The organism is Pseudomonas sp. Pse1, from assembly GCF_024519635.1.
In the GTDB taxonomy this organism is placed as follows: Bacteria; Pseudomonadota; Gammaproteobacteria; order Pseudomonadales; family Pseudomonadaceae; genus Aquipseudomonas.
The window spans coordinates 54,768-111,026 of sequence record NZ_JALJRO010000014.1 but is presented as its reverse complement, the minus strand read 5'-3'; the positions used below and the strand labels follow the sequence as shown (position 1 = coordinate 111,026).

General features: G+C 60.9%; 52 protein-coding genes and 1 pseudogene (1 of these 53 cut by a window edge). 32 read left to right on the top strand and 21 right to left on the bottom strand.

Annotation, left to right across the window (positions count from 1 at the left end; translation table 11 throughout):
* Positions 1-210 precede the first annotated feature (210 nt).
* Positions 211-1,338 (bottom strand): branched-chain amino acid ABC transporter substrate-binding protein, encoded by a 1,128-nt coding sequence (locus NR126_RS20145; protein WP_027621152.1) that lies wholly within the window; start codon positions 1,336-1,338, stop codon positions 211-213.
* A 133-nt stretch (positions 1,339-1,471) separates the two neighbouring features.
* On the opposite strand from NR126_RS20145, the gene NR126_RS20140 reads away from it, so the two are divergent.
* The 3 genes from NR126_RS20140 to NR126_RS20130 all read left to right on the top strand — a co-directional run bounded on the left by NR126_RS20140 (position 1,472) and on the right by NR126_RS20130 (position 3,131).
* Entirely contained in the window at positions 1,472-1,654 is a 183-nt protein-coding gene (locus NR126_RS20140; protein ID WP_146118245.1) for a hypothetical protein, read from the top strand.
* A gap of 30 nt (positions 1,655-1,684) precedes the next feature.
* The gene (locus tag NR126_RS20135; RefSeq protein WP_027621153.1) at positions 1,685-1,990 is read left to right on the top strand and encodes a DUF2288 domain-containing protein; all 306 of its coding nucleotides are present in this window, start codon (positions 1,685-1,687) and stop codon (positions 1,988-1,990) included.
* A gap of 247 nt (positions 1,991-2,237) precedes the next feature.
* Complete coding sequence (locus NR126_RS20130) at positions 2,238-3,131, top strand: NAD(P)-dependent oxidoreductase (RefSeq protein ID WP_256830944.1); 894 nt, start codon at positions 2,238-2,240, stop codon at positions 3,129-3,131.
* On the opposite strand, the pseudogene NR126_RS20125 reads toward NR126_RS20130, so the two are convergent.
* A pseudogene (locus NR126_RS20125) lies at positions 3,091-5,286 on the bottom strand (putative bifunctional diguanylate cyclase/phosphodiesterase); the annotation flags it as partial. The gene NR126_RS20130 and the pseudogene NR126_RS20125 sit on opposite strands and share 41 nt — an antisense overlap.
* 286 nt (positions 5,287-5,572) lie before the next feature.
* On the opposite strand from NR126_RS20125, the gene NR126_RS20120 reads away from it, so the two are divergent.
* Complete coding sequence (locus NR126_RS20120) at positions 5,573-6,922, top strand: MFS transporter (protein WP_027621156.1); 1,350 nt, start codon at positions 5,573-5,575, stop codon at positions 6,920-6,922.
* A 168-nt stretch (positions 6,923-7,090) separates the two neighbouring features.
* On the opposite strand, the gene rapA is transcribed toward NR126_RS20120, so the two are convergent.
* The gene (gene rapA / locus NR126_RS20115) at positions 7,091-9,937 is read right to left on the bottom strand and encodes an RNA polymerase-associated protein RapA (RefSeq protein WP_105755659.1); all 2,847 of its coding nucleotides are present in this window, start codon (positions 9,935-9,937) and stop codon (positions 7,091-7,093) included.
* A 204-nt stretch (positions 9,938-10,141) separates the two neighbouring features.
* Here rapA and NR126_RS20110 point away from each other — a divergent pair, with 204 nt between their 5' ends.
* The 3 genes from NR126_RS20110 to ccoM all read left to right on the top strand — a co-directional run bounded on the left by NR126_RS20110 (position 10,142) and on the right by ccoM (position 11,047).
* Complete coding sequence (locus NR126_RS20110) at positions 10,142-10,483, top strand: hypothetical protein (protein WP_027621158.1); 342 nt, start codon at positions 10,142-10,144, stop codon at positions 10,481-10,483.
* Between the two features lie 149 nt (positions 10,484-10,632).
* On the top strand, positions 10,633-10,794 hold the full coding sequence (locus tag NR126_RS20105) for a hypothetical protein (RefSeq protein WP_008074569.1): 162 nt from the start codon (positions 10,633-10,635) through the stop codon (positions 10,792-10,794).
* Between the two features lie 142 nt (positions 10,795-10,936).
* Complete coding sequence (ccoM, locus tag NR126_RS28760) at positions 10,937-11,047, top strand: cytochrome c oxidase subunit CcoM (protein WP_027621159.1); 111 nt, start codon at positions 10,937-10,939, stop codon at positions 11,045-11,047.
* Positions 11,048-11,197: 150 nt separating this feature from the next.
* On the opposite strand, the gene NR126_RS20100 is transcribed toward ccoM, so the two are convergent.
* A complete protein-coding gene (locus NR126_RS20100; RefSeq protein ID WP_027621160.1) occupies positions 11,198-12,673 on the bottom strand; it encodes an inorganic phosphate transporter in 1,476 nt (491 codons plus the stop codon).
* Positions 12,674-13,035: 362 nt separating this feature from the next.
* The gene (locus NR126_RS20095; RefSeq protein WP_027621161.1) at positions 13,036-13,236 is read right to left on the bottom strand and encodes a hypothetical protein; all 201 of its coding nucleotides are present in this window, start codon (positions 13,234-13,236) and stop codon (positions 13,036-13,038) included.
* A gap of 640 nt (positions 13,237-13,876) precedes the next feature.
* On the opposite strand from NR126_RS20095, the gene pcaR reads away from it, so the two are divergent.
* The 9 genes from pcaR (at position 13,877) to pcaC (ending at position 23,478) form a co-directional block, all read left to right on the top strand.
* Positions 13,877-14,719, top strand: coding sequence for a pca regulon transcriptional regulator PcaR (gene pcaR / locus NR126_RS20090; protein ID WP_027621162.1), 843 nt, complete (start codon positions 13,877-13,879; stop codon positions 14,717-14,719).
* A gap of 275 nt (positions 14,720-14,994) precedes the next feature.
* Positions 14,995-16,341 (top strand): MFS transporter, encoded by a 1,347-nt coding sequence (locus tag NR126_RS20085; protein ID WP_027621163.1) that lies wholly within the window; start codon positions 14,995-14,997, stop codon positions 16,339-16,341.
* 169 nt (positions 16,342-16,510) lie between these two features.
* The gene (locus tag NR126_RS20080; RefSeq protein WP_027621164.1) at positions 16,511-17,368 is read left to right on the top strand and encodes a CoA transferase subunit A; all 858 of its coding nucleotides are present in this window, start codon (positions 16,511-16,513) and stop codon (positions 17,366-17,368) included.
* Positions 17,365-18,147 carry a CoA-transferase subunit beta gene (locus tag NR126_RS20075; RefSeq protein WP_177327298.1) on the top strand — a complete coding sequence of 261 codons (783 nt, stop codon included), beginning with the start codon at positions 17,365-17,367 and terminating at the stop codon, positions 18,145-18,147. Before NR126_RS20080 ends, NR126_RS20075 begins: the two co-directional genes overlap by 4 nt.
* Positions 18,144-19,349, top strand: coding sequence for a 3-oxoadipyl-CoA thiolase (gene pcaF, locus NR126_RS20070; RefSeq protein WP_177327297.1), 1,206 nt, complete (start codon positions 18,144-18,146; stop codon positions 19,347-19,349). The genes NR126_RS20075 and pcaF overlap by 4 nt, the downstream gene beginning before the upstream one ends.
* A 216-nt stretch (positions 19,350-19,565) precedes the next feature.
* On the top strand, positions 19,566-20,861 hold the full coding sequence (locus NR126_RS20065) for an MFS family transporter (protein WP_027621167.1): 1,296 nt from the start codon (positions 19,566-19,568) through the stop codon (positions 20,859-20,861).
* A gap of 48 nt (positions 20,862-20,909) precedes the next feature.
* Entirely contained in the window at positions 20,910-22,271 is a 1,362-nt protein-coding gene (locus NR126_RS20060) for a 3-carboxy-cis,cis-muconate cycloisomerase (RefSeq protein WP_256830935.1), read from the top strand.
* Between the two features lie 12 nt (positions 22,272-22,283).
* Positions 22,284-23,075, top strand: a complete 792-nt coding sequence (pcaD, locus tag NR126_RS20055; protein ID WP_027621169.1) for a 3-oxoadipate enol-lactonase — start codon at positions 22,284-22,286, stop codon at positions 23,073-23,075.
* A 10-nt stretch (positions 23,076-23,085) separates the two neighbouring features.
* On the top strand, positions 23,086-23,478 hold the full coding sequence (pcaC, locus tag NR126_RS20050; protein WP_027621170.1) for a 4-carboxymuconolactone decarboxylase: 393 nt from the start codon (positions 23,086-23,088) through the stop codon (positions 23,476-23,478).
* A gap of 3 nt (positions 23,479-23,481) precedes the next feature.
* On the opposite strand, the gene NR126_RS20045 is transcribed toward pcaC, so the two are convergent.
* Positions 23,482-24,378: a polysaccharide deacetylase family protein gene (locus NR126_RS20045; protein WP_256830934.1), complete on the bottom strand. Its 897-nt coding sequence runs from the start codon at positions 24,376-24,378 to the stop codon at positions 23,482-23,484.
* 148 nt (positions 24,379-24,526) lie between these two features.
* Complete coding sequence (locus NR126_RS20040; protein WP_256830933.1) at positions 24,527-25,786, bottom strand: OprD family porin; 1,260 nt, start codon at positions 25,784-25,786, stop codon at positions 24,527-24,529.
* A gap of 340 nt (positions 25,787-26,126) precedes the next feature.
* Between NR126_RS20040 and NR126_RS20035 the strand changes: the two genes are divergently transcribed.
* The gene (locus tag NR126_RS20035; RefSeq protein ID WP_027621173.1) at positions 26,127-27,503 is read left to right on the top strand and encodes a cystathionine beta-synthase; all 1,377 of its coding nucleotides are present in this window, start codon (positions 26,127-26,129) and stop codon (positions 27,501-27,503) included.
* Positions 27,500-28,678 (top strand): PLP-dependent aspartate aminotransferase family protein, encoded by a 1,179-nt coding sequence (locus NR126_RS20030; RefSeq protein WP_256830932.1) that lies wholly within the window; start codon positions 27,500-27,502, stop codon positions 28,676-28,678. The genes NR126_RS20035 and NR126_RS20030 overlap by 4 nt, the downstream gene beginning before the upstream one ends.
* A 78-nt stretch (positions 28,679-28,756) precedes the next feature.
* Here the strand turns inward: NR126_RS20030 and adeC are convergent, their stop codons facing one another.
* Genes adeC through emhA form a run of 3 tightly spaced genes read right to left on the bottom strand, consistent with a single transcriptional unit; the run spans position 28,757 to position 34,539 of the window.
* Positions 28,757-30,217: an AdeC/AdeK/OprM family multidrug efflux complex outer membrane factor gene (gene adeC / locus NR126_RS20025; protein WP_256830931.1), complete on the bottom strand. Its 1,461-nt coding sequence runs from the start codon at positions 30,215-30,217 to the stop codon at positions 28,757-28,759.
* Positions 30,214-33,378, bottom strand: coding sequence for an efflux RND transporter permease subunit EmhB (gene emhB / locus NR126_RS20020; protein ID WP_105755655.1), 3,165 nt, complete (start codon positions 33,376-33,378; stop codon positions 30,214-30,216). Before emhB ends, adeC begins: the two co-directional genes overlap by 4 nt.
* 3 nt (positions 33,379-33,381) lie before the next feature.
* The gene (gene emhA, locus NR126_RS20015; RefSeq protein ID WP_027621177.1) at positions 33,382-34,539 is read right to left on the bottom strand and encodes an efflux RND transporter periplasmic adaptor subunit EmhA; all 1,158 of its coding nucleotides are present in this window, start codon (positions 34,537-34,539) and stop codon (positions 33,382-33,384) included.
* Positions 34,540-34,805: 266 nt separating this feature from the next.
* Between emhA and emhR the strand changes: the two genes are divergently transcribed.
* Positions 34,806-35,438 (top strand): efflux system transcriptional repressor EmhR, encoded by a 633-nt coding sequence (gene emhR, locus NR126_RS20010; protein ID WP_027621178.1) that lies wholly within the window; start codon positions 34,806-34,808, stop codon positions 35,436-35,438.
* A gap of 214 nt (positions 35,439-35,652) precedes the next feature.
* Here the strand turns inward: emhR and NR126_RS20005 are convergent, their stop codons facing one another.
* The 5 genes from NR126_RS20005 to NR126_RS19985 all read right to left on the bottom strand — a co-directional run bounded on the left by NR126_RS20005 (position 35,653) and on the right by NR126_RS19985 (position 39,480).
* Positions 35,653-36,090: a hypothetical protein gene (locus NR126_RS20005; RefSeq protein ID WP_256830930.1), complete on the bottom strand. Its 438-nt coding sequence runs from the start codon at positions 36,088-36,090 to the stop codon at positions 35,653-35,655.
* A 91-nt stretch (positions 36,091-36,181) separates the two neighbouring features.
* Positions 36,182-36,703 (bottom strand): hypothetical protein, encoded by a 522-nt coding sequence (locus NR126_RS20000; RefSeq protein WP_256830929.1) that lies wholly within the window; start codon positions 36,701-36,703, stop codon positions 36,182-36,184.
* 211 nt (positions 36,704-36,914) lie between these two features.
* A complete protein-coding gene (locus NR126_RS19995) occupies positions 36,915-37,964 on the bottom strand; it encodes an alkene reductase (RefSeq protein ID WP_256830928.1) in 1,050 nt (349 codons plus the stop codon).
* Positions 37,965-37,985: 21 nt separating this feature from the next.
* Positions 37,986-39,152: an MFS transporter gene (locus NR126_RS19990; protein WP_256830927.1), complete on the bottom strand. Its 1,167-nt coding sequence runs from the start codon at positions 39,150-39,152 to the stop codon at positions 37,986-37,988.
* 22 nt (positions 39,153-39,174) lie between these two features.
* On the bottom strand, positions 39,175-39,480 hold the full coding sequence (locus NR126_RS19985; RefSeq protein ID WP_105755650.1) for a helix-turn-helix transcriptional regulator: 306 nt from the start codon (positions 39,478-39,480) through the stop codon (positions 39,175-39,177).
* A 154-nt stretch (positions 39,481-39,634) separates the two neighbouring features.
* Between NR126_RS19985 and NR126_RS19980 the strand changes: the two genes are divergently transcribed.
* The gene (locus NR126_RS19980; protein ID WP_256830926.1) at positions 39,635-40,213 is read left to right on the top strand and encodes an ACP phosphodiesterase; all 579 of its coding nucleotides are present in this window, start codon (positions 39,635-39,637) and stop codon (positions 40,211-40,213) included.
* On the opposite strand, the gene NR126_RS19975 is transcribed toward NR126_RS19980, so the two are convergent.
* On the bottom strand, positions 40,214-41,008 hold the full coding sequence (locus NR126_RS19975) for a lysophospholipid acyltransferase family protein (protein ID WP_027621185.1): 795 nt from the start codon (positions 41,006-41,008) through the stop codon (positions 40,214-40,216).
* Positions 41,008-41,763, bottom strand: coding sequence for an L-ornithine N(alpha)-acyltransferase (gene olsB / locus NR126_RS19970; RefSeq protein WP_027621186.1), 756 nt, complete (start codon positions 41,761-41,763; stop codon positions 41,008-41,010). Before olsB ends, NR126_RS19975 begins: the two co-directional genes overlap by 1 nt.
* Before the next feature lie 140 nt (positions 41,764-41,903).
* Here olsB and NR126_RS19965 point away from each other — a divergent pair, with 140 nt between their 5' ends.
* From NR126_RS19965 to NR126_RS19945, 5 genes are all read left to right on the top strand, one after another.
* Positions 41,904-42,782, top strand: a complete 879-nt coding sequence (locus tag NR126_RS19965; protein ID WP_105755648.1) for an acyl-CoA dehydrogenase — start codon at positions 41,904-41,906, stop codon at positions 42,780-42,782.
* A gap of 54 nt (positions 42,783-42,836) precedes the next feature.
* Positions 42,837-43,931: a serine hydrolase gene (locus NR126_RS19960; RefSeq protein ID WP_256830925.1), complete on the top strand. Its 1,095-nt coding sequence runs from the start codon at positions 42,837-42,839 to the stop codon at positions 43,929-43,931.
* Positions 43,928-44,257 carry an amidase gene (locus tag NR126_RS19955; RefSeq protein ID WP_256830924.1) on the top strand — a complete coding sequence of 110 codons (330 nt, stop codon included), beginning with the start codon at positions 43,928-43,930 and terminating at the stop codon, positions 44,255-44,257. The genes NR126_RS19960 and NR126_RS19955 overlap by 4 nt, the downstream gene beginning before the upstream one ends.
* A 68-nt stretch (positions 44,258-44,325) precedes the next feature.
* Positions 44,326-44,916 carry a YceI family protein gene (locus tag NR126_RS19950; RefSeq protein WP_027621190.1) on the top strand — a complete coding sequence of 197 codons (591 nt, stop codon included), beginning with the start codon at positions 44,326-44,328 and terminating at the stop codon, positions 44,914-44,916.
* 1 nt (position 44,917) lies between these two features.
* Positions 44,918-46,075, top strand: a complete 1,158-nt coding sequence (locus NR126_RS19945) for a phosphatidylserine/phosphatidylglycerophosphate/cardiolipin synthase family protein (protein ID WP_027621191.1) — start codon at positions 44,918-44,920, stop codon at positions 46,073-46,075.
* Between the two features lie 90 nt (positions 46,076-46,165).
* Here the strand turns inward: NR126_RS19945 and bglX are convergent, their stop codons facing one another.
* Positions 46,166-48,457 (bottom strand): beta-glucosidase BglX, encoded by a 2,292-nt coding sequence (gene bglX / locus NR126_RS19940; protein ID WP_256830922.1) that lies wholly within the window; start codon positions 48,455-48,457, stop codon positions 46,166-46,168.
* A gap of 241 nt (positions 48,458-48,698) precedes the next feature.
* Between bglX and NR126_RS19935 the strand changes: the two genes are divergently transcribed.
* The 4 genes from NR126_RS19935 to NR126_RS19920 all read left to right on the top strand — a co-directional run bounded on the left by NR126_RS19935 (position 48,699) and on the right by NR126_RS19920 (position 52,115).
* Entirely contained in the window at positions 48,699-49,307 is a 609-nt protein-coding gene (locus NR126_RS19935) for a LemA family protein (protein ID WP_256830921.1), read from the top strand.
* Between the two features lie 62 nt (positions 49,308-49,369).
* On the top strand, positions 49,370-50,128 hold the full coding sequence (locus NR126_RS19930; RefSeq protein WP_027621194.1) for a YgcG family protein: 759 nt from the start codon (positions 49,370-49,372) through the stop codon (positions 50,126-50,128).
* 28 nt (positions 50,129-50,156) lie between these two features.
* Positions 50,157-50,774, top strand: coding sequence for a TPM domain-containing protein (locus NR126_RS19925; RefSeq protein WP_027621195.1), 618 nt, complete (start codon positions 50,157-50,159; stop codon positions 50,772-50,774).
* Positions 50,775-50,897: 123 nt separating this feature from the next.
* Complete coding sequence (locus tag NR126_RS19920) at positions 50,898-52,115, top strand: SAM-dependent methyltransferase (RefSeq protein ID WP_027621196.1); 1,218 nt, start codon at positions 50,898-50,900, stop codon at positions 52,113-52,115.
* Here the strand turns inward: NR126_RS19920 and NR126_RS19915 are convergent.
* Positions 52,112-53,002 carry a DMT family transporter gene (locus NR126_RS19915; RefSeq protein ID WP_256830916.1) on the bottom strand — a complete coding sequence of 297 codons (891 nt, stop codon included), beginning with the start codon at positions 53,000-53,002 and terminating at the stop codon, positions 52,112-52,114. The genes NR126_RS19920 and NR126_RS19915 overlap by 4 nt on opposite strands.
* A gap of 203 nt (positions 53,003-53,205) precedes the next feature.
* Here NR126_RS19915 and NR126_RS19910 point away from each other — a divergent pair, with 203 nt between their 5' ends.
* The 3 genes from NR126_RS19910 to NR126_RS19900 all read left to right on the top strand — a co-directional run bounded on the left by NR126_RS19910 (position 53,206) and on the right by NR126_RS19900 (position 54,662).
* The gene (locus NR126_RS19910) at positions 53,206-53,787 is read left to right on the top strand and encodes a DJ-1/PfpI family protein (RefSeq protein ID WP_027621198.1); all 582 of its coding nucleotides are present in this window, start codon (positions 53,206-53,208) and stop codon (positions 53,785-53,787) included.
* Between the two features lie 14 nt (positions 53,788-53,801).
* A complete protein-coding gene (locus NR126_RS19905; RefSeq protein ID WP_027621199.1) occupies positions 53,802-54,107 on the top strand; it encodes a ribbon-helix-helix domain-containing protein in 306 nt (101 codons plus the stop codon).
* Between the two features lie 210 nt (positions 54,108-54,317).
* On the top strand, positions 54,318-54,662 hold the full coding sequence (locus tag NR126_RS19900) for a YegP family protein (RefSeq protein WP_027621200.1): 345 nt from the start codon (positions 54,318-54,320) through the stop codon (positions 54,660-54,662).
* 10 nt (positions 54,663-54,672) lie between these two features.
* Here NR126_RS19900 and NR126_RS19895 read toward each other — a convergent pair whose 3' ends face one another.
* Entirely contained in the window at positions 54,673-55,560 is an 888-nt protein-coding gene (locus tag NR126_RS19895; protein WP_027621201.1) for a dihydrodipicolinate synthase family protein, read from the bottom strand.
* Positions 55,561-55,590: 30 nt separating this feature from the next.
* Positions 55,591-56,259 carry the 3' portion of an aldolase gene (locus NR126_RS19890; protein ID WP_256830915.1) on the bottom strand. It continues 114 nt past the right edge of the window, so only the last 669 of its 783 coding nucleotides appear in the window; its start codon lies off the right edge, out of view; it ends in the stop codon at positions 55,591-55,593.

Below are 56,259 nucleotides of genomic sequence, written 5' to 3'. Positions count from 1 at the left end.
TACGCATTTCACTGGTGGAGTCATTATCCCGCCCGAGCCCCGTGGATCTGCATCCACCTCGAATTCGAACATTGCCAGCGAACCGCTGATGACGGTTTTGAGATTTTCAGGTGGGGAGGCTAGCGGATCACGCCAGCGCGGCCCAATACGTTCGTAAAATAAAGCCCACGGCACGCCGTGGGCTTTATTGGCAGTCAGTCAGGCAAGGCCTTACTGAGGCGAAGCTTCGGTTTTAGGTTTGCCGAAGTGCCACTCGTAAACCACGAACTTGAAGTCTTTCAGGTCGCCCTTGGCATCGAAGCTGAGGTCGCCAGTCGGGGTTTTGAAAGTGCCGGCGTGGATGGCTTCAGCCACTTTGGCCGGGTCTTCGCTCTTGGCAGCAGTGATACCGCCGGCGATGACTTCAACGGCCGAGTAGGCCGGGAACACGAACGGACCGCTTGGGTCTTCTTTCTTGGCCTTGAACGCGTCCACCAGGGCAACGTTGGTCGGATCCTGGTCGAAGGATTTCGGCAGGGTTACCAGCAGGCCTTCGGAAGCGTCCTTGGCGATTTGCGAGATCGAGTCGTTACCCACGCCTTCCGGACCCATGAACTTGGCTTTCAGGCCTTTTTCCTGAGATTGACGCAGGATCAAGCCCAGTTCCGGGTGGTAGCCGCCGTAGTAAACGAAATCGACGTTGGCTTGCTTGAGCTTGGCGATCATCGAGGAGAAGTCTTTGTCGCCGGCGTTGATACCTTCGAACACGGCAACCTTGACGCCTTTGCCTTCCAGGGTTTTCTTCACCGCGGTAGCGATACCTTCACCGTATTGCTGCTTGTCGTGCAGGACAGCAACGACTTTCGGCTTCACGTGATCGGCGATGTAGTTACCAGCGGCAGGGCCCTGGGCGCTGTCCAGACCGATGGTACGGAAGATCATTTTGTAACCACGGGCGGTGATGTCCGGGCTGGTGGCTGCCGGGGTGATCATGATCACGCCTTCGTCTTCGTAGATGTCCGAAGCCGGTTGGGTGGAGCTGGAGCACAGGTGGCCAACGACGAACTTCACGCCGTCGTTGACGACTTTGTTGGCAACAGCCACGGCTTGTTTAGGATCACAGGCGTCATCGTATTCTACGGCTTCAAGTTTCTTACCGTCGACGCCGCCTTTGGCGTTGATTTGTTCGATGGCCATTTTCGCGCCACTGAACTGCATGTCGCCGTACTGGGCTACAGGTCCGGTTTTAGGGCCGGCAATGCCGATCTTGATGGTGTCAGCTGCGAACGAATGGCTGGCAACCCCGGCCAGAACCATAGCGGCAAACAGTTTGGAAATCTGCTTAGTAGCCTTATTCATAGTGCTCCACTCTTACTGTTGTAATTTTTATAGTCCTGGCGGCCTGAGGCGCAGAACCGATCGATGACGTAAGTCTCTGACGGAAATGCCCCTGGCAACTGTACCGGTACAGTGTAGAGCGCCGGTTGTTCGCTTGAAAAGCTGGCTGCTGGGGACAAAACCTGATGGTGTCGCTTTATTGAAAGAAAAGTATAGAAACGCGGCATGGCTTTTGAGGGCTTATAGCTGGTTCAGCGGCTTTATGGGGCTTTCCCGCACTTTTCGTTCGATGACGCAATTACATCCGGGTTTTTCTGCTGGACCACCGACGTTATGATTGCGCCGATTTCTTTTCCGGACAGGACCCATGACTGAAGAACCTAGCACCCTCTATGCCAAGCTGCTTGGCGAAACCGCATCCATTACCTGGAAAGAACTCGAACCGTTCTTTGCCAAGGGTGCCCTATTGTGGGTCGATCCGGCTCTGGATTTGATTGCTGCCGCTGAGGCAGTTGCGCAGGACGAAGGCGAGAAAGTGGCTGCCTGGTTGGCTGCCGACAAACTCGCGAAGCTGTCTGAAACGCGGGCGTTGGATCTTTTCGAGCGCGATCCGCAGCTCTGGGCGGTGGTGGTTTCACCCTGGATTCTGATCCAGGAAAGGGCGCAGGCTTGATTGAATGCACCAAACTTGTGCGTCGCAGTCGCGCTGAAAAGTGTGTAGCCCCGTAGCGTGATGGCACGGTGCCGTAGAGAAAGGCCACAGCCAGGTCTGCTTGACGGTGACGTTCGCGTAATGGGAACAGTTGATGGAGCAGCCGTAGGGTTACTCGATTGTTTCCGATTGTAATTGGCTGACCTTTCCCAAGCCTCGGCAAATCGGCGACTATTTGTGCGATCCCGAATTTGACAGAGGCATTCATATGGCTGTGTTACCTGCACTTGCGTTCGCCGGCATCGGCCTGATGGGCTTGCCGATGTGCCGTCGCCTGTTGGCGGCGGGTTATTCATTGACGGTGTGGAATCGCAACCCGGAAAAATGTGCGCCCCTGGTCAAGGCCGGAGCTCGCCAGGTCGCGACACCGGCCGAGCTGTGTGACCACGCCGACCTGGTGCTGCTCTGCCTGGCCAACACCGAGGTCGTGCGCGAGGTGGTATTTGGTCCTGCCGGTGTGGCCAGTGGCGCAAGGAACGGTCAGTTGCTGGTGGACTTCTCCAGCCTGGAACCAACGGCCACTCGCGAAATGGCCACGCAACTGGCCAGCCAATGCGCGATGGATTGGCTTGATGCACCGGTGTCCGGTGGCGTGGCCGGTGCTGAAGCGGGCAGCCTGGCGATCATGGTGGGCGGTCAGGCCGCCGATCTGCAGCGCGTGCGCCCGATCCTGCTGAACCTGGGTCAACGGGTCACGCATATGGGCGCGGTGGGGGCTGGGCAGGTGACCAAGGCCTGCAATCAAATGATTGTGGCGTGCAATGCCCTGGTTATCGCCGAGGTGGTAGCACTGGCAGAGCGCTCGGGTGTCGACGCCAGCTTGCTGGCAGAGGCCCTGAGCGGAGGTTTTGCTGATTCAAAACCCCTGCAGATTCTGGCGCCACAAATGGCCGAGAGTCGCTTCGAACCGGTGAAATGGCATGTGCGTACGCTGCTCAAGGACCTTGATGGCGCGGTGAAATTTTCCCGGGAGCAGGGGGCGGCGACGCCGCTCAGTGGGTTGGCTGCGCAACTGATGCGTTTGCACGGTGGTCAGGGCTTTCTGGAAAAGGATCCCGCTACATTGATTCAGCTGTACCGCGAACCAGACGCAAAGGGCTGATGCGTTGATTGACCTGATCGAGGATCGGCCGCAACTCCGCCAGGGGCACCGGGCAACTCAGTAAATAGCCCTGAATGTAGTCACAGCCCAGGCGTTCGAGGAAACGGTATTGTTCGAGCGTCTCGACGCCTTCGGTGACCACCTGTAGGTGCAGGGTGTGGGCCATGACGATGATCGCCTGCACGATCTCCATGTCCTGCGGTGAGTTGGGGATGTCCTGGATAAACGACCGATCGATCTTCAGCGTATTCAACGGCAGTCGCTTGAGGTACGCGAGCGAGGAATAGCCGGTGCCGAAATCATCGATGGACAGCGATACCCCGAGCTCGCGGATCTGGTGCAATAACTCCAGCGTTTCGGCGATGTTGCCCATCAGCGCATTCTCGGTGACTTCCAGCTCCAGTCGCTGTGCGGCAACGCCAGCAGACTGCAGCGCGGCCTTGATTTGCCCGGCCAGCTCCGGTCGGCTGAGGTTGAGCGGCGAGCAGTTGACGGCGATCTTCAGCGAGTCACAGCCTGGCCCGGATAAGTGCTTGAGGTCCTCGCAGGCCTTGCGTAACACCCAGTGGTCGAGTTCGGCGATCAGGCCATTGGCTTCGGCGATAGCGAGGAAGCGTTCAGGCGTCAGTAGGCCGTGAGTCGGGTGCTGCCAGCGAATCAATGCTTCAAGCTTGGTGACCTGACCAGTCGCCAGGTCGTAAATGGGCTGGTAGTACAGCAGCAGACCCTGGTCCTGACGCAGGGCATTGCGCAGTTCCTCCTCTAACTGCAGGGCGGTCGTTGCCTTGGTCTTCAGGGCTTCATTGAAAAAGCAAAAATCGTTGCGGCCGTTGGCCTTGGCTTGATAGAGGGCCAGGTCGGCATCTTTCAGCAGTTCTTCGCACGTGAGGCCATCGTCCGGGTACAGGCTGATCCCGATGCTGGTGGTCATGACCATGCTGCGGCCGGCCAGTGCGACGGGCTCTTTCATTCTGGCCAGGATGCGCAGCGCCACATGTCGGGCTTCGTCCTGCTCCTGCAAGTTGAGCAGCACGCAGAATTCATCACCGCCAAACCGCGCGACCAGATCGGCATGACTGCGTATCGAGCTTTTGAGATGTCCGGCGAGGATCTTCAACAAGTCGTCGCCAGCATCGTGGCCGAGGCTGTCGTTGATCCGTTTGAAATGATCGATGTCCAGGAACATGATCGCCAGCTTGCCGCCGTGGGCGCTTTTTTCGACGATTTTCTCCGCGAACAGCTGATTGAAACCGCGCCGGTTCAGCAGGTTGGTCAGGCTGTCGTAATGCGCGGCTTGTTGCAGTGACATCCGTGCCTGGTCGAGTTGGCCGAGCAGGGCCTGGACCCGTTGCAGGTCATGTTCCTTGAGCTGCAATTTCTTGTCGGCCAAGGCGGCGCTGATGGTGCTGCCGATCACCAGCAAGGCAATCACGGCAATGGTCATGCCCAATTGCAGTTGGTTGTCGTCCGAGGCCGGTTGGACGGGCATGCTCTCGGGTAATACCAGCGTCATTGCCCACATGCCAGTGAAGTGCATGCTGACAATGGCGGCGCCCAGTATCAGGCTGGTGAGGTATTTGAGCGTCTGATGGAGGACACCGCTGCCATCGCGCAGCAGGTGCCAGAGCAGCAAGGCGATGCCGCTGGCAACAATGGCGATCACAATCGACAGGGCTAACAGCCAAGGCTCGAAGTATTGGCTGGCGTCGGAATGCATGGCAGCCATGCCCACGTAATGCATGGTGGCGATGCCCAGGCCGACACCGATCGAGGCTAGCCCATAGCGCCATGGGCCGAGCCGTGCAGCACTCAGGGTATTCATGGCCAGAACGCCGGCAATCAGGGCGATCAGCAGCGAAAGCAGGGTGATGGGGAGGTCATAGTGGAGGTTGATCGGGGCGAGGAAGGCCAGCATGCCGATGAAGTGCATGGCCCAGATTCCACCGGCCAGGCACCCGGCCCCCGCCCAACGCCAGTGCCGCCTTGAGGCTGGATGTTCGGCGTGACTGACCCGCTCGGCCATGTCGAGCGTTGCGAAGCTGGCTGCGCAGGCAACCAGATAGGCCAGCAGTACCAGCGTTGTGCTGTAGCTGCAGTCGAGTACGACATAACCGCTGCTCTGCGGCAGCTCGCTGGTAAAGCGCAGCCAATCCATAGCATCCCTCGTCTTTACGCCGCCTGGGTGCCGGCCAATGGCTTGAGTATAGAGACCGTGCACAGCCTGCACTGGATAGTGGCGCATTGCCTCTTAATATTTTTGAATTGATTTTATTGCGATTGGAAATAAGGCAGGCGACTTGCTCGAGTACTTGCCATAGGCCCCTATCACCCTGGCGAATAATGACAGACAGCCGTCTCGGGCCTGACTAGATTGCGGATTCCGGGCTCGTATGCGCGTGGTGGCGGAGCCCTCATAACAATAAATAGACGAGACGGACCCCATGCAGAACTCGACCCAAGCGGCGAATGCCTGGCGCATTCTGTTCCTGCTGTTCCTGGCCAATCTGTTCAACTTCTTCGATCGCACGATACCGGCCATCATTATTGAACCGATCCGCATGGAGTGGCACCTCAGCGACTTCCAGTTGGGGATCATTGGCACGGCGTTCACCCTGGTGTATGCGATCGCCGGCCTGCCGCTGGGGCGGATGGCCGACACGGGTTCGCGCAGCAAACTGATGGGCTGGGGGCTGGCGGTATGGAGTGGTCTGACGGCGGTTAACGGGCTGGTGGGCAGTTTCTGGAGTTTCCTGATCGTGCGCATGGGCGTGGGCATTGGTGAAGCGAGCTACGCACCGGCCGCCAACTCGCTGATTGGCGATCTATTTCCCGCCCATCGCCGGGCGCGGGCCATGGGCATCTTCATGCTTGGACTGCCCTTGGGGTTACTGCTCGCATTCTTCACCATTGGCGCGATGGTCAAGGCCTTTGACAGCTGGCGGGCACCGTTTTTCATTGCGGCGGTACCGGGGCTGATCCTTGCGGTGTTCATGTTTTTCATCAAGGAACCCAAGCGTGGCGCGGCGGAAACCGTAGCGGTCTCCCAAGAGCGTGTGGACCGGCCGATCCGGCGGGTACTGGCGATCCCGACTTTCCTGTGGCTGGTGATGGCGGGGCTGTGCTTTAACTTCGCCACTTACGCCTGCAACTCCTTCCTCGTGCCAATGTTGCAGCGCTATTTCGGCTTACCGCTGCAGGAGGCGGCGGTGGCCACTGGGGTCATCGTCGGGGTGACAGGCTTGTTCGGTCTGACGCTGGGCGGTTGGGTGGCCGACAAGATCCACCAGCGAATTGCCAATGGCCGGCTGTTGTTTGCCGCCTTCAGTCTGATCATTTCGACCCTGTGCACCGCTTGGGCGCTGCATGCCGGGCGGATCGAAATTGGAGTGTTCGTAGGGGTGTTCAGTCTGGGCTGGTTGTTTGCCTATAACTTCTACACCTGCGTCTACACCGCCATCCAGGATGTGGTTGAGCCGCGTTTGCGGGCCACGGCGATGGCGTTGTTCTTTGCCGGTCTGTATTTGTTGGGCGGGGGATTGGGGCCGGTGGTCGTGGGCGGGCTATCGGATCACTTTGCCAAGAGTGCAATGCTGGCGGCGGGGGCTGAGCAAATGACCGAGGCGTTCAAGGCGGTCGGCTTGCACGATGCGATGTACCTGATTCCGGTGGCGTTGCTGCTGACCACGGTGTTCCTGTTCCTGGCTGCGCGCTGTTTTGTGCGTGATGCCAAGCGGATGAAGGAGGGGTTGGTGCCGGTGGCGGAGCCAGGTGTAGCTGTGGCGACCGCATGAGCCCTGGCGGCCGGACGCTGCTGCGTGATGATGCTCATTTTTTTGGCTGGATCTTGTGGGGGCGGGCTTGCCCGCGATGAAAGCACTGCGTTATTTCAGGTAACGCGCGTTATCGTTCATCGCGGTCAAGCCCGCCCCCACAGACTGTTAGCCGACTCTCACAGACCGTTAGCCGGCGACCAGCACCCGAATCGCTTCCAGGCGCAGTGCCGCTTTTTCGAGCATGGCGAGCCCTTGCTCGCGCTGACGACGCAGGGCTACCAGTTCGCTGTCGCGTACGGTCGGGTTGACGGCCTGCAGGGCTGTCAGGCGCGCCAATTCTTCGTCAGTATCGGCGGCCAGGCGGCGTTGTGCCTCGGCGACACGTTCGGCGTGACGCGGGGTGATCTTCGCTTCGCCTGCGTTGATTCGCGGGGTCAGTTGATCGCGCTGGGCCTGGATGAACTTGTTGGCGCTGGCACGTGGCACGCTTTCGAGTTGATCGTTCAGGGTCTCGAAGGAAACCCGGCCCGATAGGTCGTTACCGTTGGTGTCCAGCAGGCAGCGCAAGGCCGCCGGTGGCAGGTAGCGACCTAGTTGCAGCGAGCGCGGTGCAACCACTTCACTGACGTAGAGCAGCTCCAGCAATACGGTCCCAGGCTTGAGCGCCTTGTTCTTGATCAGCGCGACGGCGGTGTTGCCCATCGAGCCTGACAGCACCAGGTCCATACCGCCCTGGACCATCGGATGCTCCCAGGTGATGAACTGCATGTCTTCGCGAGACAGTGCCTGGTTGCGGTCATAAGTGATGGTCACGCCTTCGTCATCGCCCAGGGGGAAGCTGGCGTCGAGCATTTTTTCACTCGGCTTGAGGATCAGGGCGTTTTCCGAGTGGTCTTCGCTGTCGATGCCAAAGGCGTCGAACAGGGTTTCCATGTAGATCGGCAGGGCGAATTGATCGTCCTGCTCGAGGATCGCTTCCACCAGCGCATCACCTTCGCCGGCACCGCCGGAGTTGAGCTCCAGCAGGCGATCACGGCCGCTGTGCAGCTCGGCTTCCAGCGCTTCGCGGGTGCCACGGGCTTCGTCGATCAGCGCTTGCCACTCGCCGTCGTCGGCTTCTTCGAGCAGCGGTAGCAGGCGCGGGCCGAACTGGTGCTGCAGGGCGTTGCCGGTCGGGCAGGTGTTGAGGAAAGCGTTCAGCGCTTCGTGGTACCACTGGAACAGACGCTCTTGCGGGCTGGTTTCCAGGTACGGCACGTGCAGCTCGATGGTGTGCTTCTGGCCGATCCGGTCGAGACGGCCGATTCGCTGTTCCAGCAGGTCCGGGTGCGACGGCAGGTCGAACAGCACCAGGTGATGAGCGAACTGGAAGTTGCGACCTTCACTGCCGATTTCCGAGCAGATCAGCACCTGGGCGCCGAATTCCTCGTCGGCAAAGTAGGCTGCCGCACGGTCACGCTCAAGGATGTTCATGCCTTCATGGAACACCGTGGCCGGGATCCCGGAACGTACGCGCAGGGCGTCTTCCAGGTCCATCGCAGTCTCGGCGTGGGCACAGATCACCAGGACCTTGGTGCGTTTGAGCATCTTCAGCTGATCGATCAGCCACTCGACGCGTGGGTCGAATTTCCACCAGCGTTCTTCTTCACTGGCGTCCGGCTGGGCCTGGAAGCTAACTTCCGGATACAGCTCGGCGTGTTCGCCCAGCGGCAGCTCGAGGTATTCGTCCGGGCACGGCAGCGGATACGGGTGCAGTTTGCGCTCCGGGAAACCCTGAACCGCGGCGCGGGTGTTACGGAACAGCACGCGACCGGTGCCGTGACGATCGAGCAGCTCGCGCACCAGACGGGCGCTGGCTTCGACGTCGCCATCGTTGACCGCAGCCAGCAAAGCTTCGCCTTCGTTGCCGAGGAAACCGTGGATGGTCTTGTGCGCCGCTGGCGACAGACGACCCTGGTCCATCAGCTCCTGGACGGCTTCGGCGACCGGGCGATAGTTTTCGCTTTCGGCACGGAAGGCCTGCAGGTCATGGAAGCGATTCGGGTCCAATAGGCGCAGACGCGCGAAGTGGCTGTCCTGGCCCAGTTGTTCCGGGGTGGCGGTCAGCAGCAGCACGCCGGGAATGGTCTCTGCCAGTTGCTCGACGAGCGAATATTCCGGGCTGACCTGGTCTTCGTGCCACACCAGGTGGTGCGCTTCGTCCACCACCATCAGGTCCCAGCCGGCTGCAAACAGCGCATCCTGGGCCTTCTCGTCGTCCACCAGCCACTCCAGCGCGACGAGGGCGAGCTGGGTGTCTTCAAACGGGTTGCTGGCATCGCTTTCGATGAAGCGTTCTTCGTCGAACAGCGCGACCTGCAGGTTGAAGCGCCGGCGCATCTCCACCAGCCACTGGTGCTGGAGGTTTTCCGGAACCAGGATCAGCACGCGGCTGGCGCGACCGGACAGCAATTGGCGATGGATCACCAGGCCGGCTTCGATGGTTTTACCCAGGCCCACTTCGTCCGCCAGCAGAACCCGCGGGGCGATTCGGTCAGCCACTTCACGGGCAATGTGCAACTGGTGGGCGATCGGTTGTGCACGGACGCCACCCAGACCCCACAGGGACGACTGCAACTGGCGGCTGGTATGTTCCAGGGTGTGGTAGCGCAGGGCGAACCAGGCCAGTGGGTCGATCTGGCCGGCGAACAGACGGTCGCTGGCCAAGCGGAACTGGATAAAGTTCGACAGCTGGGTTTCCGGCAGGGTGACAGGCTCGTTCTGGGCGTTAAGCCCGTGATAGACCAGTAGTCCGTCGACATCGTCGACTTCGCGCACGGTCATCTTCCAGCCTTCGAAGTGGGTGATGGTGTCACCCGGCGAGAACCGCACGCGGGTCAGGGGCGCACTTCGTAGCGCATACTGGCGGGTGTCGCCAGTGGCCGGGTAGAGCACGGTCAGCAAGCGACCGTCCTGTGCCAGAACGGTGCCTAAACCTAGCTCCGCTTCGCTGTCACTGATCCAGCGTTGCCCCGGTTGATACTGCTGCGCCATGCTGCCTGACTCCCGCCTTGAAAAAGCCGACTATCTTAACGGATCGCTGCCTTCAGAGCCAAAGGACTCTCATAAAAACTACTAGTCTTACGGTAGCGCATCACGTCGAATGGGGCGTTTGAGTGTCAACTCGGTCACAAGTTTGCGACCGATGGCTCAAGTCGCTGGTCGACCCGCCGACAGCTTGCCGACAGGAGACCCATTATGCTGCCACCGATGCTGCCCTTGAGTGCCGTGCCAATCACCTCCCAGCAGGATCCGGTTCGCCCGCGCCCGGACATGCCGCCGGTGGTGCCGGTGCAGCCGAGTTCCAGTGAAAGCACGATTGACCTGCAAAAGCGCGATCCCGAAGAAGCCGCCATGGCGTTGCGTGATGAGCAGCGTCGTCGACAGGAACAGGACAAGCGCCGGCGTGAAGCCGACGGCGACCCCGAAGCGTACCTGGCAATCCCGGGTGATGAACTGAATGCCGATCACACGGTGCCGGTGGCGCCGCTCATGGATGAGCAGCCTCGCCAGGGGTTGTGGGTGGATATAGAAGTCTGAGCCTTCCACAGGATTTGTCATGCTCACGGCTGCCTCGCAGGCTGGTTATTGCCAGCCGCAGACCGCATTATTGGCAAATCCCTGGCGGGCAGGGTGACAATAGTCGCTGTGCCGCGCCCGTATTGAATCTGGAAGAAGCCAACTGCGCCATGAGCCAAGACGACAAGCTGATCGACCTCAATGCCGAGCGCGCCAAGCGCGTGCATGACCTTAATGAAAAACGCCTGAACGAAGTGCGCCAGGCATTCGAGCAGGCCATGCCCTTGGGCAAGGCGAAGAAAAAGCCGAAAAATAAACCGAAGAAGCGTTGAACCCCCGCATTTGTTGATATACGTCAGTTATTTCCCTTCCTTTACGCCCTGTCTTGGGCGCTATTGATCCCGGTCAATTTTCTCCTGCGTCCGATTGGTTAACTTAGGCCCATCGCAACGAAGCAAGCACAGGAGGCCAGTCATGTTTTTCGACAATGTGGTGATCGCCGGAGTGCTGACTGTCAGCCTCATGATTCTGTTTTTCGCTGGGTTTGGATTCTTTATCTGGAGAGACTCGCACAAGCGCAAGTAGTCACAGGTCTTTCCGGAAACACGAGCACGCAAGGCATTTTGGGCAACTTCGGTTGCCCTTTTTTTGCCTGCGATTCGAGATTGGCAATAACCGAGCATAAAAAAAGGCGCGACCTGCGATGAGGGCGCGCCTTTTTTATTCGGCGGGGAATCAGCTGCCCAGTGCCTTCGACGCCAGCCAGAACAGGCCGGCCGACAAGGCCACGGTCGCTGGCAGGGTCAGGACCCAGGCCATCAGGATGGTTTTCACTGTGCCGCCTTGCAGGCCGCTCTTGTTGGCGACCATGGTCCCGGCAACACCCGAGGACAATACGTGAGTGGTCGATACCGGCAGGCTGAATACGTTGGCCAGGCCGATCATGCTCGCGGCGGTGATCTGTGCCGACATGCCCTGGGCGTAGGTCATGCCTTGTTTGCCGATCTTCTCGCCGATGGTCAGAACCACACGCTTCCAGCCCACCATGGTGCCCAGGCCAAGTGCCAGGGCAACCGCCAGGATTACCCAGAACGGTGCGTATTCGGTGGTGGCAGTCAGGTCTTTGCGCAGCTTGTCGAGGTCGGCCTTTTCACGGGCGTCCAGGCCAGGCAGCTTGCCGACTTTCTTCGCGGTGTCATCCAGGCAGAGCAGGTAGCGACGGACTTCGATGCGGCTTTCATGGGGCAGCGAATGGTAGTCGGCAACCCCTTTGAGGGTGCTCAGCAGCGCGGCGATGGTTGGTTCAGTCTGTTGCGGGTTGCAACGGAACTTCTCCGGCAGGTCGTCCTTCACGCCTTTACCCAGCGCCAGGAACTCACCCAAGGTGGCCTCGTTGCGCTGGTAGAACTGGTTCAAATGCAAGGTTGCATCACGAGTTCGTTCGATCTGGTAGGTGGTGCTGTTCAGGTCGAGTACGAACTGCGCCGGCACGATACCGATCAGCACCAGCATGATCAGGCCGATGCCCTTCTGGCCGTCGTTGGAACCGTGGACGAAGCTCACGGCCATTGCCGAGATCACCAGAACCAGGCGGTTCCAGAACGGTGGGTGCTTCTTGTCGTCGATCTTGCGGCGCTGGTCCGGGGTCTTGTGCATCTTGGACAGTGGGCGCCACCATTTCAGGCCAAGCAGCACCAGCGCGGCAACGGCGAAGCCGGCCATTGGCGAGACCACCAGCGAGGCGCCGATGTCCACCGCCTTCTGCCAGTTGACCCCGTCAACCAGTGGAATGTCGTTGATCAGGGCGTTCGCCAGGCCCACACCCAGGATCGAGCCGATCAGGGTATGGGAGCTGGAAGCCGGGATACCGAAGTACCAGGTCCCCAGGTTCCAGGTAATGGCCGCAGCCAGGAGCGAGAACACCATGGCCAGGCCGTGGCCGGTGTTTACGTTGATCAACAGTTCTACCGGCAGCAAGTGCACGATGGCATACGCCACGCCCACGCCGCCCAGCAACACGCCAAGGAAGTTGAATACACCGGAAAAGAACACCGCCAGGTGGGGCGGCATGGCTTTGGTGTAAATAACGGTGGCAACCGCGTTAGCGGTGTCATGAAAGCCGTTGATGAACTCGAAGGCGAGGACAAAGGCCAGGGCGAGCAAGAGGCTCACAAGCACCCAAGCATCCAGTCCGCTGAATAAATCGATCATGAAGGTTTTCTGACCCGGTCATAAGGGGGCGCGATTATGCCAGAAAAGATGGTTAATCGATGCACTCGGTTGTCGCCGATGTGGCGATTTGACCATTTAGTTTGTAACAAGACCCTAAGCCCGAGCGTTTGCGTAGGTGTTTCAACTGATTGATTTTACTGGTATTTATCTTGTGTCGAGGAAATGCAGCGGCCTCGCAGACCTGCGATCAAAGCTGTATGAAATTTCTGAAATGAGCGCTGGAAAAGCCCTATTAGCCCATTACCGTCAGCCACGGCAAAGCTCGCCCGCACCCCGGGTATTGGCATGAGGTCACGCGTAACATTGCGTGTTCCAGGCAGCAGCAAACCCAGGTCGCGACGCTAGGGGGCGTCGGCCTTGAGTTCTTTTTCCATCTTCTGCAGTTCCTGGCTGAACGCCTGATCCTGAACCGTGGCGCGTTTTCGCCATGGCTTGCGCTCAGGTTCCGGCTGTGCGGCATAAGTGGTGACTTCGCCGCCGTAGACTTCCTTGTAACGTTGTTCCTGGCGCTCAAGTTCGGCGCGCAGTTCGTCTTTCGTCACGGTATTACCTAATTGAAATTGAATTGAACTCTGGTGAAACGCATAACTCGGGCTCTGTCGTATGCATGCACGCTCATGGCTGTCTTCCGAAGAAGCCGTGGTTTCATGAGAACGTCATGCTGACAGCATCCTGGTTACAGGCGGCCACAGCACCAGAGAAGAATCACCGATGTAGCATCAGTCTTCTTGTTTCCTGCAAGTGCTTGGGGCGGGCATTGGGGATGCGCGTCAAGCGCTTGCGGGTGAGTAACGGGTAGCGAAGTACCGCTTCACCGCAGAGTGATCACTTACCTGCAGTATAGGAAAGTGGAGGTATCACTGTAGGTATTATAGCGTCCAATCTGGTATTGACTATCACCCCCGTAAAGCAAAAATGTCCGAGGCTGTTAAAAATGGTGGTGCTTCGTAACGTTTCAAGTGCATGTACTTATCTGGCAGCAATAGAAGTTTGACGTCATTGTGCAGTCGCGTTTTTTGCACGGTTGTACTCGCTGGGGTTGGATTATAAAACAAGTGAGATCTGACGGATTGCGATTATCGGTTAATCGTTCGATAATCGCCCAAAGTCACTGTCCACGACTTGTGCACAAGATCGCGGGCAGCTTGTAATAGCCGATGAACTTCGGGGGACCCACCTGTAATGAACGATCAAATGCGTAACTCCTTTACCTCGGCAGCCCCCCCAATCGTTGCTTCGCCGGCCAAGCGGATCCAGGCGCTGACCGGTGATCCTGACTTCATGACCTCTCTGGCCCGCGGCCTGGCAGTGGTGCAAGCGTTTCAGGAGCGTAAGCGTCACCTGACCATCGCCCAGATCAGCCATCGCACGGAGATTCCGCGCGCGGCAGTGCGCCGCTGCCTGCATACGCTGATCAAATTGGGCTATGCCACCACCGACGGGCGCACCTATTCGCTGCTGCCCAAAGTGCTGACCCTCGGTCACGCCTACTTGTCGTCCACGCCATTGGCGGTCTCGGCGCAGCCCTATCTGGATCGCATGAGCGAGCAACTGCACGAGGCCTGCAACATGGCCACCCTGGAAGGTAACGACATTCTGTACATCGCCCGGTCGGCGACTACCCAGCGCCTGATTTCGGTCGACCTTTCCGTAGGTGGACGCCTGCCGGCCTATTGCACGTCCATGGGCCGCATCCTCCTGGCGGCGCTGGACGATGCTTCGTTGCGCGAGTACCTCGACAGCGCCGATCTGCAGGCCAAGACCAGCCGCACCCTGCATACGCCAGAAGCCTTACTTGAATGCCTGCAGGAAGTTCGCCAGCAGGGCTGGTGCGTCGTTGATCAGGAGCTTGAGCAGGGCCTGCGCTCTATTGCCGTTCCGGTGTACGACGCGTCGGGCCAGGTGCTTGCTGCACTGAACATCAGCACCCACGCCGGGCGCGTCAGTCGCAATGAACTGGAGCAGCGGTTTCTGCCGGGGTTGCTGAGTGCCAGCCGTGAGCTCAGCGCCCAGTTGTTCGCTTAACGTGTTCGATAAACGCACAGACTCGCGTTTGCTCGATTGACGCTCTTTCCCTCGCCTTATTAATGTCGCGGCAGCGTTTTCCGGTGTGTACGGCCCTCGCGGCCAGCACCGGTGGAGCACCCGATAATAATGAAGAGGCATCCCATCATGCGCCCGTCCCTGGCCTGTCGTTGTATCGCGCCCCGGAGCGCCTGACTCCGCAAATACCCCTTTGTTGAATGGCCTGGCCTGTGCCGGCCGGCGTTCGCCTGCGTTTTCAGTGTGGAATAAAAATAATGAATCAGCCTCAATCCTCTGTGGGTAACTGCCTTGACGTGCAGTCCTTCATCAATGCTCAGCCGATCTCGCGCTACCAGTGGCGCGTGGTCATCCTGTGTTTTCTGATTGTCTTCCTCGATGGCCTGGACACGGCGGCGATGGGTTTTATTGCCCCCGCTCTGTCTCAGGATTGGGGGATCGACCGTGCCAGCCTGGGGCCGGTGATGAGCGCCGCGCTGATTGGCATGGTCTTCGGCGCCCTGGGTTCCGGGCCGTTGGCTGACCGTTTCGGGCGCAAGGTGGTGTTGGTGGGGGCGGTCCTGTTGTTCGGCGCCTTCAGCCTGGCATCTGCCTATAGCACCAACGTCGAGCAACTGTTGGTGTTGCGCTTCCTCACCGGCCTTGGCCTGGGCGCCGGCATGCCCAACGCAACCACCTTGTTGTCGGAATACACCCCGGAGCGCAAGAAGTCGCTGCTGGTGACCAGCATGTTCTGTGGCTTCAACCTGGGCATGGCTGGCGGCGGATTTATCTCGGCCAAATTGATCCCGGCGTTCGGCTGGCACAGCCTGTTGCTGATCGGCGGCATCCTGCCGTTATTGCTGGTAGTGGTATTGGTGTTCTGGTTGCCGGAGTCGGCGCGTTACCTGGTGGTGCGCAATCGCGGCACCGACAGGGTGCGCAAGGCACTGACGCCGATTGACCCGGTGACCGTGAGCCAGGCGGCGAGCTTCAGTGTGCCCGAGCAAAAGAGCGTCAAGGCGCGCAACGTGTTCGCGGTGATTTTCTCCGGCACCTACAGCACCGGCACGCTGTTGCTGTGGCTGACGTACTTCATGGGGCTGGTGATTGTTTACCTGCTGACCAGTTGGCTGCCGACCCTGATGCGCGACAGTGGCGCGAGCATGGAGCAGGCTGCGTTCATTGGCGCGCTGTTTCAACTGGGCGGAGTGCTCAGCGCGGTCGCGGTGGGTTGGGCAATGGACCGGTACAACCCGCACAAGGTCATCGGCACCTTCTATCTATTGGCCGGGGTATTTGCCTACGCGGTAGGGCAGAGCCTGGGCAACATCACCTTGCTGGCGACCCTGGTGCTGGTCGCAGGGATGTGTGTGAACGGCGCGCAATCGGCCATGCCTTCGCTGGCGGCACGTTTTTACCCTACCCAGGGACGCGCAACGGGTGTTTCCTGGATGCTCGGAATCGGCCGCTTTGGCGCAATCCTCGGTGCCTGGATGGGGGCGACTCTGCTTGGCCTGGGCTGGAACTTCGAGCAGGTGCTGACGGCGCTGGTCATTCCTGCTGCGCTGGCCACCACGGCGGTGATTATCAAGGGGCTGGTCAGTCACGCAGACGCGACCTGAGTGCTTCGAACGGATCGTTAGGCTAACAACAATCTGTTCGATAAACGAACACTTAGTCGATTATCGGATTGTTTGACGATTTGGCGCGGCTTAATCTTCAGGCAATCCGGCGGCGCTGATCGCGCCATGTCCTCCACATCGGTTTACTAAGAATCGGGAGTCCAACCCCATGGCAGAAATCCTTTCGCTGCAAGCTGCAGTGAAGCAATTCGTGAATGACGGCGACACTATCGCCCTCGAAGGCTTCACTCATTTGATTCCGACCGCTGCGGGTCATGAAATCATCCGTCAGGGCAAAAAAGACCTGACTCTGGTGCGCATGACTCCCGACTTAGTCTACGACCAGTTGATCGGTGCCGGTTGCGCGCGCAAATTGATTTTCTCCTGGGGCGGCAACCCGGGCGTGGGCTCGCTGCATCGCCTGCGCGATGCGGTCGAGAAGCAGTGGCCGCATGCTTTGGAAATCGAAGAGCATAGCCACGCCGACCTGGCCAACGCCTACGTTGCCGGCGCCTCTGGCCTGCCGTTCGCGGTGCTGCGTGCTTACGCCGGTTCTGATCTGCCCAAGGTCAACCCGCTGATCAAGAGCGTGACCTGCCCGTTCACCGGTGAAGTGCTGGCGGCGGTGCCGTCGGTGCGTCCGGACGTGACCGTGATCCACGCGCAGAAGGCCGACCGCAAGGGCAACGTGCTGCTCTGGGGCATCCTTGGTGTGCAAAAGGAAGCGGCTTTGGCGGCCAAGCGTTGCATCGTCACGGTGGAAGAGATTGTCGACGACCTGAACGCACCGATGAACGCCTGCGTACTGCCAACCTGGGCCCTGACTGCGGTGTGCCATGTGCCTGGCGGCGCGCACCCGTCCTACGCCCACGGCTACACCGAGCGTGACAACCGTTTCTACCAGGCGTGGGACCCGATTGCCCGCGACCGTGAGACCTTCACCGCGTGGATCAACGAATACATCCACGGCACTGCCGATTTCAGTGAATTCCAGGCCAAGCTGGCTCGTGCTTCGGAGGCCAAATAATGACGTACTCCACCAATGAAATGATGACCGTTGCCGCCGCCCGCCGCCTGAAGAACGGTTCGGTGTGCTTTGTCGGCATCGGCTTGCCATCGAAAGCGGCCAACCTGGCGCGACTGACCTCTTCGCCAGACGTCGTACTGATTTACGAGTCGGGCCCGATCGGCGCCAAGCCAAGCGTCCTGCCGCTGTCCATCGGTGACGGCGAGTTGGCGGAAACCGCTGATACTGTGGTGCCGACTGGCGAGATCTTCCGCTATTGGCTGCAGGGCGGGCGCATCGACGTTGGTTTCCTCGGCGCCGCGCAGGTTGACCGTTTCGGCAACATCAACACCACAGTGGTCGGTGACTATCACCAGCCAAAAGTCCGTCTGCCAGGCGCGGGCGGGGCACCGGAGATCGCCGGTTCGGCGAAAAGCGTGCTGATCATTCTCAAGCAGTCGGCGCGCTCGTTTGTCGACAAGCTGGACTTCATTACCTCAGTCGGCCACGGCGAAGGCGGCGATTCGCGTAAACGCCTGGGGCTGCCAGGTGCCGGTCCGGTGGGGATCATCACCGACCTGTGCATCATGGAGCCGGAAGCCGGCACCCACGAGTTCGTGGTCACCGCACTGCACCCGGGCGTGACCCGCGAGCAAGTGGTTGCCGCTACGGGCTGGCCAGTGCGCTTCGCCGATCAGGTGGAGTTCACCGCCGAGCCGACCGAGGCAGAGCTGCTTGCCTTGCGCGATCTGGAAGCGCGCACCGCTGCCGCCCACGGCCAGGCACCGGGAGAAGCATGATGCGTGACGTTTATATCTGCGATGCAATTCGTACTCCGATCGGCCGCTTTGGCGGTGGCCTTTCGGCGGTGCGTGCCGACGATCTGGCGGCTGTGCCGATCAAGGCCCTGATCGAGCGCAACCCGGGCGTCGACTGGACTGCCGTGGACGAAGTGTTCCTCGGCTGCGCCAACCAGGCTGGCGAAGACAACCGTAACGTGGCACGCATGGCGCTGTTGTTGGCTGGTCTGCCGGAGAGCATTCCCGGGGTGACCCTCAACCGTCTGTGCGCTTCCGGCATGGATGCGATTGGCACGGCGTTCCGCGCCATTGCCAGCGGTGAAATGGAACTGGCGATTGCCGGCGGCGTCGAGTCGATGTCCCGTGCACCGTTCGTGATGGGTAAGGCCGACGCAGCGTTCTCGCGCAACATGAAGCTGGAAGACACCACCATTGGCTGGCGTTTCATCAACCCGTTGATGAAAGCCCAGTACGGGGTCGATGCGATGCCGCAGACCGCCGACAACGTCGCCGATGATTACGCGGTATCGCGCGCCGACCAGGACGCCTTTGCCCTGCGCAGCCAGCAACGTACTGCAGCGGCGCAAGCGGCTGGCTTCTTCGCCGAGGAAATTGTCCCGGTGCGCATCGCCCACAAAAAAGGCGAAAGCGTGGTGGAGCAGGACGAGCATCCGCGTGCCGACACCAGCCTGGAAACCCTGAGCAAACTCAAACCGGTCAACGGCCCGGACAAGACCGTCACCGCTGGCAACGCCTCGGGCGTTAACGACGGGGCTGCGGCATTGATCCTGGCCTCCGCCGAGGCGGTGAAGAAGCACGGTCTGACCGCTCGCGCGAAAGTGCTGGGCATGGCCAGCGCCGGCGTTGCTCCACGTGTCATGGGCATTGGCCCGGTGCCGGCAGTGCGCAAGCTGGTGGAACGCCTGGGTGTGTCGGTCAATGATTTCGACGTGATCGAACTCAACGAAGCCTTCGCCAGCCAGGGCCTCGCGGTGTTGCGCGAACTCGGCCTGGCGGACGACGCGCCACAGGTCAACCCTAACGGCGGCGCCATTGCCCTCGGGCACCCGCTGGGCATGAGTGGTGCACGTTTGGTGCTGACTGCCTTGCATCAACTGGAGAAAACCGGTGGCCGTAAGGGCCTGGCGACCATGTGTGTAGGTGTAGGCCAAGGCCTGGCACTGGCGATCGAAAGGGTTTAATCCACACCCTCCATCACCTGTAGGAGCGAGCCTGCTCGCGAAGAACGTCAACGATAACGCACGTTATCTGAGGCAACGCGGCGAATTCTTCGCGGGCAAGCCCGCTCCCACAGGGGGCCGCCTCCCACAGTGAGCAGCGTCGCCTACAGGTTTCTGCGGAACGGGACTGTTGCAAAGTGTGTCTAGACTCTCACTGTCCCCATCGAGTGAATAACCATGACATCAATCACCAGCCACTACACCGCTGAAGAGCGTGGCAAGAGGATCTTCGCAATTGTCGGGGCATCTTCCGGCAATCTCGTCGAATGGTTCGACTTCTATGTATACGCCTTCTGCGCGATCTACTTCGCCCCAGCCTTCTTTCCCTCCGACGATCCGACCGTGCAATTGGTCAACACCGCTGGTGTGTTTGCCGCCGGATTTCTGATGCGACCCATCGGTGGCTGGCTGTTCGGCCGGGTGGCCGACAAGCACGGGCGCAAGAATTCGATGATGATTTCGGTGCTGATGATGTGCGCCGGATCATTGCTGATTGCCTGCCTGCCGACCTACAAGGACATTGGCGTCTGGGCGCCGATCCTGCTGCTGGTGGCCCGCCTGTTCCAGGGCCTGTCGGTGGGTGGCGAGTACGGCACCACCGCGACCTACATGAGTGAAGTAGCACTCAAGGGCCAGCGCGGCTTCTTCGCCTCGTTCCAGTACGTGACGCTGATCGGCGGGCAACTGCTGGCAGTGTTGCTGGTGGTGATCCTGCAACAGTTCCTCTCCGAAGATGAACTGCGTGCCTGGGGTTGGAGGATTCCGTTTGTCGTCGGCGCGATAGCGGCGGTGATTTCGCTATTGCTGCGTCGTTCGTTGAAAGAAACCACCAGCAAGGAAATGCGTGAAGACAAAGACGCCGGCAGCATTCGTGCGCTGTTTCGTGATCACAAGGCGGCGTTCATTACCGTGCTGGGTTACACCGCCGGTGGCTCGTTGATTTTCTATACCTTCACTACTTACATGCAGAAGTACCTGGTGAACACCGCCGGGATGCACGCCAAGACGGCCAGTTACATCATGACCGGCGCGCTGTTTCTGTATATGTGCATGCAACCGTTCTTCGGCATGCTGGCCGACAAGATCGGGCGACGTAACTCGATGCTCTGGTTCGGTGCCCTCGGTACGCTGTGCACGGTGCCGATCCTGCTGAGCCTGAAATCGGTCACCAGTCCGTTCCTGGCCTTCGTGCTGATTACCCTGGCGCTGGCAATCGTGAGTTTTTACACCTCGATCAGCGGTCTGGTAAAAGCCGAGATGTTCCCGCCGCAGGTGCGCGCCCTGGGTGTCGGCCTGGCTTACGCGGTGGCCAACGCGGTATTCGGCGGTTCGGCGGAATATGTGGCGCTGAGCCTGAAATCGGTGGGGATGGAAAACTCCTTCTACTGGTACGTGACGGTGATGATGGCTGTCGCCTTCCTGTTCAGCTTGCGTTTGCCCAAGCAAGCGGCGTATCTGCATCACGACCTTTGACCCTTCGGCGCGCGCCTGCTTCGGGCGCGCGCCCTTCAAGGAAGCCTTATGCAACGTCCGAGCAACCAATTGTTCGATGCTTATTTCACCGCGCGGACCATGCGTGACGTATTCAGTGACCAGGGCCGAGTCCAGGCCATGCTCGACTTCGAGGCCGCGCTGGCGCGGGCCGAGGCGAGCATAGGGCTGGTCCCGACGACTGCGGTGGCGCCGATTGCCGCCGCCTGCCAGGCCGGACACTACGACTTTGCCGCCCTCGGCGAGGCGATTGCCACTGCCGGCAATTCCGCCATTCCGCTCGTCAAGGCGCTGGGCAAGCAGATTGCCCTGCAAGACCCGGAGGCCGAGCGCTATGTGCACCTGGGCGCTACCAGCCAGGATGCAATGGACAGTGGCCTGGTCCTGCAACTGCGCGATGCGCTCGAATTGATTGAAGCTGACCTGGCTCGCTTGGCCGACGCCTTGGCGCAGCAAGCGCAACGGCATATCGCCACACCACTGGCCGGACGCACCTGGCTGCAGCACGCGACACCGGTCACCCTGGGCATGAAAATCGCCGGCTGGCTGGGCGCGCTGACCCGCACCCGCCAGCGCTTGCAGGCACTCAAGCCGCGCTTGCTGGTCCTGCAGTTCGGCGGTGCCAGCGGCACCCTGGCGGCATTGGGCGAGCAGGCCATGCCGATCGCCGAAGCCTTGGCGCAGGAGTTGGATTTGGGGTTGCCGGATCAACCCTGGCACACCCAGCGTGATCGCCTGGTGGAGTTCGGCGCGGTGCTTGGCCTGCTGGCCGGCAGCCTGGGCAAACTGGGGCGTGATGTCAGCCTGTTGATGCAGACCGAAGCGGGGGAGGTCTTCGAACCTTCTGCGCCGGGCAAGGGCGGCTCTTCGACCATGCCGCACAAGCGCAATCCGGTTGGCGCGGCAGTGCTGATCAGCGCTGCGACTCGAGTGCCAGGCCTGGTGTCGACGCTGTTCAGTGCCATGCCCCAGGAGCACGAACGCAGCCTCGGGCTGTGGCACGCCGAGTGGGAGACCCTGCCGGAAATCTGCTGCCTGGTGTCCGGTGCCTTGCAGCAGGCGCTGGCGATTGCCCAAGGACTGGAAGTCGACGCCGAACGTATGGCACGCAATCTCGACCTGACCCAGGGCCTGGTGCTCGCCGAAGCCGTCAGCATCGTGCTGGCCCAGCGCATCGGTCGCGACCGCGCCCATCACCTGCTGGAAACCTGCTGCAAGCGCGCGGTGGCCGAACAGCGGCATCTGCGTGCAGTCCTCGGCGATGAGCCGCAGGTCACCGGCGAGTTGTCCGCGACTGAACTTGATCAACTGATGGACCCCGCGCACTACCTCGGCCAGGCCCAGACCTGGGTCGAACGCGCGCTGGCCGAACACCTGACCCTGACTGTCTGAAGGAGAATCTCTGTGGCATTCGTACAACTCGCCGACGGCGAACTGCACTACCAAATTGAGGGTCCGCAAGACGCTCCGGTGCTGGTGCTGTCCAACTCCCTGGGCACCGACCTGCACATGTGGGACGCCCAGATCCCGGCGTTCGCCGAGCATTTTCGGGTGCTGCGTTTCGATACCCGTGGCCACGGTCGCTCGCTGGTGACTCAGGGGCCCTACAGCATCGAGCAACTGGGCCGCGACGTGCTGGCCCTGCTGGATGCCCTGCACATCGAGCGCGCGCATTTTTGCGGGCTGTCCATGGGCGGCCTGATCGGCCAGTGGCTGGGCATCAATGCCGGTGAGCGCTTGCACTCGCTGGTGGTGTGCAACACCTCAGCGAAAATCGGCGAACCGGCCATCTGGGATCCACGCATCGAAATGGTCCTGCGTGATGGCGCGGCGGCCATGGTTGCCCTGCGCGACGCCTCGATTGCCCGCTGGTTCACGGCGGATTTTGCCGAGGCCCATCCGGCGACGGCGAAACAGATCACCGACATGCTTGCCGCTACCTCGCCACAGGGCTATGCCGCCAACTGCGCAGCGGTGCGCGATGCCGATTACCGTGAGCAACTGGGTGCAATCAAGGTCCCGACCCTGGTCATCGCCGGCAGCGACGACGCCGTGACGCCACCTTCCGGCAGTCACTTCATCCAGGAGCGGGTCGCGGGCGCCGAGTATGCCGAGTTCTACGCCGCGCACTTGTCCAACGTGCAGGCCGGCGATGCTTTCAGCCAGCGTGTGCTGACCTTCCTGTTGGCCCACTGAGGAGCGACCCGTGGACGAGAAACAACGTTATGACGAAGGCATGCAGGTGCGTCGCGCGGTGCTCGGCGACGCTCATGTCGACCGCAGCCTGGACAGCCTGACCGAGTTCAACTCGGAGTTTCAGGAGATGATCACCCGTCACGCCTGGGGCGATATCTGGACCCGCCCAGGCTTGCCGCGGCATACCCGCAGCCTGATCACCATCGCCATGCTGATCGGCATGAACCGCAACGAAGAGTTGAAGCTGCACCTGCGGGCGGCGGCCAACAATGGCGTGACCCGGGCCGAGATCAAGGAAGTGCTGATGCAGAGCGCGATCTATTGCGGCATTCCGGCGGCCAATGCGACCTTCCACCTGGCCGCGTCGGTGTGGGATGAGTTAGGCGTCGAGTCCCGCGAGTAGCACCTAGTCTTTGTGGCCCCAGATCCAGTTCCACAGCCCCGGTAAACGCACCGGATCGCCAGCCTCATGCAGCGTGCGCGCCATGGCCGCACACTGCAGCGCCGCCGAGTCCTGATAGAACGGCTGGGGTGCCAGCGGCACGTGGGTTTCGTGAGCGCTGTCGAGGAGGATCTGCAAGTATTCCTGCATATGCCGGGCGGTGTAGCGATTCAGATCGTGGAAGGTCACCACCACCGGAATCACCCCATCGACCGTGGGTAATTCGCCCTTGGCGATGCGCTCGCGGGTTTCCGATAACTGCCTGAGCAGATTGGCCCGCCGCCGCGGACTGGCGGTAATGCCCCAGACCTTGCCGTCATTGGCACTCAAATCCGTCAATAACACATGCAGGCCATGCCGTTGATAGGCGGCAAAGGTGCGCTTGTCGTAACTCCAGAATGGTGGTCGTACCAGGGTCGGTGCCGTGCCGGTGATCGCCTGGATATCGGCGGTGCCCCAGCTGAGGGACTGCTCCAGTTCCTGCGGGTCCAGCGAACGATGATTGGTGTGCCACGGGGTGGCGGTGTGGAACGCCAGGATATGCCCGGCCGCGTGCTCACGAACCATGGTCTTGCGCCCGCGCTCACTGCCGCCGGCCCTTGGGGCTCGGGTCTGGACAAAGAACACGGCTTTGATCCCGGGCTGGATCGGGTTGTTCGCCAGCGCCTCCATCACCGCACGACTCGGATTGGCCCAGCCGGAGGCGCTGGGGCCGTCGTCAAAAGTCAGCAGAAAACGAATCGGCGGCGAGGCTTGCAGGGCTTGTTCAGTCTGCGGGCTCAGGGCAATCGGTGGGCCGATGCAACCGCCCAGTCCGAGGGACAGGGCGAGCACAGCGATAACGGCAAGAATCGGCTTCATGGTAGTAGGGCGACCGGCGATCAATCAGCGGAAATGACACCTGTTGGCGTGCAGTGATGTTCCGCACGCCAAGGCCAGTGTTCCGGGGAGTGCCCATAGGAACGTCAAGCCGCTGAAGGGTTCAGCAGGTCACGGCGATTATATCGGCTCAGAGCAGGTTGAGCGGATAGCTGACGATCAAGCGGTTTTCGTCGAACTCGTTGCTGCTGTAGTCGCGGCGGATGCTTGAGTTGCGCCACTTCAGGTTGAGGTTTTTCAGGGCGCCGCTCTGCACGGTGTAGCCTAATTCGCTTTCGCGCCCCCATTCCTTACCATCGCTGACGGTGGCGGTGTGCACGTTGTCGCCGCTGATGTAGCGGTTCATCAGGGTCAGGCCGGGCACGCCGAGCGCGGCGAAATTGTAGTCATGGCGCAGTTGCCAGGATTTTTCCCGGGCGTTGTCATAGCTTGAGTTGTAGCTGTCGTTGGCCAGGGTTCCGCCGCTGGTGCCGTTGACGCGCATCCAGGCGTTGTCGCCGGTGAGTTTCTGCAGGCCGACGTAGAAGGTGTTACCGCCGTATTTGGCCGAGAACAAGCCTGACCAGGTCTTGTTGTCCAGCTCGCCGGCCCGGGCGCTGCCGTCATCCTTGCCGTAGAAAAAGCCGAGGTTGGCGCCGAGGGTCCAGTCGCCCAGTGGCTGGCTGTGGGTCAGATTGACGAATTGCTGGCTGTAGATGTCCTTGAGCTCGGCATTCCACAGCGCAACCTGGGTGCGTTTGTCGTTGAAGCTGTACTCGGCGCCCTGAAAGTTGAAGCGGTCGGAGGTGACCGTCGCCCTGCCGGTCATCGACAGGTCGCTCATGCTGCTGTCGTCACGCGGGCTGTTGGCGCGCATTTGTCCGCCGTAGAGGGTCAGGCCACTGATTTCCCGAGAGGTGATCTGCCCGCCACGGAACGTCTGCGGCAGCGAGCGGCCGTCGTCGGAACGCAGGATCGGCAGCACCGGCATCCATTCGCCGACCTTCAACTCGGTCTGTGACAGACGAGCCTTGAACGCGACGTTAGTGCGCCCGAAGTTGTCCGCCGGACGACCGTCATGGTCCAGCGGCAACAGTTGGGTGCCGCCGGTGCCCTTGCCGCCGTCCAGCTTCACCGAGTACAACCCCAACACGTCCATGCCAAAGCCGACAGTGCCTTGGGTGAAGCCGGATTTGGCATCGAGAATGAAACTCTGCGTCCATTCCTCAGCCTTGCCCTGGGGTTTATCCGGGTTGGTGAAATTGCGGTTGATGTAGAAGTTGCGCAGATTCAGGTTGGCGCTGGCGCCGTCGATAAACCCCGACTCCTCGGCGTGGGCGGGCAAGGCTGCGACGAACAGGGCGGCGGCGATCAGGCTGGGGGCGAAGTACTGCGCAGTGAAAGGTGTCATGGGCTGGGGACTCTCTAATTCTTGGAGATGAAACGGGCCAACGCCGCGACGCAAAGGTTGCGGACAAAGGGTATTCAAGAGGGCAAAACGATCTGTATCAGCCGGACGGGGCAGGGCGCGGGGACATGGCTTGGAACCTGTTGTTATTGGTGTTGTTTGGCGAATGGTGGGGCGAATGTACTAAATGGTTCAATCTGCGAAAGCGGGTTTTGGGCGATGATCGAACGGTAATCCCGCTGCTACCGGTGAGCCAGGCACGGTTGCAGGTCCCGCGTTCGCGGCTTATGGTCGATGCGAGGTTGCAGTCCTTCCTGTGCTGATCCACCCGTGAGGTACCGACATGCCGAACGACTCCCGTCCTGCCGTACTCGAACTAATCGGTAATACGCCACTGGTGCGCGTCAGCCGCTTCGATACCGGGCCCTGCACGCTGTTTCTCAAACTCGAATCGCAGAATCCCGGGGGTTCGATCAAGGACCGCATCGGCCTGGCCATGATCGACGCCGCCGAACGCGACGGGCGCTTGCGCCCTGGGGGGACCATTATTGAAGCGACGGCCGGGAACACCGGCCTGGGCCTGGCGCTGGTCGGGCGGGCGAAAGGCTACCGGGTGGTGCTGGTGGTGCCGGACAAGATGTCCACCGAGAAAGTCCTGCACCTGAAGGCGATGGGTGCCGAAGTGCACATCACCCGCTCCGACGTCGGCAAGGGCCATCCCGAGTACTACCAGGATGTCGCCGCGCGCCTGGCGCAGGAGATTCCCCGGGCGTTCTTCGCCGATCAGTTCAACAACCCCGCCAACCCGCTGGCCCACGAATGCAGCACCGCGCCGGAGATCTGGGCGCAGACCCAGCATGATCTGGACGCTATTGTCGTTGGCGTCGGCTCGGCCGGCACCCTGACTGGGCTGACCCGATTCTTTCGTCGGGTGCAGCCTGACCTGGCGATGGTGCTGGCCGATCCGGTCGGCTCGGTGATGGCCGAGTACAGCCGCAGCGGCACCCTTGGCACCCCTGGGGCCTGGGCGGTGGAAGGCATAGGCGAGGACTTCATTCCCTCGATCGCCGACCTCTCCAGCGTGCGCCAGGCCTACTCGATCAGCGACGAAGAAAGCTTCGATCACGCCCGCCAGTTGCTGCGCGCCGAAGGCATTCTCGGCGGTTCATCGACGGGGACATTGCTGGCGGCGGCATTGCGCTACTGCCGCGAGCAAACCGAGCCGAAGCGGGTGGTCAGCTTCGTCTGTGACACCGGCACGCGCTATTTGTCCAAGGTCTACAACGACCAGTGGATGACCGATCAGGGCCTGCTGCAACGCAAGAGCTACGGAGACTTGAGGGATCTGATCGCTCGGCGTTTCGAGGATGGCCGGGTGATCAGCGTCGGGCCGGACGACACCTTGCTGACCGCCTTCCAGCGCATGCGTTTGGCCGATGTCTCGCAGTTGCCGGTGTTGGTGGATGGCCAGCGCCTGGTCGGGGTGATCGACGAGTCCGATATTTTGCTCGGCGTGCATCAGGACGCCGCGCACCTGCGCCTGACCGTCGCCTCGGCCATGACCGACCAACTGCATACCCTGCCAGCCAGCACCTCGTTGGCCGAATTGCAGGCAGAACTCGACCGTGGCCTGGTGGCGATCATCGCCGATGGCCCGGTGTTCCATGGCCTGATTACCCGCGTCGATCTGCTCAATCATCTACGGAGATCCCTGACATGAGTGACCACGAGAACCCCCCGGTGCCACAGGACTTTGCCACCCGGGTGATCCACGCCGGGCAGGTTCCGGACCCGTCCACCGGAGCGCTGATGCCGCCGATCTACGCCAACTCGACCTATCTGCAACAAAGCCCCGGGGTGCATCAAGGCCTGGATTACGGGCGTTCCCACAACCCGACGCGTTTTGCTCTGGAGCGTTGTGTGGCCGACCTTGAAGGCGGCACCCGGGCCTTTGCCTTTGCCTCTGGGCTGGCGACCATTTCCACCGTGCTCGAGCTGCTCGACAGCGGCGCGCACATTGTCTCCGGCAACGACCTCTACGGCGGGACCTTCCGCCTGTTCGACAAGGTCCGCCAGCGCAGCGCCGGGCATCGCTTCAGCTTCGTCGACCTGACTGACCTGTCGGCATTTGACGCGGCATTGCAGAACGACACGCGGATGGTCATGGTGGAAACCCCAAGTAACCCGCTGTTGCGCCTGACTGACCTGAGCGCCATCGCCCGTATTTGCCGTCAGCGCGGCATCCTCTGTGTCGCCGACAACACCTTCGCCAGCCCCTGGGTGCAGCGGCCGCTGGAGCTGGGTTTTGACATCGTCCTGCATTCCACCACCAAGTACCTCAACGGCCACTCCGACGTGATTGGCGGGATCGCCGTGGTCGGACAAAACCCCGAGTTGGCGGAGCGCCTGGGGTTCCTGCAAAACGCCGTGGGCGCGATTGCCGGGCCGTTCGATGCGTTTCTGACCCTTCGCGGAGTCAAGACCCTGGCGCTACGCATGGAACGCCACTGCAGCAATGCGCTGGACCTGGCGCAGTGGCTGGAGCGTCAGCCGCAAGTGGCGCGAGTCTATTACCCAGGCTTGCCGTCCCATCCGCAGCATGCCTTGGCGCAACGGCAGATGCGCGGATTCGGCGGGATGATTTCCCTGGACCTGAACAGCGACCTGGCCGGTGCCCGGCGCTTCCTCGAAGCGGTGCAGATCTTTGCCCTGGCCGAGAGCCTGGGCGGGGTGGAAAGCCTGATCGAGCACCCGGCAATCATGACCCACGCCAGCATTCCGGTCGCCACCCGGGCGCAAATCGGCATTGGCGATGCACTGGTGCGCCTATCGGTGGGCGTGGAGGGTATCGAAGACCTGCGCGCCGATCTGGCCCAGGCGCTGGCGCAGATCTGACAGGCAGTTTCAGACCGGCATAAAAAAACCGGAATCCATGGCGGATTCCGGTTTTCATGAGGCTCAAGGGTCTGGCAATCAGAACATCTTGAGCTTCGGTGCGTCTTTGCTCACCGGCTCGTTCTGCGCGGTTTGCGCATTCCAGCCGCCACCCAGGGCCTTGTACAGGTTCACTTCGCTGACCAGTTGCGACAGGCGATCAGTGATCAGCGATTGTTGCGAGCTGAACAGCTGACGCTGGGCGTCGAGGAAGGTCAGGTTGCTGTCGACGCCAATGCGGTAGCGACGCTCGGCCAGACGGTAGTAGGTCTGGTTGGCGTCCACCAAGTCACGCTGGGCCTGCAACTGCTGGTTGAAGGTCTGGCGTGCCGCGAGGCCGTCGGAGACTTCCTGGAAGGCAGTCTGAATCGACTTCTCGTACTGCGCGACGGTGATGTCTTTCTGGATTTTCGAATAGTCCAGGCTGGCACTCAACGCACCGGCGTTGAAGATCGGCAGGTTGATCTGTGGCTGGAACAACCAGGTTCCGGAACCGCCCTTGAACAGGCCCGAAAGGTCCGGGCTCAAGGTGCCGGCATTGGCGGTCAGGCTGATGCTTGGGAAGAACGCAGCCCGGGCGGCGCCGATGTTGGCATTGGCGGCCTTGAGGTTATGTTCGGCGGCGAGGATGTCCGGGCGTCGTTGCAACAGGTCCGACGGCAGGCCGGCCGGCACTTCGCTGAGCAGGTCGTCGGCCAGCGGCCGGGCGGCGGTCAGATTGCTCGGCACACCGGTGCCGAGCAGCAGCGTCAGGCCGTTTTCGTCCTGGGCGACCTGGCGGGTGTACTTGGCCAGTTGCACCTTGGCGTTTTCCACCGAAGTGCGCGACTGGCTCAGGTCCAGCGCCGAGGCCACGCCGACTTCGTTGCTACGCGCGGTGAGGCGGTAGCTTTCTTCGAAGGTGGCGAGGGTGTCCTGGGTCACCTTCAGCAGTTCCTTGTCGGCCTGCCACGTCAGGTAAGCATTGGCGACGTTGGCCACCAGGCTGATCTGCGTGCTGCGGCGGGCTTCTTCGGAGGCGAAGTAGGTCTGCAACGCCTGTTCGTTGAGGCTGCGAACACGACCGAAGAGGTCGAGCTCGTAGGCGCTGACACCCAGGGTCGCCGAGTACGAGCTGCTGATGCTCGACTCGCCAGTCTGCGACGCGTCAGCCGGCAGGCGTTGGCGACTGCCGCTGCCGTTGGCTGACACTGCCGGGAACAGGTCGGCGCGGGAAATGCGGTATTGGGCCGCATAGGCGTCGATGTTCAGGGCGGCGACACGCAGGTCACGGTTATTTTCCAGTGCGACCTGGATCAACTGTTGCAGCGCCGGATCATGGAAAAACTGCTTCCAGCCTTGTTCCGCCGCGGCCTGGCTGGCCGCTTCGGCCGGCGTATAGGCCGGACCTTGCGGATACTGCCCGGCCACCGGGGTTTCGGGCTGCTGATACTCGGGGATCAGCGAGCAGCCACCGAGCACGAACGCGGCGATGGCTAGGGAGAGTAGCGACTTGCTCATTGGCCAGCCTCTTTAGGAGTTTCAGTTGCGCCATCCTGGTCAGCTTTTTTGCGCTGCCCCATAGACGACACGGTGACAAAGAACAGTGGGACCCAGAAGATCGCCAGTACGGTGGCGGTGATCATACCGCCGATCACCCCGGTACCGATGGCATGCTGGCTACCCGAACCTGCGCCGGTGGAAATGGCCAACGGAACCACACCCAGGACGAATGCCAGCGAGGTCATGATGATCGGGCGCAAACGCATCCGGCAGGCTTCGATGGCCGCATCCGTGAGACTGCGTCCCTGTTCATGCAGCTCCTTGGCAAATTCGACAATCAGAATGGCGTTTTTCGCCGCCAACCCGATGGTTGTCAACAAACCTACCTGGAAGTACACGTCGTTGGACAAGCCGCGCAAGCTGGTCGCCAGCAGGGCACCGATGATCCCCAGCGGCACCACCAACATCACCGCGATCGGAATCGACCAGCTTTCGTACAGCGCCGCCAGACACAGGAACACCATCAGCAGCGACAAGGCGTACAGCGCTGGCGCCTGGGAACCGGACAGACGTTCCTCGTAGGACAAACCGGTCCAGGAGATACCGACACCGGCCGGCAGCTTCTTCGCCAGCGCCTCGACTTCGGCCATGGCTTCACCGGTGGAGTAGCCCGGGGCCGGGGCACCAAGGATTTCCATCGCTTCCACGCCGTTGTAGCGCGCCAGTTTCGGCGAGCCGTAGATCCAGGTGCCCTTGGCGAAGGCCGAGAACGGCACCATGGTTCCCTGGCTGTTGCGCACGTACCACTTCTTCAGGTCTTCCGGGGTCATCCGCGAGCCAGGCTGACCCTGGATGTAGACCTTTTTCACCCGACCACGGTCGATGAAGTCGTTGACGTAGCTACTGCCCAGGGCAATCGACAGGGTGTTGTTGATTTCGGTCAGCGTGACGCCCAGGGCGCTGGCTTTCTCGTCATCGATTTCCAGTTGGTATTGCGGCTCGTCGTTCAGGCCGTTCGGACGCACCTGCGACAGCACCTTGCTCTGCGCGGCCATGCCGAGGAACTGGTTGCGCGCTTCCATCAGCTTGTCGTGACCGATACCGGCGCGGTCCTGCAGAAACACGTCGAAACCGGTGGCGTTACCCAATTCCAGTACGGCCGGCGGGGCGAACGCAAACACCATCGCATCGCGGAAGGTGAAGAAATGCTGTTGGGCACGGGCCGCGACCTTGAACACGCTGTTGTCGGCGTTACGCTCGTCCCATGGCTTGAGCATGATGAACGCCATACCCGAACTCTGGCCACGACCGGCAAAGTTGAAGCCGTTGACGGTAAACACCGAGGCCACCGCATCGCCTTCACCGCCATCCTTGTTCGGACGCAGCAGGAACTCGCGCATTTCGTCCACGACCACCTGGGTCCGTGCGGCGCTGGAACCGGCTGGCGTCTGCACCTGAGCGAACAGAACGCCCTGGTCTTCTTCCGGCAGGAACGCCGTTGGGATGCGGGTGAACAGCCAGATCATGCCGACCACGATGATCAGGTAGGCCAGCAGGTACGGCGCTTTATGCTTGAGGATGCTGCCGACGCCGCGCTCATAGCGGCGCACACCGTTGTCGAAGTTACGGTTGAACCAGCCGAAGAAGCCGCGCTTCGGTACGCCGTGCTCGCCATGGGGAATGGCCTTGAGCATGGTGGCGCAGAGCGCCGGGGTGAAGATCAGTGCGACCAATACCGACAGGGCCATGGCCGAGACGATGGTGATCGAGAACTGCTTGTAGATCACACCGGTGGAGCCGCTGAAGAACGCCATCGGCAACAGAACGGCGGACAGCACCAGGGCAATACCGACCAACGCGCCCTGGATCTGGCCCATGGACTTCTTGGTCGCTTCCTTGGGTGACAGGCCTTCTTCGCTCATCACCCGTTCGACGTTTTCCACCACGACGATGGCGTCGTCCACCAGCAAGCCGATGGCCAGGACCATACCGAACATGGTCAGGGTGTTGATGCTGAAACCGAACGCGGCAAGGATACCGAAGGTCCCCAGCAGTACCACGGGCACGGTCATCGTGGTGATGACGGTAGCGCGAAAGTTCTGCAGGAACAGGAACATCACCAGGAACACCAGCACGATCGCTTCGACCAGGGTTTCAACCACACCCTTGATCGACTCGGTCACCACTGGGGTGGTGTCGTACGGGAACACCACTTCCATGCCTTCAGGGAAGAATGGCTTGAGGCTTTCGATGGTTGTGCGCAGGGCCTTGGCGGTGTCGAGGGCGTTGGCACCGGTGGCCAGTTTCACGGCCAGGCCGGACGCCGGCGCACCGTTGAACTGGGCGTTGATGCTGTAGTTCTCGCCACCGAGGGCAACGTCGGCGACGTCTTTCAGGCGAACCTGGGAACCGTCCTTGTTGACCTTGAGCAGGATTTCATTGAACTGCTCTGCGGTCTGCAGGCGGGTCTTGCCGATGATGGTGGCGTTGAGCTGAGTGCCAGGCAGCGCTGGCAAGCCGCCGAGCTGGCCGGACGAGACCTGGACGTTCTGCGCCGCCACGGCGGTTTTCACGTCGACCGGGGTCAGGTTGTAGTTGTTCAGCTTGGCCGGGTCGAGCCAGATACGCATGGCGTACTGCGCACCGAAGACCTGGAAGTCACCGACACCGGCGGTCCGCGAGATCGGGTCCTGCATGTTGGACACGATGTAGTTGGACAGGTCGTCCTTGGTCATGCTGCCGTCACGCGACACCACGCCGATCACCAGCAGGAAGTTCTTCACTGCCTTGGTCACGCGGATACCTTGTTGCTGCACTTCCTGCGGCAACAGCGGGGTGGCCAGGTTCAGCTTGTTCTGGACCTGGACCTGCGCGGTGTCGGAGTTAGTGCCTTGCTCGAAGGTGGCGGTGATGGTCATGGTGCCGTCGGAGTTACTTTCCGAAGACACATAACGCAGGTTGTCGATACCGTTGAGCTGCTGCTCGATCACTTGCACCACGGTGTCCTGCACGGTTTGTGCAGAGGCGCCTGGGTAGGTCACGGAGATGGCGATCGCCGGTGGGGCGATGCTCGGGTATTGGTTGATCGGCAACTTGAGGATCGATAGAGCCCCGACCAGCATGATCACCAGGGCAATTACCCAGGCGAAAATCGGACGGTCGATAAAGAATTTCGACATGGTTTACTCCCCTTTGCCGCCCGCAGCTTTGTCTGTTGCCTGTGCAGGGGCCGGGTTTTTCACGGATACGTTGGTCGCTTCGCTGACTTTCACTTCAACGCCGGGTTTAACGTACTGCAGGCCTTCGGTAATCAGGCGGTCGCCGGCCTTGAGGCCGTCTTCGATCAGCCATTGGCTGCCGACGGTGCGGCTGGCCTTGAGTTGGCGCAGTTCGACCTTATTGTCCGGGCCCACCACCAGAGCGGTCGGGCTGCCCTTGAGGTCACGGGTCACGCCTTGTTGTGGGGCGAGGATCGCGGCGCTGTTCACACCCGCTTGCAGTTGGGCGTGAACGAACATGCCCGGCAGCAGGGTGTGGTCAGGGTTGGGGAACACGGCGCGCAGGGTCACCGAGCCGGTGGTCTGGTCAACCGAGACTTCGGAGAACTCCAGCTTGCCCTGTTGCTTGTACTGGCTGCCGTCTTCGAGGGTCAGCTTGACCATCGCCGCGTTGTCGCCGGCTTTTTGCAGGCGACCGCTTTCCAGTTCGCGGCGCAGCTCAAGCAGCTCGACCGAGGACTGGGTCACGTCGACATAGATCGGGTCCAGTTGCTGGATCACTGCCATGGCTTCGGTCTGGCCATTGTTCACCAGTGCACCTTCGGTGACGGTGGAACGACCGATGCGCCCAGTCAGTGGAGCCAGGACCTTGGTGTAACGCAGGTTGATCTGTGCGGTTTGCAGGGACGCTTCGGACTGCAGGCGGTTAGCCATGGCCGTGTCGTATTCCTGACGGCTGACCGCCTGTTCGTCGACCAGTTGCTTGTAGCGATCGGAGATCGATTTGGTCGATTGCAGGTTGGCCTGGGCACTGTTCAGCGTGGCTTGGTACACCGATGGATCGATCTGGTAGAGCTGCTGGCCTTCCTTGACGTCGCCGCCTTCCTTGAACAGGCGCTTGAGAATGATGCCGTTGACCTGTGGACGAACTTCGGCGATGCGATAGGCCGTGGTGCGGCCTGGCAGTTCGGAAGTCAGGGTAAAGGCTTGTGGTTGGAGGGTAACGACGCCGACCTGAGGGGCTTGTGCGACGGGAGCCGCCTCTTCCTTTTTACATCCGCTGAGCAGCGATGCCAGGGCGACGGCAGTGACCAGAGCGGTAACAGCTGGCTTGAATTGCATGAAGATCCTCGGGTCAGGCGCGCTCGATGCGCACTAGAAAAGTGGAAAGGTAAAAAATCAGTGCTGAGTGGATAAGTAGCTTGCTAAGGAATATACTTACGTTCATGGTTGTTTGTAAATACCTTGAAGGCGGCTCAATCCTTTCAGCCGCAGTGTTTCAAGGTGTGAATTGTAGGCTGGGGAGCAGGCCCGAAAGAGGTCTCCCCACATTTGTTCAGATGCTGTTCAGGCATCGCCGAAGGATCCCTGATTGAGGTTTTACTGCCATGGTTCGTCGCACCAAAGAGGAAGCTCAAGAAACCCGTAGCCAGATTCTCGAAGCCGCAGAGCAAGCCTTTTACGAACGGGGCGTGGCGCGCACGACGCTGGCCGATATCGCGACCCTCGCCGGGGTGACGCGTGGCGCGATCTATTGGCATTTCAGCAACAAGGCCGATCTGGTCCAGGCCATGCTGGACAGCCTGCGTGAGCCACTGGATGAGATGGCGCGCGCCAGCGAAAGTGAAGAGGAAGAAGATCCCCTGGGCTGCATGCGCAAGCTGCTGATTCATTTGTTTCATCAAGTTGCCCTGGACCCGAAGACCCGTCGCATCAATGAAATTCTGTTTCACAAGTGCGAATTCACTGATGAAATGTGTGATCTGCGCGAGCAACGGCGCACGGTTAGCACGGACTGCAACCTGCGGATCGGGCTGGCGCTGCGTAATGCGGTCAATCGTGGACAACTGCCGGAAAACCTCGACACCGCCCGCGCTGCGATAACCATTCACGCATACATTGATGGCATCCTCTATCAATGGTTACTCGCTCCCGAGAGCTTTGCGCTGCATCAGGAGGCCGAGCGTTGGGTCGACAGCGGCCTGGACATGCTTCGCCTGAGTCCCAGCCTGCGTAATTGAGTCAGGTTGTGTCAACAACGAAAGGGGCTTCAGTCCCTGATCGAGGCACCTTTTCGCGATGGGGTGCTTTTATATACGGACACCCGTCGCCTTGATACATGGCGAACTACGTATTTTGTAGGGAATTTGTGTCGAGGATGTGAATGGGCGTGCCTGTACCAGAGGCACGCCGCGGCGATGGCTGTCTGCCCGGGTTGCCCCTGGCGACAGGTTGCTACTTGTTGATGCTCAGTTCAACGGCGTAGCTGAAAGGCGGTCTTGTCAGCTTTTTGGTCGTGACCCCATGGCACCTGTATTTCCCGCTTCCTGACGATTCCACGGCGGTTTGCCAGACAGGTTTATAGTCAGGCGCCAGAACGCCGTAGCCTACCGGTGCCTCCATTCTGGTTTTCAATCGGCAACGCTGACCATGGACTTCAAACTCCAGATCGAGGGTCACCGGTTGGACTTTGTTGCGGCGCGGTTGCCAATTCGGGGAGTCGAGCGTGAAAGGTCGGCTGTATGGAATATCGATGATTTCGTAGGTGCCAGGTCCGACATTGAACGTGATCAAGGGGCCATTGAGTGCAACTTCAAGTCCAGTGATGCTTTTCAATTTCATCGTGCCAAAAGTGTTGTTAACGACTTTAACGCTGATCACTGTGTTGCTCATGCTGTGCGCGTTGAATGAGCACAGTAATAACAGGGCGCACGTACGGATGCTGAGTGTCTTCATTTTTATTTTGCTCTCGGTGAGTTACCGCTCATTCGAAGCTGAATTCGATGGCCATGCTGTAAGGGTATGACTGCTTCACTTGCAGGATTTCGGTAGAACAGTCAGCGGCCTCGCTGCCCGTTGATTTGCCATAGCCTGACCAATGGGGCACCCGCTCAATGTCACCCTCTTCGTCTTTCAGACTGACTTCGATCGTGGCGCTGAACTGGCATTGCTTGTTGCCTGAGACATAGGAGAACGTCTCGGTCAGTACCGTCGGTTTGGCGAGCCCGATAGAGCTGAAGTAGTTGGGAAAGTCTGCGGCAAACTCGGTCGTGCCTTTGACGGGCACATCGAAGTCAGTGAGCGGGTAGGGTGCATTGCTCATCTTTTTGGATGGCGTCGCAACACTCATTTTTTGTGGGGTAAGGTTTTTGATGTAGGAGTGGATCGTGGTGGTGTCCAGATCCTCTGACAATGAAATTGCCGGGGCACTGTCTGCAGCGCAATAACTGCTGATGGCCAGGCTGAGTGTCAATCCACTTGCGAATTGCTTGATAAAAGTTGGCATCGGCTTAAATCCATTTAAGTTGATGTTTGTTGGGCGGCAGATAATTCTTGATGGATCGGAAGGGTTAATCAACGCGTATGAGTAAAGGAGTTATTAGCTCCTGTTACGAGGGGGCGACGGGTTGTAAGCGGTTTGTTTATTTCTCCACGGTAAAAAGAAAAAAGGCCTCGACTCGGATGAGTGGAGGCCTTTTGTTTACGTGTTAAGTGATTTACAGGGTTGGATAGTCGATATAACCGACCGGGCCTTTGCCGTAGAACAGTTCCGGACGTGGTTCGTTAAGCGCCGCGTCGGCTTTCAGGCGTGCCGGCAGATCCGGGTTGGCGATGAAGGGCACGCCGAAGGCGACAGCGTCGGCCTTGCCGCTGGCCAGCCATGCGTTGGCGCTGTCCTTGGTGAAGCGCTCGTTGGCGATGTACGGGCCGCCAAAGGCTTCCTTGAGTTGCGGGCCCAGGCTGTCGGCGCCTTCTTTTTCGCGGGAGCAGATAAAGGCGATACCGCGTTTGCCCAGTTCACGAGCGACGTAGGTGAACGTCTCGGCGAGGTTGTCATCGCCCATGTCATGGGAGTCGGCGCGCGGTGCCAGGTGCACGCCAACGCGGCCAGCGCCCCAAACTTCGATGGCGGCATCGGTCACTTCCAGCAACAGGCGTGCACGGTTCTCCAGAGAGCCACCGTAGTTGTCGGTGCGCTGGTTGGTGCTGCTTTGCAGGAACTGGTCGAGCAGGTAACCGTTGGCGCCGTGGATTTCCACGCCGTCAAAGCCGGCCGCCTTGGCGTTTTCGGCGCCGGTGCGGTAGGCGTCGACGATGTCGGCGATTTCAGCGGTCTCCAGGGCACGTGGGGTCGGGTAGTCGGCCATTGGGCGAACCAGGCTGACATGACCTTTCGGCTGGATGGCGCTTGGCGCGACCGGGGCTTCACCGTTGAGGTACGAAGGGTGGGAGATCCGCCCTACGTGCCACAGTTGCAGAAAGATTTTGCCACCAGCGCCATGGATCGCCTTGGTGACGTTGGCCCAGCCACGTACCTGGTCGTTGGACCAGATGCCGGGGGTGTCCGGGTAGCCCACGCCCATTGGCGTCACCGAAGTCGCTTCGCTGAGGATCAGGCCGGCGGAGGCTCGCTGCACGTAGTACTCCGCCATCAACGCGTTGGGTACGCGGCCTTCGTCGGCGCGGCAGCGGGTCAGGGGAGCCATGATGATGCGGTTGGCCAACTCGACGTCGCCCAGTTTGATCGGATCGAAAATAGTCGTCATGAAATAGCGCTCGTAGTGGGATCAGTTAGTCGCAGGAGCCAGTTCGGGGTCACCGCTCTGGCGAAAGGTAATCAGGGTGACCAGCAAGGCCAGTACCGCCAGTGCCGCCGCCGCGAGGGGCACGCTGGTCAGGCCGAAGCCGTGGGCGATGACGCTGCCGCCAACCCAGGCGCCAAGGGCGTTTCCGACGTTGAAGGCGCCGATATTCAGGGTCGACACCAGGTTTGGTGCCGCCTTGCCATAGGTCACCACGTTGATTTGCAGCGCCGGTACGGCGGCGAACGATGCGGTGGCCCAGAGGAACAGGGTGATTTCGGTGGGAATCAGCGCAACGCTGGTCCAGGTCAGGACGGTGGAGACCACGGCGATGGAAATGAACACGCCGATCAAGGTCGCGCTCAGGCGTTTGTCCGCCAGCTTGCCGCCGATGATGTTGCCCAGGGTCAGACCCAGACCGATCAACAGCAGGGTCCAGGTCACGCCTTTGGGCGAGACGCCAGTGACGTCGCCAAGCAGCGGTGCGACGTAGGTAAAGAGGGTGAACATCGAGGCGGCGAACAGCGCGGTCATGCTCAGCGACAGCCAGATCCCGGCGCCCTTGAGCGCACGCAGTTCGGCGCGCATGTCGAGTTTTTCTTCGTCACGCTTGGCCGGCAGGAAGCGAATCAGGCCGATCAGCGCGATCACGCCAATCACCGTCACCGCCCAGAAGGTCGAGCGCCATCCGGCTTCCTGGCCGAGCGCGGTGCCCAGCGGAACCCCCAGTACGTTGGCCAGGGTCAGGCCGGTGAACATCAGGGCCACGGCCGAGGCACGCTTGTTGGCCGGTACCAGGCCCGCTGCCACCACTGAACCGATGCCGAAGAACGCACCGTGGCAGAGGGCGGTGACCACGCGGGCAAACATCAGCACGTTGTAGTCGCTGGCCAGGGCACAGAGCAGGTTGCCGACGATGAAAATGCCCATCAACGCTACCAGTGCCGCCTTGCGTGGCAATTTGGCGGTGGCCAGTGCCATGAACGGCGCACCGATGGCCACGCCCAGGGCATAACCGGTGACCAGCCAGCCGGCGCCGGGGATCGACACGCCGAGGTCGGCCGCCACATCGGGCAGCAAGCCCATGATGACGAACTCAGTGGTGCCGATGGCGAAGGCGCTCAAGGCCAGGATGAGGAGCGAGAGGGGCATGCTGGAGGTCCTTTGTGAGCTCCTAGAGCTCTTTACCTAGGGTGTCGAGGAAGGCCTGGATGGTTTCCTCGTTACGTTTGTAGAAATGCCATTGGCCGACTTTCTGGCTGCGGATCAGGCCTGCGCGGTGCAGGGTTGCCAGGTGGGCGGAAACGGTTGACTGCGACAGGCCGCAGCGTTGGTCGATTTGCCCGCAGCACACACCGAAGTCGGTGCTGTGTTCCTGATCGGGAAACTCGGTGGCCGGGTCTTTCAACCAGTTGAGAATGTCTCGCCGTACTGGGTGTGCCAGGGCTTTTATTATTTCGTCGAGGTCGATGCTGGACATGGCGGTGCTCGGGTTGGGTAAAACGTTATATCGCGATGAAGCGAACTTTAAATCGGTATTTCGCGATATACCAATATGATTTTGATCTGATATCAGCATAAATCGGTATATCGAGTTATAACGATATGAGGGGCGCGGTGCTAAGCTGTGCGCCATGAACTATCTCGCACATCTTCACCTCGGTGGCCAGCGTCCCGGTCAATTGCTCGGCAGTTTGTATGGCGACTTCGTCAAGGGGCGTCTGCAAGGGCAGTTCAGCGCCGAGATCGAAAACGCCATCGCCCTGCACCGACAAATCGATGTCTTCACCGACCGCCATGCCGTGGTCGATGTGGCGTTGTCCCGCTTCAGCCAGACTCGACGGCGCTACGCCGGTATCGTCCTCGACGTATTCTTCGACCATTGCCTGGCCCGGGATTGGGCGCAGTACGCCGACTCCTCATTGACGCACTTCACCGCAGGCGTGTACCGGGTACTGGCCGCCGAACCGCAATTGCCGGGGCGGCTGGCGCAGATCGCGCCGTACATGGCGGCGGATGACTGGTTGGGTTCGTACCGCGAGTTTGCGGTGCTGGAGCAGGTGTTGCGGGGCATATCACGGCGGCTGTCTCAGCCACAGGAACTGGCCGCCGCGATGCTGGAGCTGGAGCGTTTGTATGAGCCTCTGAGCGAGGACTTCCGTCTGTTCTATCCGCAACTCCAGGCGTTTGCCGGACAGCGTTTAGACCCCTGATCAGGCCGCAATCAACTCCCCACCTCGACGTGGTTGCGCCGGTTGCGTGACGTCGCCAAACAACGCCTGGTGTATGGCCTGTTGCGCGGCAAAGGCCAGGGCGGCCCGTTCCTGGCCCTGACAGGCGATAGGTTTCAGCAGGTGGATGTGCACCTCACCCAGGTCGTTGGCGAACAGACGCATCAGGTGCGACAGCAGATCGTCATCGCCAATGAACGGCGCCAGCGTATCGGGCTGACCGTTTCGCAGATAGCGAATGGCCACGGGTTGCAGGGCGACGTCCGCGTCAATCGCAGCCGACAGCAGGCGACCATGGAAGGTGCGCAGCGAACGGCCGTCGGTGGTGGTGCCCTCGGGGAACATCAACAGCGGGTGCTGTTGCTGCAAGTGCCGGCCCATCTGTTTGCGAATCAGTTGGCTGTCGCCTGCCCCCCGACGGATGAACAGGCTACCCGCCTTGGCCGCCAGCCAGCCGGCAACCGGCCAAGTACGCACTTCGGCCTTGGACAGGAACGACATGGGGGCCAACATGCCCAGCAGAGGAATGTCGGTCCAGGACACATGATTGCTGACCCACAGCATCGGCTGGCGCGGCAGTTCGCCTTGAACGGTCACGCGAAAGGGCAGCGCATTGCTCAAACGACCCATGAAAAACCGCGACCAGCGTTGCCGGCGGACCATCGAGTTGGCCAGGCCCAGGCGCTCGAACAGGCCGAACAGACAAGCCATACTCAAGCCCAGCGCCACCACCAGCAAGACCCGCGCAATCCGTCCGTACACCCGCAACCGGCTCATTACACGGCCGCCTTGAAGTGTTTGGCGTAACGCGGGCAGAGCTCATCGCGCTTCAGCAGGATGAATACGTCGGCCACCTGGAAATCTTCATCCCAGCATGGCTCGCCGCAAATCTTTGCGCCCAGGCGCATGTACGCCTTGAGCAGCGGCGGCATTTCGGCGATCACGTTGGACGGGATGTCGAGGCTGGGCAGCGGTTTTTTCGGTTCGGCCCGCAGGTGTTCGGTGCACAGGTAACGCTCGCGCAGGCGCTGCATGATGGCGTGGGCCTGGACTCCGCCGTCCTGCATCGGAATGCTCGCGCAGCCCATCAGGTAGCTGTAGCGGCCTTGATTGAGGACTTCCGCCAATTCGCCCCAGAGCACGGCGATGGTGCCACCGTTGCGATACGCCGGATCGACGCAGGTACGGCCCAGTTCAAGGATCGGGCCCTGCAAATGCTTGAGGCCGTGCAGGCTGAACTCCTCTTCACTGTAGAAACGCCCCAGGCTGCTGGCCGCGGTGTGGTCGAGCAGGCGAGTGGTGGCCACCAGGCGACCGGTGTTCAGGTCACGTACACCGATGTGGCTGCAATGAACATCGTAGTCATCCATGTCCAGACCCAGTTCTGCGCCTTTGAGCTTGGCATCGAACTCCGCGCTGAAGACGTTGAAGCGCAAAGCCTGGGCCTCTTGCAAGGCCTCGGCGCCGATCAGGCGTTCGGCTTGCAGACGGCGTTCAGTGCCGGTGTCACGGATGCGGGCGATCTGGGTCATGACGAATCTCCGTACGCGCTGCTCACCCCACGCGGGTTGCAGTCGATCGACTTTGTTGTGCAAAGTCAGGCTATGGAGCCCCGGTGTCATGACTATGACGTTTGGGTGATGCTTGTATGACAGCCATTGAGGACCCGTCTATGCCTTGGCAAGCCCTGTTGAACTGCAATACTCGATTGGCCGCGACCCCGGATCTGGCGGAGGGTTACGCGATTTTGCTGGAGCAATTGGGCGCCGTGACGCCTTTCGAATTGGCAGTGCGCGGCGGGCGCATGATGGCGACGCCGGGCTGGGCTTTCCTGGTGGGCTATCAGGCGGCATTGCGCATGTTATGGCCCAGCGCACCGCTCAGCCTGGGCGCGTTATGTGCGACCGAACAGCGCAGCCTGCGTCCGGCAGACCTGCAGACTCGCCTCAGCGATCTGCGCTTGAGTGGACGCAAGGATTTCGTCACCGCCGGCGATGCGGCGGATTGGCTGTTGATTGCCGCGCGTAGCGAGGAAGAAGGCGAGTCGCCGCGCCTGAGTCTGGCCGTGGTGTATCCCGGAGAACCTGGTGTGCGCCTGGAAAAGCTGGCGCCTCTACCGTTGATGCCGGACATCAGTCACGGGCGGGTGTTCCTCGAGGGCGCGCTGTGTGAGCTGCTCGCCGGCGACGGCTGGGATGCCTACGTCAAACCGTTCCGAACTCTGGAAGACATCTACGTACTCAGCGCCATGAGCGCCTGGCTGTATGGCGTTGGTCAGGACTATGGCTGGCCGCAAGCGTTGCAATTGCAGTTGCTGGCGCTGTTGGCCGGTTGCGCAGAAGTCAGTCGACAGCCGCCCAACAGCAGTGCCGGGCATGTGGTGCTGGCAGGCTTGTTTGCCCAGTTCGACAGCTTGAAAGTGGCGATCGATCAAGCCTTTGCCGCAGGCTCGCCGGAGTGGGCAGCGTTGTGGCAGCGCGACCAGGCGGTGTTGCAACTGGCGGCGGGCGCTCGGGCCAAGCGCCTGGCCAAGGCGTTGACGTCGCGCTAGAACTGTCATTGATATCGACTAGGCTCAGCAGGTTTATTTCCATGAGTTCGCGCCATGCTCAAAGGTTTGTCCCTGCTGGTCATGCTGCTGGTCAGCGTTACTGTTCGTGCTGAAAACTGGCCCGCCGAACACTGGGCGCAAGGGCCTGTCGTCAGCGGCCCGGCACTGCAGGCGCTGGAGGACTATGCCTTTGTCCCCCGTGACGAGGTAGGCCGCAGGGGTATCCGCACCGATGCCTTGCTGGTGATTCGCGATGGTCAGCTGATCTACGAGCGTTATGCCGGTGGCACCAGCGCCGACACCCCGCACCTGACCTGGTCGGTCAGCAAGAGTGTGATGGCAGCGGTATTGGGGGTGGCCTATGGCGAAGGCCGGTTCAGCCTGGAGGATCCGGCAGCGAAGTATTACCCAGCGCTGCAGAGCCATCCTGACATCCGCATCGCCGACCTGCTGCACTGGGCCTCGGGCCTGGATTGGCAGGAGGACTATGAATATGCGCCGCTGAACTCTTCGGTGGTCGCCATGCTGTACACCCGCGGACATGCCGACATGGCGCAATTCACTGCCGAACATCAGCGCCACGCCGATGCCGGCCAGCAGTTTCGCTACTCCAGCGGCGACAGCAACCTGCTGGCGGCCGCGCTGAAAAACCTGCTCGAGCCGCAGCAGTATGCGGATTATCCGTGGCGCGCCTTGTTCGACCCCGTGGGGATTCGCAGCGCCGTGTGGGAAACCGATGCCGCGGGCACCTTCGTCGCTTCCTCGTATGCCTACATGACGGCCCGCGACCTGGCGCGCATCGGCTTGTTGATGCAGCGCAACGGCCGCTGGCACCAGCGTCAGTTGTTGCCGGTCGATTGGGTCGCCTTCAATCTGCAGCCCTTCGAGCGTTACCAGGCCAATCAGGATGCGGCCGTGCCGGGCGGCCATTGGTGGCTCAATCGTCCGTTGGACGGTGCGCCGAGCCCCTGGCCGGACGCGCCGGCCGACACCTTTGCTGCCCTCGGCCATTGGGGGCAGGCGTTGTACGTGTTGCCCAGCGCGAACCTGGTGATCGTGCGTTATGGCGATGACCGTGACGGCAGTTACCGCCACAACGAATTGCTCAAGCGGGCGCTGGCGGCCTTCACTCCGCAGGTGCAGCCATGAAGTCGCGCAATTTTGTTCGACGCCGGCCGTTGCTCACGCTGTTTTTAGTGTTGCTCGCGTTAGTGCTGGGTTGGGGCTGGCAGCAGCGCGTAGCCCTGGCGGCTTTTCCGGACATCCTCAGCGCCTACACGGCCAAGGAATATTGCTCGTGTCGCTACGTTGTCGGGCAGTCGCAGGCGTACTGCCAGGGTTACGTGAAGCAGTACCTGCCGCTCAGTGGATTAGTCGATGATACCGAGCAAAAGCGTGTCACTGCCAGCGGTCTGGGGCGCAGTAATACCGCTGCCTGGATCGGTAGTCGCCAAGGTTGTCGCCTGCTTCCGTGATCTGACAGTTTGCAATCAGTACAGGGCCGGTTAAGGTTCGTTCAGGTTTATCGGCCCCATGAGTTTCCATGTTCAATCGCTCACTCTGCAAAACGCTCGCATTCCTGCTGCTGGCGGGCTCCGCCGCTTCGGCCAACGCCAACTGGTACCTCGACGGCGAGTCTTCTCGGCTGTCATTTATTTCCACAAAAAACACCAATATCTCCGAAGTTCAGCGATTTTTGGTCCTGCACGGCAAGGTTGATCCGAAAGGCCTGGCGCAGGTCCAGGTCGAACTGGAGTCGGTCAACAGTGGCGTGCCGCTGCGGGATGAGCGCATGCGCAAGGAGCTTTTCGAGATTCAGACCTTCCCCGAAGCGCTGATCACGACGCAAATCGATCTGCGACCGATCAATGACCTCGCTCCGGGCGCGCAACTGGAACTGCGCCTGCCATTGACTGTTGACCTGCATGGCAAGCAGCACACGTACAACGCCGAGTTGCTGGCGACCCGGCTCGACGACCGACGTTTCCAGGTGGTGACCCTGGAGCCGCTGGTGATCAACGCCGAGGATTTCGACCTGGCGCCGGGCCTGGAGCGCCTGCGCAAACTCGCCGACTTGTCGGCGATCAGCCTGTCAGTGCCGGTGGGTGCGGTACTGATTTTCACGGCGCGCTGAGATGAAGGGCGCCGTGTTCCCATGGCGTGACGGCAATCACTTTGAGTTGCTGATCGACGGCCCGCAGTTTTTTCCACGAATGCTGGCGGCGATTGCCGACGCTCAAGAGCAGGTCGAACTGGAGCTGTATCTGGTGGAGGCGGGCGCCTGCGCCGAAGCCATGGTGCGCACGCTGGTGGAGGCCGCCGAGCGTGGCGTACGGGTGCGTTGCCTGTTCGATGACTATGGCAGCCTGGCGTTTACCCTGAGTTTGCGTCGCCGGTTGACCGAGGCCGGGGTCGAGTTGCGCTTCTACAATCGCCTGAGCTGGCGGCGCTGGGTGCGCAACTTTTACCGCGACCACCGCAAGCTGCTGTTGGTCGACCAGACGCTGGCGGTGGTGGGCGGCACCGGCGTCACCGATGAGTTCTGGACCCCGGGCCATGAGGTCAGCGAGTGGCATGAGGTGATGGTGCAAATCAGCGGTCCGTTGGTGCTCGACTGGCAATTGCTGTTCGATCGCCAATGGATTGCCAACCGCTATCGCCGCGCCTGGAAACCGGCTGCGCATTTTGGTTTGCCGCGTCTGCCGAGGGTTCCGCCAACGGGTGAGGGCATGGGCCGGGTGGCTTACGCCGATGCCGCGCAACACCGGGATATCCTGCAGTCGTTGTTTCGCGCCCTCAACAGTGGCCAACGGCGCATCTGGCTGGCCACGCCGTATTTTCTGCCGACCTGGAAAATCCGTCGTTCACTGCGTAAGGCCGCCGCACGGGGCATCGATGTCCGCCTGTTGTTGACCGGCCCGCGTACCGATCATCCTTCCGTGCGCTATGCCGGGCATCGCTATTTCCCCAGGCTGCTCAAAGCCGGGGTGAAGATTTTCGAGTACCAGCCGTGTTTCCTGCACCTGAAAATGGTGCTGGTGGATGACTGGGTCAGCATCGGCTCGTGCAATTTCGATCACTGGAATCTGCGCTTCAACCTAGAAGCGAATCTGGAGGCCATCGACAGCGAATTGACCCACGCGGTGGCGAGCAGTTTCGAGCGCGATTTTGCCTTGAGCCAGCAGGTCAGCCTCGAAGCCTGGCGCCACCGGCCACTGTGGCGGCGGGTCCAGCAACGGGTGTGGGGATGGGTGGATCGGGTGGTGGTGAATCTGCTGGATCGGCGTGGTTAATCAGACCGCGTCGTCTGGTTTGCCGCTTTCGTCCCTGTAGGAGCTGGCAAGCCAGCTCCTACAGGTGATTGAGATGACGCGGTTCAGCCGTTAAAGCAACTCAAAGCTCTGCTGCGTCACGTCCTCTGAATCGAGGCCGATCTGCACGTTGAACTTGCCAGGTTCGGCAGCGTACTTGAGCTGGGCGTTGTAGAACTTCAGGTCGTCCTCGCTGATGCTGAAGTGAATGACCTTCTGTTCGCCGGCCTTGAGCGACACCTTCTGGAAGTTCTTCAGCTCCTTGATCGGGCGGATCATCGAGCCGGTTTCGTCCTGGATATACAGCTGAACCACGGTTTCGCCGTCACGCTTGCCAGTGTTCTTCAGGGTCACGCTGGCGTCGATCTTGCCGCTCTTGTTCAAGGTGGTCGACGACAGGGCCATGTCCGACAGAGCGAATTGGGTGTAGCTCAGGCCGTAGCCAAATGGATATAGAGGGCCGGTGGTGTCATCGAAGTACTGCGAGGTGTAGTTGCCTGGCTTGCCCGGGGTGAACGGACGGCCGATGGTCAGGTGGTTGTAGTAGGTCGGAATCTGTCCCACCGAACGCGGGAAGCTGATGGGCAGCTTGCCGGACGGGTTGTAGTCGCCGAACAGCACATCGGCGATGGCATTGCCGCCTTCGGTGCCGCTGAACCAGGTTTCAAGGATGGCGTCGGCCTGTTGGCTTTCTTCGAGGATCGTCAGCGGCCGGCCGTTCATCAGCACCAGCACCAGCGGCTTACCGGTGGCCTTGAGGGCCTTGATCAGCTCGCGCTGGTTGGCTGGCAGGTTCAGATCGGTGCGGCTCGACGATTCGTGGGACATGCCGCGCGACTCGCCAACCGCCGCCACGATCACGTCGGCCTGTTGTGCCGCTTTCACCGCTTCATCGATCAGAACCTGCGCCGGGCGTGGATCATCGACCACTTCCGGTGCATCGAAGTTGAGGAAGTTCAGGTAGTCGACGACTTTCTTGTCCGAGGTGATGTTGGCACCCCGGGCATAACTGAGCTTGGCTTGATCACCCAGGGCACGGGTCATGCCGTCGAACAGGGTGACCGATTGCGCGGGTTTGCCGGCGGCGGCCCAACTGCCCATCATGTCGATCGGCGCCTTGGCCAGCGGGCCGACCAGGACGATTTTGGCGGTTTTGCGCAGCGGCAGGGTGTCGTTGCTGTTTTTCAGCAGGACCTGGCTGCGTCGCGCCACGTCACGGGCTTCGTCACGATGCAGGCGGCTTTCGGCGTAGGTGTCGGCCGGATCGTCCTCGGCCTTGCCGATGCGCAGGTAAGGGTCCTTGAACAGGCCCATGTCGTACTTCGCCGCGAGTACTTCACGCACCGCTGCGTCGATGTCGCTCTGCTGGATTTCCCCGGACTTGAGCAAGCCTGGCAGTTCCTTGCCGTACAGGGTGTCGTTCATGCTCATGGCGATACCGGCCTTGATCGCCAGCTTCGCTGCTTCGCGTCCATCGCGGGCCACACCGTGCTTGATCAGTTCGAAGATCGCGCCGTGGTCGCTGACGGCCAGGCCCTTGAAGCCCCATTCGTCGCGCAGCAGGTCCTTCATCAGCCAGGTGTTGGCGGTCGCCGGGATGCCGTTGATCGAGTTCAGCGCCACCATGACCCCGCCAGCGCCGGCTTCGATCGCCGCGTGGTACGGCGGCAGGTAGTCCTGGTACATCTTGACCGGGCTCATGTCGACGACGTTGTAGTCGCGCCCACCCTCGACCGCACCGTACAGGGCGAAGTGCTTGACGCTGGCCATGATGTTGTCGGCGCCGATCAGGCCCGTGCCCTGGTACGCCTTGACCATCACCCGGGCAATGCGCGACACCAGGTAGGTGTCCTCGCCGAAGCCTTCGGAGGTGCGGCCCCAGCGCGGATCGCGGGAGATGTCGACCATCGGTGCGAAAGTGATATCGAGGCTGTCGGCGGCGGCTTCTTTCGCGGCAGTGCGCCCGCTCAGGCCGATGGCGTCCATGTCCCAGCTGGATGCCAGGGCCAGGGGGATCGGGAAAATCGTGCGGTGGCCGTGGATCACGTCATAGGCGAAGAACATCGGGATCTTCAGCCGGCTGCGCATGGCCGCGTCCTGCATCGGCCGGTTTTCCGGGCGGGTGATCGAGTTGAAGGTGCCACCGATGTTGCCGGCGGCGATTTCCTTGCGGATCAGTTCCCGGGGCATTTCCGGGCCGATGCTGATCAGGCGCAGTTGGCCGATCTTTTCGTCCAGGGTCATCTGCTTCATCAGGTTGCCGATGAACGCATCCTTGTTCTCGAGGCCGGCAGGCGTGGTGCCAGCCCATACCGAGTGACTGGCCAGGCCGATGGCAAGGCCCAGCAAACACAACTTCTTCATGAATAGTTTTCTCAAAAGCCCACACAATGGTCATCGAGACGCATCGGCCAGCCAAAATTTAGGGAGCGACTATTGTTGTTCGGGTAAATGCAGCAAACTTTGCAACTCTTTATTCGCGCTGGGCATCTTTTAGCCGATTGGCTCGATGCAATCCAGTGGCGAGGGCAGATTAAGTCCCGGGTAGTCGATTGGGCGGGACACAGAGCCATTACCAAAGCACAGGGCAAGGGAGCACACGGACATGAATGTACAACAGCGCTATCGTTCGGCCTGGCAAATGACGGTTTTGCTGGTGCTGGGCTCGGTATTGGCCGGCTGCGGCATCAACACCATTCCGACCCTTGACGAGCAGGCCAAGGCAGCCTGGTCGCAGGTACAGAACCAGTATCAGCGGCGCGCCGACCTGATTCCCAATCTGGTGGAAACGGTCAAGGGCTATGCCCAGCACGAGCAGGACACCCTGACGGCGGTCATCGAGGCCCGAGCCAAGGCGACGTCGATCCAGGTTGACGCCAATACCCTCGACAACCCGGAAAAACTCAAGCAATTCCAGCAAGCCCAGGACCAGCTCAGCGGCGCACTCAGCCGTTTGATGGCGGTGTCCGAGCGTTACCCGGACCTCAAGGCCAACCAGAACTTCCTGGCCCTGCAATCGCAACTCGAAGGCACTGAAAATCGTATCGCCGTGGCGCGTCGCGATTTCATCCTCGCGGTACAGAAGTACAACACTGAAATTCGTACGTTCCCCGGCCGTCTGTGGCACACGGTGATGTACAGCAACTTGCCGTTGCGCGAAACCTTCGAGGCCACCAGCCCCGATGCCGACAAAGCGCCGCAAGTGAAGTTCTGAACCGGTCCGCAGCCCGGCAGTGACGCCGGGCTGCGCCTGGAGCGAATAGGGATGAGGTACTGATGCGCGTCTTTCGAATGAGCCTGGTGCTGGTGCTCTGGGTATTTGCCATCACCGCACAGGCCGAGCTGAAATTTCCGGCGCTGACCGGACGGGTGGTAGATAACGCCCAGATGATCGAGCCGGCGGTACGCGAGCAACTCGCCCAACAATTGCAGGCCCATGAGCAGACCACGGGCGAACAATTGGTGGTGGTCACTCTGGCCAACCTGCAAGGCACCAGCATTGAAGACTTCGGTTATCAATTGGGCCGCTATTGGGGGATCGGGCAGAAGGACAAGAACAACGGCGCGCTGTTGATCGTTGCGCGGGACGAGCGCAAGTTGCGGATCGAAGTCGGTTACGGCCTGGAAGACCGGCTGACCGATGCGCAAAGCTCGGTGATCATCAATCAGGTGATCACCCCGGCCTTCAAGGCCGGCAATTTCAGCAAGGGCATCAGCGACGGTGTGGCGGCGATGCTGGTGGTGCTGGGCGGTAATCCGCTAGATGAGCCGGCCACGGCTTATGGCGCCGGCGGCGACGATGCCAGCGATTTCGTCGGCCAGCATCCGGGGCTGTTCGTGTTTCTGGTGGTGCTGTTCATCCTGACGGTGTTTGTCTGCCAAATGCTCGGGATCTTGCCCAGTGGCGGTCGCGGAGGCGGCGGTGGCATGGGAGGGGGCGGTTTCGGCGGCGGAGGTTTTGGTGGCGGCTCTGGAGGTGGATTCGGCGGAGGAGGGGGCAGTTTCGGGGGCGGCGGATCGTCGGGCGGCTGGTGAAGACAACAATGAGTGAGCAAGTACAACCATGGCATTACTGAGCGAATACGAGCAGCGTCAGGTCGCCGAGGCGATCGCCCGGGTCGAGCGCGACACCGACGCTGAACTGGTCACCGTGCTGGCGGCACGGGCTGATGACTACACCTACATTCCCTTGCTCTGGGCCAGCCTGCTGGCGTTGATCGTGCCCGGCCTGGTGCACTACGTCTCGGGGTGGATGAACATGCACACGCTGCTGCTGGTGCAGTGGGTGAGTTTCATTGCCCTGTGCCTGATCTTCCGGATTCCGGCGCTTACCACGCGCCTGATCCCGCGGGCCGTGCGTCACTGGCGCGCCTCGAACCTGGCGCGTCGGCAGTTCCTCGAGCAAAACCTGCACCATACCGTTGGCAGTACCGGCCTGCTGATTTTCGTCTGCGAAGCCGAGCGCTACGTCGAGATTCTGGCGGACGAAGGCATTTCCCGGCATCTGGACAACCAACAATGGGAACCCATCGTCGCGGCCTTTACCCGGCAGGTGAGGCAGGGTCAAACGTTGCAGGGCTTCGTCAGTTGCATCGAGGCCTGTGGCGAGTTGCTCAAGGTGCATGTCCCCGTGACCCACGTGCGCAATGAGTTGCCCAATCGGCTGGTGGTGCTTGGCTGAGCAGAAAGGCCGATGGGCTGAAGGGGCAACGAGCCGGGATAAAAATAACTCCGTGCCCTCAAGCCCCATCCCCCCTAAAATAACGGCCATTCCCTGTTTTGCACCGCCCGAGGCGTTTTCTTCATGTCCGTTACCGCAACTCCCGCCAGCCTCACGCCCGATCACCACGGTCAATTCATCGAGCTCTTGAGCAGCAGCCTCGCGCAGCAGGCGTTCATCAAGCTGGTGCTGGCCAAGTACGTCGGCGACGAAGCGGACCTGCAACGCATCATCATCAAGCAACTGACGGTCAAGGAGCAGGCGTGCCTGTCTTTCGTCTATCGCTACAAGACTCGCGACATCACCAAGAACTTCCCGCTCGAAGAGGGCGTGGCGACGGTTGCCAGCTTGTTGCCGCAAGCGTTCAAGAACGCCCATCTGCTGTCGCTGACTGACGAGGTGCAGCTCGAGTACAGCAAGAAGGGCAAGAGCTCGCTGTTCAAGAGCAAGCCCCAGCAGCTGCGCGAAGTGCCCACTGGCGAACACAACCGTGAGAAAAACCGTTTCCTCGACCTGAACCGGCCGTTCCTCGTCGACTTGGGTGTGACCAATAAACAACACGAGCTGATTCCGGCGATGTCGCGCAAGTGGAAGCAGATCAACAAGTTCATCGAAGTCTTCAGCCATGCCTTGACCTCCTCGCCGCTGGCGCTGGACAAACCGGTGCAAGTGGCGGACTTCGGATCGGGCAAGGGCTATCTGACCTTTGCCATTCACGATTACCTGCGCAATACCTTGAAGGCCGAGGGCGTGGTGACGGGCGTCGAGCTGCGCGAGGACATGGTGACTTTGTGCAACGCCGCCGCCGGACGCCTCGAACATCCGGGCCTGGTATTCAAGTGCGGTGATGTACGCAGTGTGGCGCCCAGCGAGCTGGACGTGATGATTGCCCTGCATGCCTGTGACATCGCCACGGATTACGCGATCCACACTGGCATCCGTTCCGGGGCGTCGATCATCATGTGCTCGCCGTGCTGCCACAAACAGATTCGCCTGCAGATCCAGAGCCCGGCGTTGCTCAAGCCGATGCTGCAATACGGCCTGCACCTGGGGCAGCAGGCGGAGATGGTCACCGACAGCCTGCGCGCACTGTTCCTGGAAGCCTGTGGTTATGAGACCAAGGTGTTCGAGTTCATCTCCCTGGACCACACCAACAAGAACAAGATGATCCTGGCGGTCAAGCGCGCCGAGCCGGTGGATCCGGCCCAGCTGCTGGTTAAGATCGAAGAACTCAAGGCCTTCTATCAGATCAGTGAGCACTGCCTGGAAACCTTGCTGCGCGCCGACGGTCTGCTCGGCTAGGCCGTGGCGGGGCGCGCCGGCTGCACCGCCGTCTTGCGCCCCATGATCACCGTGACGATCACCCCGGCGGCAAACACCCAGGTGACCGGCTCGACGTGCTCACCGAAGAACAGGGCCGAAAACGCGATGGTGAAAAAAATCTGCAGCAATTGGATTTGACTGACCCGGGCGATGCCACCCATGGCCAGCCCGGCGTACCAGGCGAAGAAGCCGATGAACTGCGAGAACAGCGACACGTAACCGAAGGCCCACCAGGTTTTGCTCGAGATTGCGCCCTGATGCTGGGCGGCCAGGTACAGCACCGGGCCGATCAACAGCGGCGTCGACAGCACCAGCGCCCAGCAGATCACCTGCCAGCCGCCCATTTCTTTGGCCAGGCGTCCACCCTCGGCGTAGCCCAGGCCGCCGACGGCAATTGCTCCGAGCATCAGCAGATCGCCAGCCTGAGTGCTGCCTGCACCACTGATCAGCGCATAACCCAGGACCAGCGCACTGCCCAGCGCGGCGCAGGCCCAGAAGGCTTTCGATGGCCGTTCATGGGACAGCCACGCCGCATAGAGCGCGACACACAGGGGTTGCAAGCCGTTGACCAGGGCGCCATGGGAGGCCGGCAAGGTTTGCATGGCCCAGGCCGACAGCACCGGAAACCCGAGAATCACGCCAGCAATTACCAGGCTCAGGCCCTTGATCTGTTGCCAGGTCGGCCATTTCTCCCGACGCCACAGCAGCAGTGCCGCCGCCGGAATGGCCGCGAACAAGGCGCGGCCCAGGCCGTTGAGCAAGGGATGGAGTTCCTGCACCACGATGCGGGTGAAGGGCAGGGTCAGGCTGAAAATGATGACGCCGAGCAGGCCTAGAGCCATGCCGGTGTTTTCGCGCGAGGACATATCGGTAACCCGAGTCGAATAGGGCGGTAAGTGTCGCCATCTAGCCACAAACCCAAGGTCAGACGCTGTTACAGCTAGGCACAGAGTTATCCGTACAGTTTGAGCGACGGGTCGGCGTAGTAGCGGGTTGTTACCCCGCCGCGTGGATTCGGACTACCTTGAATACTCTTCCTGCCCATGTATTACCCAGAGGAGTCCTGCCCATGGCTGCGAAAAAGATCTTGATGCTGGTTGGCGATTACGTCGAAGACTACGAAGTGATGGTGCCGTTCCAGGCTCTGCTGATGGTCGGTCACAGCGTGCACGCCGTGTGCCCGGATAAAACCGCCGGGCAGACCGTACGCACCGCGATCCACGACTTCGAGGGCGATCAGACCTACAGCGAAAAGCCCGGTCACCTGTTCGCCCTGAACTTCGACTTCGCCAAGGTCGATGCCGCCGATTACGACGCTTTGCTGGTGCCAGGCGGGCGTGCGCCGGAGTACCTGCGGCTGAATGAAAAAGTCCTGCAACTGGTGCAAGCCTTCGACAAGGCCGGCAAGCCGATTGCGGCGGTCTGTCACGGCGCGCAACTGCTGGCGGCGGCGGGCATTCTCGAGGGCCGTGAATGCAGCGCCTACCCGGCGTGTGCCCCGGAAGTACGCCTGGCGGGTGGCACCTTTATCGATATTCCCGTGACCGAGGGCCACGTCCAGGGCAATCTGGCCACCGCGCCGGCCTGGCCAGCGCACCCCAACTGGCTGGCCGGCTTCCTCGGCCTGCTGGGCACCAAAATCACTTTGTAAGCGGAGACCTGCGCATGTGCGAGCTGTATGTCAAAGCCGACCCGATCCTCTACGAGTCACGCTCGCGCTCGCTGCGTATCTGCGGGGTGGTGACCACGCTGCGCCTGGAGAACCAGTTCTGGGACATCCTCAGCGAAATCGCCGAGGTCGATGGCATGACCACCAACCAGCTGATTGCCAAGCTCTATGAAGAGGTAATGGATTATCGCGGCGAAGTGGTCAACTTCGCCTCGTTCCTGCGGGTCAGTTGCACCCGCTACCTGAGCCAGCGCAGGGCCGCGCCTGCCGAGTTGACGGTGGTGCATTCGGCGCGCAAATGAGTGTGAAGTGGCTAAATTGCTGGCGCGGGCTTTACTGAAGAGGCCGGGATTCCTAGAGCGCTGTCCCCTGTAGGAGCGAGCCTGCTCGCGAAAAACGTCAACGATAACGCGGACATCCTGAACGAATGCGGCGTGCTGAAGTTCTTCGCGAGCAGGCTCGCTCCTACAAGGGGGTGGCGTCGAATTCCTTTATCCATCAGGAGCAACCCCATGTCTGGATGGTACGAGTTGAGTAAAAGCAGCAACGGTCAATATCGCTTTGTACTGAAAGCCGCCAACGCCGAAACCATTCTCCACAGCGAGCTGTACACCACCCGGGCTGCGGCCGAGGGCGGTATTGCCTCGGTCCGCAGCAACAGTCCGTTGGAGGAGCGCTACGAGAGAAAGTCCACCAAAGACGGCCATCCGTACTTCAACCTCAAGGCCGCCAATCATCAAATCATCGGCAGCAGCGAGGCCTACTCTTCAGAGGCGGCCCTGGAAAAAGGCATCGCCAGCGTCAAGAGCAATGGCGCGACTTTGGTGGTCAAGGACAAGACACTGCCCGTCCTGTAACCAACCCGGGTCAGCGCAAGCTGTCGAGCAAGCCCTGCAGTTGGCTGCATCCGGCTTCACCAAGGGGGAATACTGGCAGTCGCGGGTCACCGGCTTCCAGGCCGGTCATGCGCAAGCCGGCCTTGATGGTTGCCGGCAATCCACCCTTGAGAATGAAATCGAGCAACGGCAACTGGCGGTAGAACAGCGTCCGCGCCTTGTCCAGGTCATTGGCCAGCACGGCCTGGTACAGCTCGCCATTGAGCTGCGGGATCAGGTTCGGTGCCGCCGTGCACCAGCCCGCGGCACCGGCGGCGAAGGCTTCCAGCGCCAGCGGATTGCAGCCGTTGTAGAACGGCACCCGGCCTTCGCCGAGCACTTGCAGCTTGTGCATGCGCTGGATGTCACCGGTGCTCTCCTTGACCATGGTCACGTTGTCCACGGCATTGAAAATCCGCAAGATCAGCTCCACGGACATGTCGGTGCCGCTGGTGGCGGGATTGTTGTAGAGCATGATCGGCACGCCAATGCTGGCGCCGATGGTCTGGTAGTGGGCGAGGATTTCCGCTTCGCTGAGCTTCCAGTAGGACGTCGGCAACACCATCACTGAGTCGGCGCCATGGGCCTCGGCAAAGCGCGCGCGGCGCACGGCCTTGGCGGTGGTCAGGTCGGAGACGCTGACGATGGTCGGTACACGTTTGTCGACATGGCGGATGCTGAATTCGCTGACCAGATCCCATTCCGCGTCGCTCAGGTAGGCGCCTTCGCCGGTGCTGCCTAGCGGAGCGATAGCGTGGACGCCGCCGTCGATCAGGCGATCGATGGAGCGGCCAAGGGCGTCCAGGTCGATGCCTTCGCCGCTCGCAGTGAACGGGGTGATGGTGTAGCCGATGATGCCGTGGATGTTCGGGTTGGACATATTATTTCTCCAGAAAGCCAGTCAGTGGGTTCAGTTCAGGCAATCGGCGTGTCGACGCAGAATTTGCCGGGCGTAGTAGTTGAACGCAGCGCCGTGGCGCTTGGGTCTGGAGATCCAGTCATGGGCTTCGCGTCCCAGGGCCGGGAGGATCGGTTTGATGTTGCCGGCTGACATGGCCAGCAACTGCAGTTTGGCCGCGCGCTCGATCAGTTGCGCGATCACGCAAGCCTCCTCGATGGTGCGCCCGGTCGACAGCTGGCCGTGGTGGGACAGCAGAATCGCCCGCTTGTCGCCCAGCGCGGCCGCGATGATTTCACCTTCTTCATTACCCACCGGCACCCCAGGCCAGGCCTGGAGAAAACCGCAGTCCTCGTACAGCGGACAGAGGTCCATGTGGGAAATTTCCAGCGGCACTTCCAGCATTGATAAGGCGGCGACGTGGGTCGGGTGGGTGTGGATGATGCAGTTCACATCCGGGCGGGCGCGGTACACCCAAGAGTGAAAGCGGTTGGCCGGGTTGGGCATGCCGTGACCCTCCAGCACTTCCAGGTCTTCATTGACCAGTAGCAGGTTGTTCGCGGTGATTTCATCGAAACCCAGGCCCAATTGCTGGGTGTAGTAGGTACCGGGTTGCGGGCCACGGGCCGTGATCTGTCCGGCGAGGCCGGAGTCGTGACCGTTTTCGAAGAGGGTGCGACA

What these genes read in the sequence shown, in the direction of transcription:
- NR126_RS19955 (WP_256830924.1), top strand. Translation starts at nt 43,928, where the DNA reads ATGAAGTCGCGCAATTTTGTTCGACGCCGGCCGTTGCTCACGCTGTTT.
- NR126_RS19965 (WP_105755648.1), top strand. Translation starts at nt 41,904, where the DNA reads ATGCCTTGGCAAGCCCTGTTGAACTGCAATACTCGATTGGCCGCGACC.
- NR126_RS19990 (WP_256830927.1), bottom strand. Translation starts at nt 39,152, where the DNA reads ATGCCCCTCTCGCTCCTCATCCTGGCCTTGAGCGCCTTCGCCATCGGC.
- NR126_RS20045 (WP_256830934.1), bottom strand. Translation starts at nt 24,378, where the DNA reads ATGAAGCCGATTCTTGCCGTTATCGCTGTGCTCGCCCTGTCCCTCGGA.
- NR126_RS20030 (WP_256830932.1), top strand. Translation starts at nt 27,500, where the DNA reads ATGAGTGACCACGAGAACCCCCCGGTGCCACAGGACTTTGCCACCCGG.
- NR126_RS20060 (WP_256830935.1), top strand. Translation starts at nt 20,910, where the DNA reads ATGCAACGTCCGAGCAACCAATTGTTCGATGCTTATTTCACCGCGCGG.
- olsB (WP_027621186.1), bottom strand. Translation starts at nt 41,763, where the DNA reads ATGACCCAGATCGCCCGCATCCGTGACACCGGCACTGAACGCCGTCTG.
- NR126_RS19895 (WP_027621201.1), bottom strand. Translation starts at nt 55,560, where the DNA reads ATGTCCAACCCGAACATCCACGGCATCATCGGCTACACCATCACCCCG.
- NR126_RS20080 (WP_027621164.1), top strand. Translation starts at nt 16,511, where the DNA reads ATGGCAGAAATCCTTTCGCTGCAAGCTGCAGTGAAGCAATTCGTGAAT.
- NR126_RS19945 (WP_027621191.1), top strand. Translation starts at nt 44,918, where the DNA reads ATGAAGGGCGCCGTGTTCCCATGGCGTGACGGCAATCACTTTGAGTTG.
- NR126_RS20065 (WP_027621167.1), top strand. Translation starts at nt 19,566, where the DNA reads ATGACATCAATCACCAGCCACTACACCGCTGAAGAGCGTGGCAAGAGG.
- NR126_RS20100 (WP_027621160.1), bottom strand. Translation starts at nt 12,673, where the DNA reads ATGATCGATTTATTCAGCGGACTGGATGCTTGGGTGCTTGTGAGCCTC.
- bglX (WP_256830922.1), bottom strand. Translation starts at nt 48,457, where the DNA reads ATGAAGAAGTTGTGTTTGCTGGGCCTTGCCATCGGCCTGGCCAGTCAC.
- NR126_RS19915 (WP_256830916.1), bottom strand. Translation starts at nt 53,002, where the DNA reads ATGTCCTCGCGCGAAAACACCGGCATGGCTCTAGGCCTGCTCGGCGTC.
- pcaF (WP_177327297.1), top strand. Translation starts at nt 18,144, where the DNA reads ATGATGCGTGACGTTTATATCTGCGATGCAATTCGTACTCCGATCGGC.
- emhB (WP_105755655.1), bottom strand. Translation starts at nt 33,378, where the DNA reads ATGTCGAAATTCTTTATCGACCGTCCGATTTTCGCCTGGGTAATTGCC.
- rapA (WP_105755659.1), bottom strand. Translation starts at nt 9,937, where the DNA reads ATGGCGCAGCAGTATCAACCGGGGCAACGCTGGATCAGTGACAGCGAA.
- NR126_RS20105 (WP_008074569.1), top strand. Translation starts at nt 10,633, where the DNA reads ATGAGCCAAGACGACAAGCTGATCGACCTCAATGCCGAGCGCGCCAAG.
- NR126_RS20120 (WP_027621156.1), top strand. Translation starts at nt 5,573, where the DNA reads ATGCAGAACTCGACCCAAGCGGCGAATGCCTGGCGCATTCTGTTCCTG.
- NR126_RS20000 (WP_256830929.1), bottom strand. Translation starts at nt 36,703, where the DNA reads ATGCCAACTTTTATCAAGCAATTCGCAAGTGGATTGACACTCAGCCTG.
- NR126_RS19925 (WP_027621195.1), top strand. Translation starts at nt 50,157, where the DNA reads ATGGCATTACTGAGCGAATACGAGCAGCGTCAGGTCGCCGAGGCGATC.
- ccoM (WP_027621159.1), top strand. Translation starts at nt 10,937, where the DNA reads ATGTTTTTCGACAATGTGGTGATCGCCGGAGTGCTGACTGTCAGCCTC.
- NR126_RS20145 (WP_027621152.1), bottom strand. Translation starts at nt 1,338, where the DNA reads ATGAATAAGGCTACTAAGCAGATTTCCAAACTGTTTGCCGCTATGGTT.
- NR126_RS19905 (WP_027621199.1), top strand. Translation starts at nt 53,802, where the DNA reads ATGTGCGAGCTGTATGTCAAAGCCGACCCGATCCTCTACGAGTCACGC.
- NR126_RS19920 (WP_027621196.1), top strand. Translation starts at nt 50,898, where the DNA reads ATGTCCGTTACCGCAACTCCCGCCAGCCTCACGCCCGATCACCACGGT.
- adeC (WP_256830931.1), bottom strand. Translation starts at nt 30,217, where the DNA reads ATGAGCAAGTCGCTACTCTCCCTAGCCATCGCCGCGTTCGTGCTCGGT.
- NR126_RS19910 (WP_027621198.1), top strand. Translation starts at nt 53,206, where the DNA reads ATGGCTGCGAAAAAGATCTTGATGCTGGTTGGCGATTACGTCGAAGAC.
- NR126_RS19975 (WP_027621185.1), bottom strand. Translation starts at nt 41,008, where the DNA reads ATGAGCCGGTTGCGGGTGTACGGACGGATTGCGCGGGTCTTGCTGGTG.
- NR126_RS19900 (WP_027621200.1), top strand. Translation starts at nt 54,318, where the DNA reads ATGTCTGGATGGTACGAGTTGAGTAAAAGCAGCAACGGTCAATATCGC.
- NR126_RS20040 (WP_256830933.1), bottom strand. Translation starts at nt 25,786, where the DNA reads ATGACACCTTTCACTGCGCAGTACTTCGCCCCCAGCCTGATCGCCGCC.
- NR126_RS19930 (WP_027621194.1), top strand. Translation starts at nt 49,370, where the DNA reads ATGCGCGTCTTTCGAATGAGCCTGGTGCTGGTGCTCTGGGTATTTGCC.
- NR126_RS19995 (WP_256830928.1), bottom strand. Translation starts at nt 37,964, where the DNA reads ATGACGACTATTTTCGATCCGATCAAACTGGGCGACGTCGAGTTGGCC.
- NR126_RS19960 (WP_256830925.1), top strand. Translation starts at nt 42,837, where the DNA reads ATGCTCAAAGGTTTGTCCCTGCTGGTCATGCTGCTGGTCAGCGTTACT.
- emhA (WP_027621177.1), bottom strand. Translation starts at nt 34,539, where the DNA reads ATGCAATTCAAGCCAGCTGTTACCGCTCTGGTCACTGCCGTCGCCCTG.
- NR126_RS20085 (WP_027621163.1), top strand. Translation starts at nt 14,995, where the DNA reads ATGAATCAGCCTCAATCCTCTGTGGGTAACTGCCTTGACGTGCAGTCC.
- NR126_RS20135 (WP_027621153.1), top strand. Translation starts at nt 1,685, where the DNA reads ATGACTGAAGAACCTAGCACCCTCTATGCCAAGCTGCTTGGCGAAACC.
- NR126_RS20005 (WP_256830930.1), bottom strand. Translation starts at nt 36,090, where the DNA reads ATGAGCAACACAGTGATCAGCGTTAAAGTCGTTAACAACACTTTTGGC.
- NR126_RS19935 (WP_256830921.1), top strand. Translation starts at nt 48,699, where the DNA reads ATGAATGTACAACAGCGCTATCGTTCGGCCTGGCAAATGACGGTTTTG.
- NR126_RS20110 (WP_027621158.1), top strand. Translation starts at nt 10,142, where the DNA reads ATGCTGCCACCGATGCTGCCCTTGAGTGCCGTGCCAATCACCTCCCAG.
- NR126_RS19980 (WP_256830926.1), top strand. Translation starts at nt 39,635, where the DNA reads ATGAACTATCTCGCACATCTTCACCTCGGTGGCCAGCGTCCCGGTCAA.
- emhR (WP_027621178.1), top strand. Translation starts at nt 34,806, where the DNA reads ATGGTTCGTCGCACCAAAGAGGAAGCTCAAGAAACCCGTAGCCAGATT.
- NR126_RS20035 (WP_027621173.1), top strand. Translation starts at nt 26,127, where the DNA reads ATGCCGAACGACTCCCGTCCTGCCGTACTCGAACTAATCGGTAATACG.
- pcaR (WP_027621162.1), top strand. Translation starts at nt 13,877, where the DNA reads ATGAACGATCAAATGCGTAACTCCTTTACCTCGGCAGCCCCCCCAATC.
- NR126_RS19950 (WP_027621190.1), top strand. Translation starts at nt 44,326, where the DNA reads ATGTTCAATCGCTCACTCTGCAAAACGCTCGCATTCCTGCTGCTGGCG.
- NR126_RS19985 (WP_105755650.1), bottom strand. Translation starts at nt 39,480, where the DNA reads ATGTCCAGCATCGACCTCGACGAAATAATAAAAGCCCTGGCACACCCA.
- NR126_RS20130 (WP_256830944.1), top strand. Translation starts at nt 2,238, where the DNA reads ATGGCTGTGTTACCTGCACTTGCGTTCGCCGGCATCGGCCTGATGGGC.